Source organism: Sphingomonas sp. PAMC 26621 (assembly GCF_000251145.1).
Taxonomy (GTDB): Bacteria; Pseudomonadota; Alphaproteobacteria; order Sphingomonadales; family Sphingomonadaceae; genus Sphingomonas.
In genome coordinates, this window is sequence record NZ_AIDW01000006.1 from 1 (window position 1) to 57671 (window position 57671).

Below are 57671 nucleotides of genomic sequence, written 5' to 3' on the forward strand. Positions count from 1 at the left end.
GGCCCCGATCGGGGCCCTCTTCGTATCGTCAGCCTCGCATCAACAATGGCCTGCTTTTACTCCGCCCCGCTGGCCTGGAATGCGACCGGCGTTGACACATAAGCGTTCCGACCGAAAAGCGCGAGCGGCGCGCCCAGAATATCGGCAACGTGGCGTCGGACCTGACCGATACGCGGCCGATGGGGCTCGTCATTCAGCTCGGCAAGGACGAGTTTCTGGTCGTAGGCCAGGACATCAAGATCAGCTTCGCGCGTAAAGCCGGTAATCGTGATGACGTAGAGTTGGCCAGGGTCGAAGAAGGCCGGTTCGTCGATGGGCGCTGGGTGCCGGGGCGTGTCATCAATGGTGACGAGCGGTTGAGCATCGTCCCGTCCGACCGTTTCGGCATGACCCGCATCAGGCTCCTCCCGGCACCGTAACGAGGTGTGCTGGCGCGTTAGTGATCCGGAGGCCGCCGCGCTAGACCTGCATGGGTTCGTCATTCCGGGTATCCCGTCCGGTATCGCGCTGTTGGCGGTACCGCGTGGGAGACATCCCGGAATGACGGCTGAAGAAACGCGTAAAATAGGCGGGATCGGTGAAGCCGAGCGCGTAGCCGATCTCCGCCACCGACAGATGCGAATAGAGCAATGCGCGCCGGGCCTCTAGGATCGCACGCTGATCGAGCATGGCTGCGGGTGAACGCCCCGCAATCCGGGCGCATGCCATCCGCAGGCTGGTCTCGCTCGTGCCGAGGTCGCGAGCATGGGTCGCGATGCTTTCACGCAGGCGGAAGCGGTCCTCGATACGAGCACGAAAACGGGCGACCAAACTGGCATATTGCCCGCGATCGAGCGCGGGAGCGGTATCGCTGGCAGGCAGGACCCGCAGGGACACGACAAGCATCGCGAGCAGCGCGGCCTCCACTGCGGCATAATGGCCTTTGGTAGACCAGGCGACTTCCTGACGCAGCGTTGCCATAAAGTCGGACAAGCGGGCTACCGCTGCGGTGTCCGGAGTGACCGCGCGGGGACGGTCGAAGACTGATTCGACGTCCGGGTGCCGGGCGGCAAGATTTTCGAAATACGTCCGGGCGAGCGTAAGCACCGAACCAGACGATTCCGTCGTCCAGTGGAAGCCGTGGATGACGCCTGCGGGGACCAGCAGCAGTGCCGGTGCATCGAAGTGCATGGCGATATCCTCAGCCCGCATGGCCCCACCGCCCGACGTGATCAGGAACATCTGGACCAGATCTGCGTGCGCATGTGGTTGGATCGTCCATTCGCTCGGTCGCGATCGATCGTCCAAGTGTTCGACGTGAATGAACCCATCGGCGACTGCACGGTGCGGTTCTCCGTAGAGGTAGAAGCTCGGGACAGCCAGGGTCGACATGCGAGCACCATAGCGCCTTTGCTGGATAATCCAAAATATCGGTTGTCTGTGGCATGGTCCGAAGCATTGGACGCGCGCACCATTCGGACAAGAGCGGATCGAACCGCTGGCGAGAGGATGGACACAGGATGCGCACCCAGGTTGCGATCATCGGCGCGGGCCCCGCGGGCATGTTTCTCGCGCATCTGCTACGCCGCGACGGCATCGACGCCGTCGTCATCGAACGGCGCGACCGTGCCTATGTCGAAGGTCGGGTGAGGGCAGGCGTGCTCGAGGAGGTTACCGTCGACCTGATGCACCGGCTCGGTCTGGCCGAGCGCCTGGTTCGTGAGGGTTTGGTGCATGGCGGCACGAACCTTTCACTCGATGGCCGACTGTTCCGCATCGACATGGCCGCGCTGACCGGTGGATCGACCGTGACGGTCTACGGCCAGCAGGAGGTTATGCGCGACCTGTTCGACGCTGCCGAGGCGCGCGACCTGTCGATCGTCTGGAACGCCATGGACGTAACGCTCGACGGTCTGGACGGCGACCGGCCATCGGTGTCCTGGCAGGCGGACGGCGCGTCGCATACGCTGGACTGCGACTTCGTCGTCGGGTGCGACGGTTATCACGGCGTCAGCCGCGCAGCGATCCCCGCCGACGTGCTGAAGACGTTCGAACGCGTTTACCCCTTTGGCTGGCTCGGCATCCTGGCAGACGTGCCACCGGCGGATCACGAACTCATCTACGCCAATCACGAACGGGGTTTTGCGCTCGCGTCGATGCGCTCGGCGACGCGGAGCCGCTATTACATCCAGTGCGGCGTCGACGAGAACGTTGCGGACTGGTCCGACGATCGGTTCTGGGACGAGCTGTGCCTGCGTCTGGGTCCGGAGACCGCGGCGAAGGTCACGCGCGGGCCGTCGTTCGAGAAGGCGATCGCACCGCTCCGGTCTTTCGTGTCGGAGCCGATGCGCTGGGGCCGGCTGTTCCTGGCGGGGGATGCCGCGCATATCGTCCCGCCGACCGGGGCCAAGGGCATGAACCTCGCCGTGTCCGACGTGACGATGCTGGGCGAAGCGTTTGCGGAGCATTATGGCGAACGCTGCGATGCGGGGATCGACGGCTATTCGGCGCGCGCACTGGCGCGGGTCTGGAAAGCCGAGCGCTTCTCGTGGTGGTTCACCTCCGTCACGCACCGCTTTCCGACGATGGATGGGTTCGACCGACGTATCCAGATGGCCGAACTCGATTATATTCGCGGGTCGCAGGCGGCGCAGCGGACGCTTGCCGAGAACTATGTCGGTCTTCCCATGACAGCAGCGTGAAGGATCAAGCGGCATGAAGAACAAGGTGTACGAGACTCCCGCTGCTGCGCTCGACGGACTGCTGTTCGACGGCATGACGATCATGTCGGGCGGGTTCGGCCTGTCGGGCAATCCCGAAAGCCTGATCCCGGAGGTGCGCGCGTCCGGCGTGCGAGACCTGACCGTCATCTCGAACAACGCCGGAGCTGATGGCTTCGGCCTGTGGATGCTCCTGGAATCGCGTCAGATTGCGAAGATGATCTCGAGCTATGTCGGCGAGAACAAGCTGTTCGAACAGCAATATCTCAGCGGTGAACTCGCGCTGGAACTGACGCCGCAGGGGACGCTGGCGGAGCGCATCCGCGCTGGGGGTGCGGGGATCCCGGCCTTCTATACGAAGACCGGGGTCGGCACCGTCGTAGCGGAGGGCAAGCCGGTCGAGACGTTCGATAGCGAGGCGTATGTCCGCGAGACGTGGCTGCGCGCGGATCTGTCGATCATCAAGGCATGGCGGGCGGACCCGGCGGGCAATTTGATGTTCCGCAAGACCGCGCGCAACTTCAACCCGAACATGGCGACGGCGGGCAAGGTGACGGTGGCCGAGGTCGAGGAGATCGTACCCGCCGGCAGTTTCGATCCCGACTGCATCCATACACCCGGCATCTTCGTCGATCGCATCGTGCTGTCGACGATCAACGAAAAGCGGATCGAGAAGCTGACGGTCCGCGAAACGGAGAGCGTGTGATGGGTTGGACCCGCGAACAGATGGCGGCGCGTGCGGCGCAGGAACTGCAGGATGGCTTCTACGTCAACCTCGGCATCGGGATCCCGACGCTGGTGGCGAACTATGTTCCCGACGGCCTCGACGTGACTCTGCAGTCGGAGAACGGTATGCTCGGCATCGGGCCGTTCCCGACGCGCGACGCGGTCGATCCGGATCTCATCAACGCCGGCAAGCAGACGATCACCGCGCTCCCGACGTCGAGCTTCTTTTCCAGCGCCGACAGCTTCGCGATGATCCGTGGCGGCCATATCGACATGGCGGTGCTCGGTGCGATGGAAGTCGCCGCCAATGGCGACATCGCCAACTGGACGATCCCAGGCAAGATGGTGAAGGGGATGGGCGGCGCGATGGACCTGGTCGCGGGGGTGCGCAAAGTCGTGGTCGTGATGGATCACGCCAACAAGGCGGGCGAGCCCAAGATTCTCGAGGCATGCACGCTGCCGCTTACCGGCAAGGGCGTCGTCGACCTGATCATCACCGACCTCTGTGTGCTAGCCTGTGACAAAAAGGCGGGCGGTCTGACGCTGGTCGAACTGGCGCCGGGCGTAACGCTGGACGAGGTACGGACGAAGACCGGTGCGGCGTTCGACGCCCGTGCCTTCGCGCAAGGGAGTGCGGCATGACCGATGTGATCGGCTACTCGCCGGAAGAGCCAGGTCTGTCGCCCTCGCTGCACCCCGACTATCGCTCGACGGTCGACCGCAGCCCACGCCAGCCGTTGATCGCGATCCCGCCGACCTTGACCGAGACGACCGGTCCCAGCGCGTGGGACCGCCTGATGGTGGGACCCTCGGGGATCGACCTTGCCGCGCAGCATCCGGGCGTGCCGCAAGGGCAGCGGATCATCGTCTCCGGCCGCGTACTCGACGATCGCGCCCGCCCGGTGGCCAATACCGTCATCGAGATCTGGCAGGCCAATGCTGCCGGGCGCTATATCCATTCGGCGGACAATTGGGACGCGCCGCTCGATCCGAACTTCACCGGGGCTGGGCGTGTCGTCACCAATGACGAGGGGCGGTACAGCTACGTTACGATACGACCTGGCGCGTACCCGTGGGGCAACCACAAGAACGCATGGCGCCCGGGCCATATCCACCTGTCGCTGCTCGGCCCTGCCTTTGCGACGCGGCTCGTGACGCAGATGTATTTCCCGGACGATCCGTTGATCGAGATCGACCCGATCGCCAACGCGATACCGATGCCCGCCCGCCAGCGGATGGTCGGCCGCTTCGATATCAACAGCACGAAGCCCGCCTGGGCGCTCGGCTATCTTTTCGATATCGTGCTGAAGGGGCGCGACGAGACGCCGTTCGAGGATCACGACCATGACGAGTGAGATCGCTGTCGAAGATCGCGAGACCGCGCCGCGGTTGGACAATCAGGATCCCGCCATTTTCGGACAGACGCCGTGGCAGACGGTCGGGCCGTTCTTCCATTACGGCCTGCCGTGGAAGGGCGGTGCCGATCTGGTCGGCAAATCCGCCATGGGTGCTCGACCCGACCTGTTCGGCGAAGAGCATTACGTCCTCAATCTGTCGTCGCCGACCGGCACGCCGGAGGGCGAGGTGATCGAGATCGCGGGGCAGGTGTTCGACGCGAAGGGGATGCCGATTCTCGATGCGATGATCGAGATTGGCAGGCGAACGCCGTCGGTCGCTATGCGAGTACGGACGATCCGCGCGACGCGGTGCCGATCGATCCGCATTTCCTCGGCTTCGGCCGCGCGTCGGTCGACCCGGACGGCATCTACCGGTTCCGCACCATTCGCCCGGGGCGCGTGCCGGGGCCCGGCAACACGTTGCAGGCACCGCATCTGGCGGTGTCGGTGTTCGGGCGCGGTATTCTGAAACGGCTCGCGACGCGGCTGTATTTCGCCGACGGCGAAGGCAATGACCATGATCCGGTGCTGAGCGCGGTACCGGCAGACCGTCGCAAGACGCTGATCGCGCACCAGCGGGACGACGGCCGCTGGTGGTTCGACATAAGGTTGCAGGGCGACGCCGAGACGGTCTTCTTCGCGGTATGAACTCCAATGACTGATCTTCTCCGCACCCGCCCGGCGACAACGCCGGCGATGCTGGCCGTCTTCGACGACGATGCGACCATCGCGCACGCCCTCGCATTCGAAGCTGCTCTTGCAAGAGCGCAGGCGACCGAAGGCGTGATCTCCGGGGAACTCGCGCGGGCAATTGTCGACGCCTGCACATCAACGGCGATCGGCGCTGCCGAACTGGCCGAGGAAGCGGCGCTCGCCGGTACGCTGGCGATACCGCTGGTCGCTCGTTTGCGTGCCTCGCTCGGTGGCGATGCCAAGAACGCGGTACATAAGGGGGCGACCAGCCAGGACGTCGCCGACACCGTGTTGATGCTGCAGGCGCGGGCAGCGACCGCGCTGCTACTCACGGACCTCGACCGCATCGTGGATGCCCTTGGTCGTTTGGCCATGCATCACGCCGAAACACCGGCGGTCGGCCGCACCTTGTTGCAGGATGCGGTGCCCGTCGCGTTCGGTCTGCGGATCGCGCACTGGATGGTCGGTGTCGCCGATGCGGCCGAGCGGCTGCGGCGCGACGTCGAGGACAATGCGCGAATCCAGCTTGGTGGGGCAGCAGGGACGCGCGCCGGGCTCGGCGGCGCAGGTCTGGCCGTCGCATCGCATATGGCGGAAGAACTCGGCCTCGCCGCGAGCGAACCCTGGCACGCGCGCCGGATCGGCATCGCCGCCATCGGCACCAGTCTGGCCATCGCGATCGGCGCGATCGGCAAGATGGCGCGCGACCTAGCGCTTCTGTCGCAGAATAGCGTTGGGGAAGCGCGTGAGCCGGCGGTCGCGGGCCGCGGCGGATCGTCGGCCATGGCGCACAAGCGCAACCCGACCGGCTGCCAGATCGCGCTGTCGGCTGCGCTGCGGGCGCCGGGTCTGGCCGCGACGCTGCTCGTCGGCCTGCCGCAGGAGGAAGAGCGCGGACTGGGCGGCTGGCAGGCGGAGGGGCCGGTACTCGCCGACCTGTTCCTGCTCGCGGCCGGCGCGGCTGAGGCGATGGCGAGCGTCGCTGAAGCGTTGGAAATCGACGAAGACGCGATCGCGCGCAACCTCGCGAACGCTGGCATCGGGACCGATATCGGCGAAAGCGCGGCGATCGTCCGCGCGCTCGTCTCCAGACACGAAGGATAACGCCATGCCATTCGCGATCCGGGAGGACGTACGCCTGTACTGGAAGCTCGACGGCGCCCCCGACCTGCCCGTGCTCGTCCTGCTCAATTCGATCGGCACCGACATGGCGCTGTGGGAGACCTGCGTCCCGCATTTGCTGCCCGCCTTCCGGCTCCTGCGGATCGACATGCGCGGGCACGGCGCGTCGGACGCACCGGGTGGTGACTATAGCCTGGCGATGCTGGCCGACGACGTCGTCGCCGTCATGGACGCCGCAGGGATCCAGACGGCAGCCGTTGCCGGTGTCTCGCTCGGCGGGATGATCGCGATGGAGTTGGCGCTGACTCACCCGACGCGGGTTACCGCGCTGGCTCTGATCTGCACGTCGGCGGCGATGGATACCGACGCATGGCGTGACCGGATCGCGGTCGTGCGCACAACGGGTACGGCGGCCATCGCCGATATGGCGATGGGCCGGTTCCTGTCGCCGCGCTTCGTGGCAACGCATTCCGGCGCGGCCGAAAGCGTGCGGCGGGGCATGATCGCGATGGCCGATGCCGGCTATGCGGGTTGCGGTGCCGCGATCCGTGACATGGCGCTGATCGATCGGTTGCCGGCGATCGGTGTCCCGACGCTGGTCATCGCGGGCGACCGTGACGTCTCAACACCGTTTGCGGGGCATGGCGAACGCATCGTGGCCGCATTGCCCGACGCGCGCGTGGTACATCTCGACGCCGCCCATCTCGCGCCGATCGAGACGCCTGCCGCGCTGGCAGCAGCGCTTCGCGAGTTTCTGAAACCGGCCGATACCCAGGATGCCGCAACCACCATGTTCGAGGCGGGCCTGCTCAACCGGCGTCGCATACTCGGCGATGCGTGGGTCGACGCTTCGCTCGCCAAGAGGACCGAGTTCACCGCCGATTTCCAGGCGATGATCACGCGGATCGCGTGGCATGAGATCTGGGGCCGGCCTGGTCTCGATGACCGCAGCCGTCGGTTCATCGTGCTTGCCATCACCGTGGCGCTCGGCCGCTGGGAGGAATTCGCGCTCCACGTCCGAACCGGATTGATGCGTGACGGCTTCACGCGCGAGGAGCTCAAGGAAGTGCTGATGCAATCAGCGATCTACGCGGGCGTTCCTGCCGCCAACACCGCCTTTGCCGAGGCGGGCAAGATCATCGCCGAACTCGACTCCAGCGACAGCAAGGGCTGAACATATGACCGATGCTTTTCTGTGCGACGCGATCCGCACCCCCATCGGCCGATTGAACGGGTCGCTCGCCAGCATCCGCGCCGACGACCTGGCCGCCATCCCCATCAGGGCGCTGATGGATCGCAATCCGGGCGTCGACTGGGGGGCGGTGGATGACACGATCCTCGGCTGTGCGAATCAAGCGGGCGAAGATAATCGCAACGTCGCGCGCATGGCCGTGCTGCTTGCCGGATTGCCCGAGACGGTGTCGGGATCGACGGTCAACCGTCTGTGTGGTTCGGGCCTCGACGCGATCGGGTCGGCAGCGCGGGCGATCCGCAGTGGCGATGGCGCGTTGATGATCGCGGGCGGTGTCGAGAGCATGACGCGTGCCCCCTATGTCATGGGCAAGGCGCAAAGCCCCTTCGATCGGGCCCAGAAATTGGAAGATACGACCCTCGGCTGGCGGTTCGTCAATCCGGCGATGCGGCACGTCTATGGCGTCGATTCGATGCCGGAAACGGGCGAGAACGTTGCCGACCAATGGCGTGTCAGCCGCGAGGATCAGGATCGCTTCGGCCTTGCCAGTCAGGAAAAGGCCGCCGCCGCGCAGGCAAGCGGACGGTTCGCCACCGAGATCGTGCCTGTCACGACTCCACAGAGGAAGGGCGATCCGATCGTCTTCTCCGCAGACGAACATTTGCGCGCAACCAGTCTGGAGGCGCTCGCGAAGCTCAAGCCGGTCGTGCGGGCGGACGGCACCGTGACCGCTGGCAATGCGTCCGGTCTCAACGACGGCGCAGCCGCGACGCTCATCGCGTCCGAAGCCGCAGCGGCGCGACATGGGCTGACCCTCCGCGCGCGGATCGTAGCAATGGCCGCGGCTGGGGTTGCACCCCGGATCATGGGCGTGGGACCTGTCGAGGCCGCGCGTAAGCTGATGACATTAGGTGGGATCACGCTGGACCAACTTGACGTGATCGAGTTGAACGAGGCGTTCGCCAGCCAGGCAATCGCGACGCTCCGTGATCTCGACATCGATCCGTTCGATGACCCACGCGTCAATCGCAACGGCGGTGCAATCGCGCTCGGTCACCCTCTCGGCATGTCGGGCGCGCGGATCACGATGAGTGCGGTCGAGGAACTTCACCGTACGGGTGGTCGCTACGCGATGGCCTTCATGTGCGTCGGTGTTGGGCAGGGGATCGGTTTGTTGCTCGAACGGGTCTGATGTTCTTAGGATCGGTCGACCATCAGGATAATCGATTGGAATATGGCCGACGCAGCACTTCCTTGTCGTGGGACAGCGCGCGGTGATCGAGCAAGCCGATCTTCACGGTCTCTCGTCGCGAAGACACGCGACATAGTGCGCCGCAGACTGAGCGACGACCTTCTTGGCGTCGTGACCGATATCCTGGCCCGCGAACGCCCCGTAGACGCGATCGAAATCATAGGCGTCCAGGCGTGCAGCGATGTCGACGACCTTTGCGGCCGGTAGCGGCAGGAGATTGGGATAGCTCCACATGAAGGAGACGCGATCCGCGCCGGGCGAGACCTGAACAATGTCCCCCGCGAAAATGACTCCGCGATCCTGCGAGCAGTGCAGGACCGTCCCGCCTGCAAAATGACCGCCGAGCCGGACCACGGATACGTCCTGCACGATCGACAACGACTCACCGCTCCAGAAACGAATGTGGGGACTGTCGCGCATCACCCACTGACGGTCGTCAGCGTGCAGAAATATCGTCGCGTCGAACGCAGATGCCCAGTCCTGCATCGTCGTGTAATAATGCGGGTGGGAAATAGCGATCGCGTTGATGCCGCCTAGCTTGCGAACCAGCGTGACGGTCGCGGCATCCAGGCAGGCCAGGCAATCCCATAAAATGTTGCCGTTAGGGGTAGTGATCAGAAAAGCCCTTTGGCCGATCGCGAAACGCGGCTCGGTTTGAATACTGAGGACGTTCGGCGCAATTTGCCGCCACGTATTGGCATGGTCGCGATGCAGATCTTGTTCCGTGGTCCAACGCTGGCCTTTAACCGGGACGAACTGGCGCTCATCGTTGCAAATTTCGCACCGCTGCGGTGGCGCGGCAAGGCTTGCGTACGAGGTGCCGCATGCACTGCAGAGGTGGATCATAGGTCTCGTTCTCCAAGCTTATGCCGATCGGGTGGCAGATCGCGCTATTGAGCGAACGACATCATGGCCAGCGCCGCATGACAAAGCCGCAATCAAAGTCCGGACATATGGCCGCCTCGATCAGCGAAATGCAGACCTTCGTAAACCCTATCCAACCGAGGACTGTCCACCTAGGGCACAATCTCTGGCGTTCTGCGGTGCCGATCGGGCAGGCGCCGAAGGTCGACTCTTGGCAAGATCTGCCGTTCGACACGTCGCTGGTGAACGGCAGAAATGTCCCAGATATCGTCGTTCTAGGGGTGCTGCGGGGCAATCGCTGAACCGATGAATGAATGTCCGGAGTTGTGAAGCGCAAGATGAATGCTGAGCGTCCATGATTGGGTCTTCCGTCACTCCGTTAGCTAGCGCGAGGCGGCAGAGCTAACCAGTCGAGTGACAGGCCACACGTGCCGACCAGACCGATGCCAGACACGCAGTTCACACGCCCGGGTCTCGGGCGATCCGGTTACTATCGGGCGTCAGCCCTGAAGGGCGTTAATCGCCAGCTGCGCTGCGAATGCTCGTTGGTAGGCGGGTCGTGCTTCAGCGCGTGCGACGTACGCTGCGAGCGCTGGATACTCATCAAGATACAGCATGCGGTAGCGCAGCAGCACCGACGCCATCATCAGGTCGCCCGCGCTGAAATGCCCGTCGAGCCATTCGCCGTCGCCAAGAGAGGCAGCTAGCTGTCCCAGCCGCATCCGTGCTCGGTCCTCGACCAGCGGCAGCCGCTCGCTAGCCCACGGCTGGTCCTTCTCGAAGATCCTGGCGATCGTCAGGTCGAGGATTGGGGGCTCCATCGTACTAGCGCCGCGAACATCCAGGTAATTGCCCTTGCCTTGGCGTCCGCGTCCTTCGGCAGCAGGCCCTCGTGGCTCTGCGCGATTTGGAGGACGATCGCTCCCGTCTCAAACAGGGTAAGGTCGCCAATTTTTAAGGTCGGTATTTGGCCGAAGGGGCTCCGCGCCAAATGATCGGGTTGCTTCAGCGCCGCGAACGACACGAGCCGCACGTCGTATGCTCCTCTACCTCCTCGAAGCCCAACGCACGCGCGTGTCGCGCGCTAGGCCTTACGGCCGTCCGGAGACTTCTCGAATGCCGTGATTGTCGGGGCCATTGCGCTGCTCCTTGCCAACATGACGATACACCGCAGCGAAAAGATTGTGAACGAATGTCTGCTGTTGAGAACCGCCCCAGAATCTCCAAATGACCGCATCTGGGTCATCGCCGCATTTCACTATCGAGCTGCCTCAGCTGTTGAGGCCCGCCAAATACGGGTGCGCAAGCACGCGCAGCGCGTTGCGTGCACTTATGTCGGTATCGCCGACCAAACGACTGCCCGCTACGGTGCGGTAAAGCGCGACACAATGATCGATCCTGGCGAAACGGGCACCGGCTGCGGCCGCGCGGGTATAGAAATCCCAGTCGTTGCAATTGTGGAAGCTGGGATCGAAGCCGCCGATGTGTTCGACGATGGCTCGGGAAACGATCGACCAGCTCGGGCCCACTACTCCGCCGCTGGCAAGGCCACGGCGGATGCAGTCTCCATTCCACCCACATTCCGGGTCGCCGGGTGCCTCGTGCCCCTCGACACGTGCAAAATGTCCGACGACGATCTCGAACGCACCATGCCCGGTGCCGTCGAGCAACGCCTGTGCAGCGCCCGGCAGCCAGACGTCGTCGCTGTCGAGGAACGCGATCCAGGGGGCGTGCGAAGACCCCGCGCCGGTATTGCGCGCTTGGGATGCGCCGACATTGCGCGGCAGGACGACCGCCTCGACGCTAGCGTGCGTCGTCGCGAGAGTGCGGATGACGGCGGCGCTGTCATCGCTCGAACCATCGTCGACGATGATAACGCGCCGTGGCGCAGGGGCCTGCGCCAGGACGCTCTCGACTGCATCGGTGACGACATGCGCGCGGTTGTAGCAGGGAATCACGACGTCGTAGGTCGGGCGCGCGGTGTCGAAAAGCGGGGCAGGGTCCATCCTCGTTTCTCTGCCAGCTTTGTCGGGGGGATCAAGCGACCTCCCGTCCTTGACCATTCCCGACCCGCCCGGCACGCGCGGCTCGGGACCTCTTATCGAAACTTGCCGGTCCGGATTTTCACCCCGGTATAAAGATAGCGTCCTACTGCCGAGATTGGCTGGTTGATCGCATTGCCCGGATCGGGCCTCTGGTCGGTCAGGTTCTGTACGCCAGCATAGATCGAATAGGCGCGGCCGACGTCGAGCGCGATCTGGAGATCGTGTTGCCACAATTCGCTGTAGCGCAGCTGCGCCGCCGGCGCGTAGTTGGGGTCATTGTCGGTGGTCAGCTTGTCGACTGTCCGGGTCGCGTCCGCCCAGCGCAAATTGTAGCCGATCGTGAGGCCGCCCCGCGTCCAGCTCGGCGACAGGTTGAAATTAAACTTCGGCGCGCCGGGCTGATCGACACTGTCGGTAGCCACAGCGCCCGGCGTCCCGACGAACTCGAGCCGGTGGAGGTAACCGCCGACCAGCCGGAAATCGAACGTCCCGAGCTTGCCTGCCCGAATGAGATAATCGATGTTCAGGTCGGCGCCGGCGGTGCGGAAGCGCGAGACATTCTGCGGCTGGACCGAATAGCCGCTGATGATGCCGGTCCCCTGCGTGCGCGTGATGGCGGCGCAGAACGGATTGGCGACCGCGGGCTGATCAACGCACAGCGACGCAAGCTGCGAGGGGGCCGGTGTGCTGATCGCGCCGCGCAGGTCGATATCGTACCAGTCGAACGACGCGGTCAGCCCGCGCAGGAAGCGCGGCCGCAGCACCACGCCAGCGGTCCAGGTTCGCGCCGTCTCGGCCTTGAGCGCCGGGTTGCCCGAGCGCGTCCCCACGACGTTGCTCGCGGTCTGTAGCGCCGGCGAGATCGCCGCGCCCACTGCCGACAGGACGGCCGCGCAATTGGCTGCGCGATATTGCGTTCCGTGGCCCAGCTCATTGGGCGCGCAAGGGTCGATGAAGAAGTTCGAATCCCCGCTGAGCGGCTGGAACAATTCCCCGATGTTGGGCGCCCGCACCGACTCGCCATAGGAGCCACGGAAGCTGATGTCGCGCACCGGCGCATAGACCCCGTTGACCTGCCAGGTGGTCGTGTCGCCGATCGTCGAATAGTTCGAGAAGCGGTACGCCGCGCCGACCGACAGCGTCTCGGCAAGACGCTGGCCCGTGAAGATCGGCGCGTTCAGCTCGCCGAACGCCTCCTTCACGTCGAACCTGCCGCCCGACGGGACGACCAGCGTCGGTTCGGTGAAGGCGACGAAGCGGTTGTTGATAAGATTGTCGCTCGGTTCGAACGCGCTCGTCTCGCGGCGGTATTCCCCGCCGACCGAGAATTGCACCGGCCCGCCGGGCAGGGCGAAGAACGCGCCGAAGTCGCCGCTGATCGATGCGTTGGCGACCTGTTGCGTGATCCGCGCGAAGCTGGTGTCGTCGACCTGGAAATAGCGCAGCGCCGCCGGGCTGACCGGCCCCGCACCGAACAGGCTGACCGGAACGCAGCCGGGGTCGCCGCCGGTCAGGTTGCTGCGGCAGACCGGCTGGCCGGTGGCGGGGCTGGTGACGACGGCGAGCGCATTCGTGTAATTCGCGGCAAGTAGGTTGTTGCGCTTGGTGATGTCGACGTCCGTGCGGCCATATTCGAAATAGGCGTCATACGTCGCATGGTCACTGATCCGGCCGGTGACGTCGAACACGCCGCGATAGGTGCGGCGCAGGTCGGTCTCGCCATGGCGGCCATAGTCTATATTGTCGCGCGTCACGGCGACCTGCGTCTGTCCGGCGGCCAGCGCCGCGGCGCGGATCGACTGGGGTATGAACGGATTGTCGAGCGTGATCGGCGCGCCATAGGTGCCGATGTAATAATCGAAGGTGGTCGCCTTGGTCTGCGCGTATTTGGCCTCCACCGAGACCTTGAGCGCGTCCGAAACGTCATAATGCCCGAGCAGGTTGACGTCGTGTCGCTCGATCCGCGGCGCGAGGTCGCCCGAATAGAAGCCCGCGACGGGGGTATCGTCACCCCCGGTCGAATAATAGGCCGCAGGCGTGCCGTGCTGATAGACCTGGCCGAGTCCGTTGAAATTTGGCGTACCGCTGCCCGTCGCATCGACCGCGCCGATCGGCGATTCGTTGGGATAGCGCAGGTTGCCGACCAGGATGTTGTGCGGCGCCGCCGGGTTGGTCGCTGCGGCGTCGTTGGGGATGAGATACTGCCGCTGGTCCGCCCGCAAGTAGGACCGATCGTCGTTCTCGAGCCGGTCGTCGGCGTTATATTCATAGGCCAGCGTCAGATTGCCGCGGCCGCCCGCGAAACTGTGCCCGGCCGCAATCGAGGCAAAGCGATTGCCGGCGTCGCCGCGCGACGAGATGCCGAGTTGTCCGCGCGCCGCGATTCCGTCGAAATCGCGCTTGAGGATGAAATTGACGACGCCCGAGACGCCGTCCGCGCCGTAAACCGCCGACGCCCCGCCGGTCAGCACGTCGACCCGCTCGATCAGATCGGTCGGGATGCTGTTGATGTCGACCGCGGCGCTGTTGGCTTCCCCCGCGACATGGCGACGGCCGTTGACGAGGACCAGCGTCCGGTTGGTGCCTAGGTTGCGCAGGTTGAGTTCGTTCAGCCCGGCCGCGCCGAACGGATTGGAATAGACCGCATTGCCCCCCGAGGTCTGCGTGGAATCGCGCGAGCCCGTCAGCGCGGGGACGCGCTGGAGGAAATTGGTGATGTTGGTATTGCCCGACTGCTGGATCGCGGCGGCGGTGAACGCGGTGATCGGGTTTGGCGCGGCGAATTCGGCGCGCGCGATGCGCGAGCCGGTCACCACGATGTCGGTGCCTTCCGCCGCGTTCGGCGCAACGGGTGTGGAAGCCGGCGGTTGCTGGTCGCTCGCGGAACCGTTCGATGCGGCGCCGGGCGGCGGCGGTGCTGGGACGGTTTGCGCTTCAGCGCCTGCGGTCCCGAGGCACAATGCGGTGCCGGTCAACAAACAGCGGCGATACACAGCCAGCAACATAAGACACCCCTCTTACACACGGTTCCTGCCACCCGGCGATACACCCGGGATGGCGTCGGCTCACCTTTATGGTCTTGCCGCCGCACCGCCTCTTGCGGACATTACCGGATCTGGGGAATGATCCGAATCAATATTTTCAGATCGTTTCCTGTTGGTGAGCCGTGAAACCGGGGATACCCTGTCGGGACGGACAGACCGGGAACGCGATATACCGAGCTTCGACACGCCCGTTGCACGCCGCACGCTGCTCGCGCTGGGCGCCGGTCTTGCGCTCGACGGATGCGGCGCGTCCGGTCAAGGTCTGCGATGGTGGGCGATCGGTACGCTCGGCGAGAACGCGCCCGAGCTACTCCCGGGCTTCCGCAAGGCGTTCGGCGTGGCGGTCGCGGTTCAGGCGCTGCCATGGACCGGCGCGCATGAAAAGCTGCTCACCGGGTTCGCCGGCAATTCGCTGCCCGACGTGATGATGCTCAACAGCGCGTGGCTGCCGGAGTTGACCCTGATCGGCGCGGTCGCGCCCCCCGCGGCGCGTTCGCCGCTGCTCAACGATCAGGTCGGGGGCGCAGTCGCGTCGGTCGAGGTCGCTGGGCGGGCGATGGCGGTGCCGTGGACGGCGGACAGCTGGGTGCAATTCTATCGTCGCGATCTGCTTGCGGCGGCGGGCTATGCGGCCCCGCCGCTTGCCTGGAGCGAATGGATGCAGATGGCGCGGGCAATCAAGCGCCGTCAGCCCGACCGCTTCGCGACGCTGCACCTGCTCGACTGGCCCGAACCGTTGTTCGCCTTTGCCGCGCAGCAGGGGGTTCCGTTCCTGCGCGATCACGCGACGCGCGGCAATTTCTCGTCCGACGGCTTCCGCACCGCGCTCGGCTTCTACAAGGGGATCTTCGACGAACGCCTTGCCCCGGTGACGACCGGGGCCGAGGCAGGCGATACCTACGTCGCCTGGCGACATGGCCGGTTCGCGATCCTGCCGTCGAACGCGACGTCGATCGGCGATCTGCGGCGTCGCACGGCGCTGCTGCCGCGCGATCTGTGGGACGTCGCGCTGACCCCGGGGCCACGCGGGGCCGGGGCCGCGATGGCGCGCGGCACCAGCCTCGCCGTCAGCCACGCCGCACGCGACCCTGCCGCCGCGTGGGCGCTGGTCCGCTACCTGTGCGATCCCGCGATCCAGCGTCGCGTCTACGCCATCACCGGCGATCTCCCGACGCGACGGAGCGCCTGGCAGTTGCCCGCCCTGCGCACGGATCCCGTGTCGGCCACCTTCGCGACCCAGATCGCGCACAGCGTCGCACCGCCCGCCGTGCCCGAATGGGAACGGATCGTCGCCGAGGTTCAGCTCGTTGCCGAACACATGGTGCGTGGTGACTATGGCGTCGATGCTGCCACGGTCGAAATGGACAAGCGGGTCGATCGCATTCTCGAAAAGCGCCGCTGGCTGGCCGACCGAGGCCGCGCGGCATGACCCGTCAGGCGCGCGCCGGGCTCGGCTTCGTTCTCCCGGTGCTGATCGGCACGGTGCTCGTGCTGGTGATCCCGACGGTCGGGGCGGCACTGCTGAGCGTCACCGATTTCGATATCTATGCGCTTGCCGATGTCGCCAACCTGCGGTTCGTCGGGGCCGGCAACTACGCCGAATTGCTCCGGATGCCGTTGTTCTGGCGCGCCGTCGGGAACACCGCCATGTTCACCGTGATTGGCGTTCCCGCCGCGATCGCCACGTCGCTCGGCGTGGCGTTGCTGATCAGTTCGGCGACGGTGCGATGGAAACCGGTCTGGCGCGTGCTGCTGTTCGCGCCCTATGTCACGACGCTGGTCGCAACCGCGGTGGTCTGGCGCTACATGTTCGACCGGCATACCGGACTGCTGAATTATGCGCTGTCGCTGATCGGCATCGCGCCGGTCGACTGGCTGGGGGATCCGCGGACGAGCATTCCCGCGACGCTGATCTTCATCGTGTGGAAGGCGTTCGGCTATAACATGCTCGTCTTCATCGCCGCGCTGTCGACCGTGCCGCAGGAACTTGCCGAGGCGGCGCGGCTCGACGGCGCGGGGGCGTGGGCGCGCTTCCGGCATGTCACTCTCCCCGCGATCGGTCCGGCGTTGCTGCTCGCAGCGGTGCTGAGCGTCGCCAATTTCATCCAGATCTTCACCGAACCCTATGTGATGACGCACGGCGGCCCGGCACAAAGCACGGTGACCGTCTTGTACTTCATGTTCGATCAGGGATTTACCTGGTGGAACCTCGGCATGGCCTCGGCCGTCGCGATGATTCTGTTCGTCGTCATCCTGCTGGTGACGGCGGTGCAGGCGCGGCTGGGACAGAGGAACGAATGGTGGTGAATGCCGGCAGCCTGGTGCGCACTGCGCTTGTCGCCCTGCTTGCGCTGGTCGCCGTGCTGCCGCTGCTGTGGATGGTCAACGTATCGTTGATGGCGCCTGGCACCGCCGCGACCTTTCCGCCGCCGTTCTGGCCGGCGCATCCGACGCTCGCCAATTACCGCGAGCTGTTGCTGCCGCACCCCGGCGGCCTGACCAGCTACCATATCCTGCCCGCGCTGGGGAACAGCGTCGTCCTCGCGTCGCTCACCACGATGCTGAGCCTCCTGTTGTGCGTGCCCGCAGGCTATGCCTTCGCCAAGCTGCATTTCTGGGGCCGCGCGCGCATGCTTCAGGCCTTGCTCGCGCTCGCCGTCGTGCCGGCGCAGGTCGCGATGCTGCCGCTTTTCCTGATGCTCAAGTCGGTCGGATTGGTGAACACCTACGCCGGGGTGCTCGCGCCGTGGCTGGCGGGCGTTTACGGGGTGCTGTTCATCCGCCAGGCTACGCTCGCGATTCCCGACGAGATGCTCGACGCGGCGCGGATCGACGGTGCTAGCGAAGCGCGCATCTTCCTGAGCGTGGTGCTGCCGCTGCTTCGCCCCGTGGTCGTGACGCTGGCGCTGTTCGCGTTCCTCGCAAGCTGGAGCGATTTTCTGTGGCCGCTGATCGCAATCACCGATCAGCAGCATTACACGCTTCCCGTCGCGCTCGCGGCGATCAGTCGCGAACATGGCGGGGATACCGAACTGATGATGGCGGGGGCCGTGGTGACCACGCTTCCGGTTCTGCTGCTGTTCCTCGCCTTGCAGCGCTATTATTTCACGGGAATCCTCGGCGGCAGCATCAAGGGGTGATCGCGAGCGGTCGGGCGTAGACAGTACCGTCGCCGTCGAACAGGAGCGCGTCCGACGCGGCGATCGCGAAGCGCAGCGTTTCGCCGAGCATGACGTGGCGGTCGTGCGGCAATTGCGCGACCAGATGCGCCGTATCGCCACCGTGTCCGAGATGCGCGAACGACAATGGCCCCAGCCGCTCGAACAGTTCGACCCGCCCCCCGAACACGCCGTCCGGAGCGGGATGGAGATGCTCGGGCCGGACGCCGAGCGTGGCGGGGGCATCGACGGCGCTTTGCGGGACCACCGCATCGATCCGGCAGATCCCGCCATCCGGGAGCGCGACGGTCACGACGGTCGGCTCTGCGCGCACGATCCGCACGGGCAGCAGATTGATCGCCGGCGAGCCGATCGCCGCGGCGACGTGGATCGTGGCGGGCGCGCGATACAGGTCGAGCGGTGCACCGACCTGCTCGATGCGGCCCTGCGCCATCACGACGATCCGGTTGGCAAGCGTCATCGCCTCGACCTGATCGTGCGTCACGTAGATCATCGTCGCACCGAGGCGCTGGTGCAGCCGCGCGATCTCGTGGCGCATCCGGACCCGCAACGCGGTATCGAGGTTGGACAGCGGCTCGTCGAGCAGCAGGACCGCAGGATCGCGAACGATCGCGCGGGCGATCGACACGCGCTGCCGCTGTCCCCCGGAAAGCGCGCTGGGACGTCGATCGAGCAACGCCTCGAGTTCGAGCGTCGCGGCGACGGCGGCGACCTTCTCGGCGACCACCTGCTTCGGGAGCTTCGCCATGCGCAAGGGGAAGGCGATGTTCTGCGCGACGGAAAGATGCGGGTAGAGCGCATAGGACTGGAACACCATGGCGATGCCGCGATCCGCCGGCTCGACTGCGGTGACGTCGCGGCCGCCGATTTTGATCCGGCCGGCGCTCGGCGTTTCCAGCCCCGCGATCAACCGCAATAGCGTCGACTTGCCGCACCCCGATGGACCGATGATGACGATGAACTCGCCCGATGCGACCGAGAGATCTGTCGGATGCAGCGCGGCTGCCGCACCGAAGGTCTTGGAAAGATGCTCGACGACGACGCTGCTCATCGGCACGACCGTAACCGTGGTCCCACGCCGGTCAACTCACGACGCGGATCCGGCGCGCGCGTTCGCTTCGATGCCTCCTGGCCCGATGGCGTGTAGACAGCCGCAACCGACGATATTCCCGCTTTGGTCAAGCTGACCCGACAAACGTGCGTTACCCTCTTGATCGGTACAATGCGTCGAGCGTGCTTGGCCCTTTGCCCGTTCGCACCAGATGCGGGTAGCGAAGGCCCCCGGTCCACGTCACGGCGACGGTTCGGTAGGTCTTGCCCTGCTTGATCAGGAGCGTGATCGGCTTCCCATCGTTCTTGGCCCGCGTGATCGCGGCCTTCAGGCCATCATCGTCATAGGCATCGCCATCGACTGCGGTGATCTTACTGCCGACGCTGAGCCCGGCCGCGAACGCCGGGCCGTTCCAGATCACCCCGGTCACTGCGCCATCCTTGCCGATCCTCAGGCCGAGCGAGTAGCTCAAGTCGAGGGTCTCGCTGGCCTTTTCGCGCGCCGTCCAGACACGGCCAGGCTGGTCCGAATAGGTCAGCGCGTAACCACCACGCGCCAGCCCGTCGAGCGGTGGCTGCGGTGTGCGCTCATCCACGCGGGCGTGGAGGAAGCCCGCCCAGTCATAGGGTTGGACCTTGTTCAAGGCCGTGACGACATCTTCGAAGGTGTAGGTTAATTCGCCCCAATCGCGGTCGCGTACGCCAAAAAAGGCCTTGGCGAAATTGTCAAGCGAGCGCTTTCCGCCCGACTTTTCGCGGATCAGGCTGTCGGCGTCGAGCCAGATCAACTGACCTTCTTCATAATAGGCTTCATCGCGCTGGTAGCTCGGGAACGGCTCGGGTCGACGGTTGGACAGGATTTCCTCGTTGGTCGTGTCGACCAGTGGACGCCAGTTGCGCCCGACCTGCGCCGCATAAGCGGCTGCGGTCTGCGCCAGGGAATCATAGGCATCGTCGCGCGAGATCAGTCCGGCCCGGGCGGTCAGGACCTTGCCCCAGAACTGCGTCTGGCCCTCATAGACCCATAACAGGCTGTTGCGCATCGGCGTGCGGTAATCCGGCGTCCATAGATCGGCGGGCCGACGAAACTTGCCATTCCAGCTGTGGGTGTATTCGTGCGCCAGCAGATCGCGTTCGGCGACGCCGTCGTTCCAGTTGAGGAAGCTGTCCGGTGCCATCTGGTCTTCGGACGAGCGATGATGCTCGAGCCCGACACCGGTCAGCACGCGATCGCTCAGGGCGACGAGGAAATCGTAGTGACTGTAATGCTGGGCACCGTAGAGCTTGGTCGCCTGATCGACCATTGCGCGTTCGAGGGCGAGCTGTGCCGGGGCTATGGCCAGCTGATCCGGTCGGTCGGCGACCATATTGAGCGTGACGTCGGGCGATAATTGCTCGCTACGGGCAAAGCGGCCCGCGAAGACGGGTGAATCGGCCAGCGTATCGAGCGCGACCGGCTTGTAGTGAATCGTTCCGCCCGTGGCGGGCTGAACCGGGCGCAGCGCCGTCGCGGCGGTCCAACCGGCCGGAAAGGTCGCGCTAGGCTCGACCACGATCTGACGAACGTAATGGCCGGCCGGGTACAGCATCGTCGAGATCCACTCGAGCCCAAGGAGATTGGGGGACGTCACGACCTGACCCTGATCGGCGTCGGTCGCCGAAACGAAGTCGAACGTCACGTTGATCTCGCTTACGCCGGTCGGGACGTCGACGTGGAATGCGTACATGTCGGTCTGGTCGCGTCGCCAGGCGAGTATGCGGTTACCGGCGTGAAACGTCAGGCCGGCGACCTTGTCGATCTGGCCTTGCGGCGCATGCGCTCCCGGCAACCATTGCGGATAGAGCAGGACGATCGGCCCCGCCTTGACCGGAATGGTTTCCGACACGCGGAACACGCCATGCGCGACGTCGGTGGCATCCACGGCGATCTTTAGTGACCCCGGATACGGCAGATCGCGCGGGGGCGGTATGCTGTCGGTTGGCAGCGTCTGTGTCGGCTTGCTCGTGCCGGTGGTCGCGGACGAATCCTGCGCGACGGCGGAAGCCGAAACGAACGGTGCAACCATCAGGAGGGAGAGGCGGGCAATCGAGGATAAGCGCAGCATTGCAAAGCCCTGCGCACGAAAAAAGACATTGTCCAGTCCCCGCTCGCCTGATCCTGCTGACCAGCCGATTGGTCTTATCGGATCTACCCCGCATAATCGTAATGCGCTGAAAACCGGGTCTTTGGCGGCGGGGCGATCGTGAAAGACAGAGGGGATGTGCCTGCGGTCCGGGCGTTGCGCGGCGTGCGCGCGCCAGCCATCTGACCCGTTCTGCCAAACTCTCCGCCAGACTTGCACCGATGCGACTGAACGAATGGCTGAAGTCGGGCATGGGTTTTGCTCCGCCAAACGTCAGCAGTTGAGTCAATCTGTTGCAAAAAGGCAAAACCTATATCGCCAGACGGCACCTCGAATGATTAAAACGTTGTTTATTGATGGGGCTTAAGCGGGTTTCCCATGACCATGACCGCCGACGCAATCGAAATTACCGTAAAGCAGGCCGCGCGCATGTCGGGCGAACTTGGTATCCTTACACTCGATCTCCAGGCGGACATTGCCGCATTGGCAGGTCGGGTAACCGCTCAGGCAAATACCATCGACGAGGTCGGCTCGGACGCGAACATACTTGCGGCTGACGTTGACAATGTCGCTGCTGCAGCACGCGAATCCCGCAATGACACAACTGCGGCGAAAAGCGTCATCGACGATTCGAACGCCCGTCTAAATGCTGCAATCGGCAACGTGGTCGAACTGATCGAGCAGGTTAGCCACATTCACGACGGGCTTGGCGCGTTCAACACCGCGCTGAGTGAAGTCGGATACATCAGCGCTAGCATCAATGTCATTGCGCGCCAAACCAACCTCCTTGCCCTGAATGCTACGATCGAAGCTGCGCGAGCAGGTAACGCCGGTCTGGGTTTCGCCGTTGTCGCAAGCGAGGTGAAGAAGCTCGCAGGAGAAACCACTTCCGCGACTAAGCGCATCGAACAGTCGATCGCCACGCTTGCCGTGGAGGCGGGCAGTATGCTGACGCGCATCGGGGAAGGGGTCGGAAAGGCCCAATCGGCTCATCGTGGCGCAAAAGGGATCGAAGCGTTGGTCAGTCAATTGCGGGAGCTGATGCAGGGATTAGAGCGTAATGGCGACAGTGTCGCTGACCGCGTCGATTCCATGGTGCACGCCGTTGATCGCGTCCGCGCGGGCCTGGACGCCCTTACCGGTACGTCTACCCAAAATGCGACTGGGCTTCAGCAGCTTGCGAGCCGCGTGAGCGTCGTAAGTAACGACACAAACGCTATGTTGCAGATGCTGGCGGAGAGTGGAGCGGACATGCCAGACTCTCCGTACATCAACTTTGGTCTGCAAGTCGCGCGTTCGGTCGGCGAGGCCGCTACGGCGGCGATCGCCTCGGGCGAGATCGACTTGGCAACGATGTTGAGCGATACTTACGCTCCGGTGCAGGAGAGCGATCCGCCGCTGTTCACGCATCCTGCTCAGGCACTGCTCACACGCTTGGCTCGACCCCATCAAGAGAACGCGCGGCAGCTTCCCGGCTTTTTTGGAATGAGTTTCACCGACCGAAACTGTTTCGGCGCGGTGGCTATGCCGGAACGCTCGCTTCCTCAACAGAAGGGCAATCGACCATGGAACGCGGAATATTCGCGAGCAGGTTTAATCTATACCTATCCCGAGACCCGGATTCAGGTCCGCACCGCGACGCCATTTTGTCTGAAAGCGTATCGGCGTCCGCTTACTAGCGGTGGAGTTGTATTATTGAAGCAAGTGATTGCCTCGATATGGGTGGCCGGCCGACATTGGGGCATCCTGCAGCTCGCTTATGAAAATCAAGGCTGACGCCGAATATCGCACATCACGCGTCAGCGCGCCGTCGGGCCGCTTTCAGCGGTGCGGCTAGACCGCCACTCCGTCTCGCCTAAAAAGACACGTGCTCCGTACGGTTTTCAATGACGGGCGCATAACCTGAATCAATGACCGGTTCCGGTTCGCGCTACGGCGCTGTTGGATGATCGGCATTCGGTCACCGCAGACGCGGCCGTCGAAAAGCAGCTTGAATAGGTAAGTCTCGGATTTTCGGCTCTGTGGCCGGCATTCCATTCGCATTTTCCGTGCCTGGGCTATCCTTGCATCAGTTTAGGAACCAGTGGTCGAATCCATGCGCTCCGGGCGCCGCCACCGAAGGAAACAGCGATGGATGAGTTTGCACGGATGATGAGTATGGAGGGTGTGCGTCCTCTCGATCAATTGAAAGAAAAGTCCCGCCGTCTGGTCAAACAGCCGTCTCCAGTCTCTAGCCAGGCGATAGTGACACCGCCGGAATTGGGGCAAGGTGGCCACGCATGGGTTACCGGACCACGTGCTCGTACTGCGCTTGAGACGGCGCTGGAGCGCCTTGCCAACGAGATCCGGAATGGACGGCGTGGCTGGGCAACCGGCATTCTTCAGGATGGCAGAACGGTCACGCTGCCTGCCTCGTCAGGAGCGGCATCGCTGCTTGGAACCGCAGATCGCCAATCGCTGCGCCTTATGATTGTCGGCGGCGACGGCTGGACCTTCGTAATGCATCCGCTGATGGGAGTCGCTACGCTCGATGATGATCCTGCTGAATCGGAATGAACGCGCGTCCGAAAACGACTGCGAGTGGCGTGTTCCGAAAAATTGCAACGGGTTTGAGTGCGAACAGCGGCCGGGAGCGCGGGTTTGGAACTACCAGGTCCCCTCGTTCATCCGGCGCTGACGTTCGGCCTCCGCCGCACTGGTGCTGGGGTGAGGATGCTCGACAGTGGGAATCGGACCAGACGGTGCCCAGCGCGTGACGATCACACCTTTTTCGCCAACCTGATGTTCGAGCAGCCGCATTGAGACTGAAGGCGTGCCATCGTTGAATATCCGCTTGCCGGTCCCGAGAATGACGGGAAAAGTCATGAGCACCAGCTCGTCGATCAAACCGGCTTCGAGCAATGGCGGGTAGAGCGTAGACGAGCCCTGGATTAGCAAGTCGGGTCCGTTGCTCTCCTTCAGCGTGCGGATTGCGGCAATGCTGTTCACGCGATAGCTGTTTGCCCAGCCAAGCTGCTGGTTGCCATGCGTCACGACATACTTGTCAGCAGCGCTTAGGGCACCCCCCATGTCCGCCATCTCGCCTTCCACGAACGGCCAATAAGCCGCGAAAATGTCGTACGTTCGCCGACCTAATAGGAGTGCGTAAGGCGGTTTGAACAGCTCACCTAGCACCGGATTTATCACATCGTCGCCTATCCCGAATACCCAGCCGCCCTGATCGAAGTCTCCGGTTCGATCCTCTGTTGGCCCCCCGGGAGCCTGTATAACACCGTCAAGCGATACGAACGCTGCGCCAGTCAACTTACGCATGGATCAAATCCTTTCGGTGGACGCCCTGACAATCTCTGTTCTCGACTGGAACATGTCGAGCGGCACGTGTTCAATCGCCGCTCCGTCGAACCTGACAGATTTGTCGAGATGAGGGAGTGACTAAGGCGGCTGAACGTCAGCGACTTGGCCGATTGCGTTATCGCAGCCGCTCGTTCCCACGGATAGGCCGTCGGCCAGCCGGTTGAAGCGGCTCGTGCAACACCTGTTTTCCCGCGGCACTTCCTATCCCTTCATTCCGAAGCGTAAGAATGCCGGACCCGGCATAGCGGACGTCTCGTTCGAACGTCTGGCGGGAGCAGTTGGCCAGGGACCGGCCGTGGCGAAGCTTTCAGGGTTGAAAGGGCCACGGGACAAATCACTGGCGACATCACGACTATGGTAAAGGCCTGAGACGCCAGCACGGAAGCGTGATCGCCGGCGATCAAATCAATGAAGTCGGAATATTCAAAGAATATAGAATGGTATTATCTTTTTTGCGCGTAGATACCTCTACCTTCGATGAATTGCTGAAAATGAATTCCGGGATTGTAAAAATTTTTAAGAGCATCGATATAATTATAAACCATCATCTATTTTAAATAGGTACCACCTAAAACCATGCTCCTCATGTTTTGGAACAGATCACGTTGGAGGCGAGTTTGCGGTATTCCGATTTAATCGCCGTCTTGAAGGAAACTGAATTGACTGAAGAAACTACCAACGCCGTTGAATTAGCGACCGAATTGACGATGGCATGGCTGTCGAACCCGAATACGCGCACTTCTGCAGAGGACGTCCCGGCATTCCTGAAGTCGATGCATGACGCAGTGATCGGTCTTTCGACTGCGCCGACCGAAGCTCCGACCAAGGGCGCCGCTGCCGAATTTACTGGTGCGGTCACAGCGAGGAAGTCGCTGGCAAATCCCGACGTGATTATCTCGATGATCGACGGCAAGCCCTACAAGACACTGACTCGGCATCTCTCCACCAACGGTTTGACGGCTGCCGAATATCGCGCGCGCTATGGCTTGAAGCCCGATTATCCCACGACGGCACCGTCTTATTCGGCAATGCGTCGTGATATGGCGAAGAAGATCGGTCTTGGTCGAAAGCCGGGCCAGAAAGCCCCTGCCAAGGCAGCGATTCCCGTAACGGCGCCGAAGCGTGGTCGCCCCGCGAAAGTAGTCGAGCCTGCCTGAAGCGTCCGGCGGCGAGCATACTGATCATGTTCGCCGCCGTTCAATCGATCGTTGAATGAAGATAACCATCCGATGTTACGCGGAAAAAGGGCTCTGGCAGGAATGGCCCAAGCTACGCCATCGTTGAAAGACGGCCTTGAGTCCGCTGTGCACTTTTCCTAGTTCGAACCCACAGTCGATTGGTCGGTAAAATTGCCGTCCCCCTTATGAACGAATGAGGAGGGCGTTCGACCGACAGACTATGGCCCGGAACTGACAGGCGTCGCAGCTACGGCAGACCTCCTCAGAAGCTCCAAGTCTGAGAAACCAGTGCGTCGATGCACGCTTCTCGGGAATACGCGATGGCAAGACCCGACGCGCGTGATCCAGCCATTTCAGATGGAGCGTGTGCTCGCTGCTCTGCCTGTTGATTGCGCCGGAGTACCGCATACTGTCTCTCGCGTATCGCCGCTGCCGAACTGAGATGCTCAAATACATCGGCACATGAGAAAGGTCGAAGGCAGCCAAGTGCGCGTTTGCGCGTTGCTGCACCGCACCATTTGGACGTTATCTTATGCCTATCCCTGCGCCCGACCGGCCTGCATCGGTCGGGCTGATCCATTTTGCCCTGGCGCTCGGCGGCTTTGCGATCGGTGTGACCGAATTCGCAACCATGAGCCTGCTACCGTACATGTCGCGTGGGTTGCACATCGACGAACCGACGGGCGGGAACGTCATCAGTGTCTATGCGCTTGGCGTCGTGGTGGGCGCGCCGTTGCTGACCGTGTTGGGCGCCCGCCTCAGCCGCCGTACGCTTCTGATCGTGCTGATGTCGCTTTTTGCCGTCGCCAACGGCCTGAGCGCGCTGGCTCCATCCTACCACGCGATGCTTGTCTTCCGATTCCTCAGTGGTTTGCCGCACGGGGCCTATTTCGGCATCGCATCCCTGGTCGCCGCATCGCTCGTCGCCCCGGAAAAGCGCACGCAAGCTGTGGGGCGCGTGATGCTCGGGCTGACGACCGCCACCATCATCGGTGTGCCCTTTGCCAATTGGCTCGGGCAGGCGGCCGGCTGGCGTTGGGGGTTCAGCGTCGTGACCGTGTGCGCGTTCTCGACCGTAGTGCTGGTGCTGGCGGTCGTCCCGCGCGACCGCCCCGACGCCGGTGCCAGTCCGCTGCGGGAACTGGGCGCGTTGCGCCGTCCGCAAGTGTGGCTGACGCTCGGCATCGGCGCGATCGGCTTTGGCGGGTTGTTCGCGGTCTATACTTATCTCGCGTCCACGCTGATCGAGGTGACCGACGTGCGACCGACGGTGGTGCCGCTGGTGCTCGCTGTGTTCGGGATCGGCATGACAGCGGGCAATCTGATCGTCCCGCGCTTCGCCGACCGTGCGCTGATGCCGACGGCGGGCGCATTGCTGCTGTGGAGCGCGGCGTCGCTCGCGATCTACACCGTGGCAGCACACCACTTGTGGTCGATCGTCCTGGCGGTGTTCGCGATCGGGCTCGGCGGTGCGCTCGGCACGGTGTTGCAGACTCGGCTAATGGATGTGGCGGAGGAAGCACAAGGGTTGGCCGCGGCGCTCAACCACTCCGCGTTCAACACCGCCAATGCGCTCGGACCATGGCTTGCCGGGATGGTGGTGGCAGCCGGATACGGCTGGACTGCCACCGGCTGGGTGGGATGTGCGTTGGCGCTGGGTGGTCTTGCCGTCTGGGCGGTCGCCTTGCTCTGGACAATCCCGGATCGCCGCCAGCGATCCATAAGCGGATCGAGCGGGGCGGTGGCGTGAGCGAAATTCTCGCGCCACCCACGGTACGCCGCCAGTTCGTCCTTGCGGGCGTAATGGCGGGGTCGTTCATGAAAGCGATCGAAGCGACGATCGTGGCCATCGCGATGCCGCAAAACGCTGGGCAACTCCTCGACCGGCGGCCAGAGAGCGGCCATGCGCCCGAACTTAACGAATGGCCGTCCGGGGAAGGGACGGGGTTGGCGTGAATGACCGCATCTGGGTCCAGCCGGTCTTGGAAGCGGGCGGTCTGTGATGGGCGAGGTTTGGCATTGAGGCGCCGAAAATGATCCCTGCGTGTGCCTCCGTATCCGGTTGCCCGGAGCGTTAGCGCACCGCCGCGGCCGACCCGGCACCGCCCCGGGCATCATGCGCGCCGAACATCGTCGCTCCCGCCAAAGACGGCGCGCCGAGCGACAGGAACCCCGACGTCGGGCTGGCCGCGCTGCGGAGTCGTGGTGCCCCGAGCACAATGCCCTCGGCGATCCCCCAGTGTTCCTCGTCGGAGAAGGTATAGCCGCGCTGTTCGAGCAAGTGTCGCGTGTCGGCCGACAGCGCATACGGTTCGAGCGCGACCGTGTCGGGGAGCCATTGCTCGTGGATGCGCGGCGCGTCGATCGCCTCCTGCACGTCCATGCCATGATCGACCATGTTGAGGATCGCCTCGAGGGTAATGGTAATGATGCGTGAACCGCCCGGGCTGCCGATCACCAGAACGACCTTGCCGTCTTTCAGCACGATCGTCGGGCTCATCGAGCTGAGCGGGGTCTTGCCCGGCGCAACCGCGTTCGCCGTGCCCTGCACCAACCCGAACATGTTGGGCGATCCAGGCTTGGAGGTGAAATCGTCCATTTCGTCGTTCATCACGATGCCGGTGCCAGCGGCAACCCGGTGCGCGCCAAACCAGTCGTTGAGTGTGTAGGTGACCGACACCGCATTGCCCCTGGCATCGACCACGTCATAGTGGGTGGTGCTCTTGCCCTCGTGCGCTGGCGCTGCCGGGCCCAGCGTCGCGGAGGGTGTGGCGCGTTCGGGATCGATCGTGCCACGCAGTTTCGCGGCATAAGCCGGATCGAGTAATTCGGCGATCGGATTGGCGATGAAGTCGGGATCGCCGAGCTTGTTATTGCGATCGACATAGACCCGGCGCAGCGCCTCGACGAGCACATGAACTTCGGCAGCTGAGTGAAACCCCATTGCCCTTAGGTCATAGCCCGACAGGATGTTGAGCGTTTCGCAGATCGACACGCCACCGGAGCTGGGGGGCGGCGCCGAAACGACGTGATAGCCACGATAGTCACATTCTATCGGCTTCAGTTCGCGTACCCGATAGGCGGCGAAATCCTGGCGGGCGAGAATCCCACCGCCCTTTGCCGATGCCGCGACGATCGCTTCGCCGATCGCACTCTTGTAGAAAGCGTCGGGGCCATCGGCGGCGATCCGTGTAAGCGTCCTGGCCAGGTCGGCCTGCACCAGCCGATCACCCTTGGTCAGCGGCTTGCCGCTTGGCTGGAAGATGCGCGCGGCTTCGGGGTCGCGTGCAAGTTTGGGGCCTTCGCGGGCCATCGGGCCGGCATCGCCCTGGCCGAGCACGAAGCCATTGCGCGCCAGGCGGATCGCCGGTGCCATCAGCGTCGCGCGCGACAAGGTGCCATAGCGTGCCCGCGCGGTCTCCAGGCCCAGCACCGTGCCCGGTACGCCGACCGCTTGCCAGCTATCGGTTGACCGGCTCGGTACGGGGTTTCCGTCCTTGTCCTGGAACATCGTTGCACTCGCTGCGCGCGGCGCCTTCTCGCGGAAATCGAGGAAGGTCGAGCGGCCGTCGGCGAGGTGGAGCGTCATGAACCCGCCACCGCCGATGTTGCCGGCCTGTGGATAAACGACGGCCAGCGCGTAACCGACCGCGACCGCTGCATCGATCGCGTTGCCGCCCTTTGCCAGGACCTCGACGCCGACGTCCGTGGCGATCTGCTGCGCGCTAACAACCATCCCACCAGAGCCGGCGACTGGCTCGCGATCCGCCGCCGCGGCGACTGCTGGAACGAGAGCGAAGCAAAGGGCGGGGAGGAGGGTGCGCATGGCGTCGATGGTGGCGCAAACCACAGGAATTGAAAAGGACGTACGGGCCTACAGTTTGTGCCTGGGCTTTTCGCGTGGAAACGGACGTCGGTTCTGCCCTCGCCAAAGAGGACAAGGAACGACGGTCCGAGATTGGGCGTGCGGATGTTGATGCGAATATCCGACTGTCAGTCGTAGCGGTATTCGTCGCGCCATGAGCCTTGGCCGTGCCTATCGCAGTGGCAGGAACACGTCCGTGATCGCTTCATGTGCTGGCACGAGCGGGAAGAACTTCTTGCGTTCACAATAGAGCGGGAAGTCCCGCAGTTCTTCACCGCTTCCAGGCAACCAGTCGCGGTATAAAAACAGCGCTGCCGGCTCGAGGTCTTCGCCAGCCGAGCCCAACAAACGCAGGGCCGCTACCCTGCCGCCGGGAATGGTTGCGGCTTCTACCCCATCATCATTCGGGGCGATCGCACGGTTCGTGGCGACGCAGATCTCCATCCGGAATTCAGCCGGTGCGGTAACACGCGTGTCGCTCGGGAAGATGCCGTAAATCGGCAAGTCGGGATCGGTCAGGCCGTTCGCTTGGCGCCACGCAATGAAGCGCGCCACTGTGGCGGCAATCGTCGCGGGCTCTCCGCGCCAGTCTTACGCATGGTGAAGCGATCGTTGCTTTGAAAGAAGGTCGATGGCTTGTCAGCGTTATGCCCCAACCGCGTTGCTGTCGGCCCCGTCGTTTGACTGGGAGTGGCGGATACCGTCAGAAGCTGCCAGTTTCAGGTTGGTAGGGGAACGGCTTAAGTTGGTCGATGACGGCCATTTCACTGTAGGTTGCACTCAGGATGTGGCCATGGACCCAGTCAAGTTTGCAAGCCTGCATGGTATGAAAGGTCTGTTTCAAATCTCACTTTAATAATTTTGGGAGGTAAATCGAGGAAGCGTTGTCTTGACCCCTGAGCCGCACATGCAGCGCGGTTTCAGGGGGAACTTCAATGACGCAACGGACACCGATCTGGATTCTTACCACGACGGCTATGATGGCCTTGGCACCTCCGGCCTATGCCCAGAGCGACGCAGCCCGCGACTTCGATCTTCCCTCGCAAAGCCTGGGCCAGGCGCTCCAGCAGATTGCGCTTCAGTCAGGTCGCCAGGTGATCGCCCCATCAGCGCTGACCGAAGGTGTCAAAGCATCCGCGATCAAGGGGCGCTACACGCCGACCGCAGCTGTCGGGATATTGCTGCGCGGCACCGGTTTGCACACCGCGTTGGTTGGGAGCACGATCGTCATTCAGCAGGTGGCTCCCGGCGATGACGGTGCGCGCGGCAGTGACATCCTGGTAACGGGAACGCGCATCCGGGGGCGGGCGCCGGTTGGATCATCTGTGATCCCGATCGACCGCAAGGCTATTGACGAGAGCGGCTACGCCACCACCCAGCAGATATTGCAGTCGATCCCCCAGAATTTTGGCGGAGGTCCCAATGAAAGCACGAGCGGAACCTTCGACAGAAACGCGAATTTGAACGTGACCCAAGGCGCAACTGTCAATTTGCGCGGCCTAGGTGCCTCCTCGACGCTCGTGTTGTTGAACGGCGATCGGGCTCCGCTCAGCGGCTACGGCGGGTTATTCTCGGATGTTTCGATGATCCCCGCGTCCGCGATAGAGCGGGTCGAGGTCGTCGCGGACGGCTCGTCTGCGATTTATGGCTCCGATGCGGTGGCGGGCGTCGTCAACATCGTGCCGCGACTAAAGTTCGAGGGCGCTGAAACGAGCCTTCGCTATGGTTCGGCTGACGGTGCCGCGCAGGAATTTCAGGCGAGTCAGATCGTCGGCACGCATTGGTCCGGGGGCCACCTTGTTGTCGCCTACGAATATTATCAGCGCAATCGCCTGGAGGCTTCGGACCGTGACTTCGCGACCGACGATTTGCGCAGCTTTGGGGGGGCGGATCATCGCACGCCTTACGCCAGTCCGGGGACCATCTACGCGTCGCACTCAGCATCACCAATCTTTTCGATCGGGACCCACCGTATGCCGCCTATTACATCGGCACTTATGGTGCCGCCTACGATGCCGAGAACGCCAATCCGCTGAAACGCGTGATCTCGCTCCAGGTCACCAAATCGTGGTGAGGTCGAGCCTGTTTGGAGCGGCGATCCTCGTCTCCTTGGGGGCCCTGCCAGCGCATGCCTCCGGCGTTGATTGCGCAACGCGTTTGATGCCGCCATCTGTTATTGGCACTACTGCAATCACCGCGCGCGCGCTCGTCGAGCTTCGGGACTTCGGCGGAATAGACAATCGCGCGAGCAGCGCCGCGCCGTTTTCCCTGTCGCCCGATGGGAAGTGGATCTCCCTCATCCTGCGCCGGGCGGACGCCGACGCGGACAGCTACTGCCACGGGGTGCTGCTCCTGTCGGCTGATGGCATGCGCCCCCCGCGACTGCTCGACGTCGGCGGCGACTATATCTCGATGACGGGTGATAGCCACGGCATTGCGAACATGCCGAATGGCGGTGCTGCTGTCGTGACTCCTGCCTGGGCGCCGGATGGTCGCAGCCTCCTGTATATTCGCCGCGACAAGGGAGTGAGCCAGGCCTGGACCGTTGGGCTCGACGGAGCTCCGGCGCGGCAGGTCTCGCATATGGCGACCGACGTGCGCGAGGTTCGATGGGCGGGCGATGGACGACATATCCTCGTGACAACGCGCCCGGGGGTGCGGGACGAAGAAATCGCCATTGAACGGGAGGGGCGTCGCGGCTTTCATTATGACGCGCGGTTCTGGCCGCTCGCGGAGAGCAAACCGAAGCCGGTCGCACCCATTCCCACGCTCGTCCAGTCTATCTCGTTGAACTCGGGCACTATCGAAACGGCCGAGGAAGAGAACGAGGAGCAGGGCAAGCCGGAAAGCTTCGCGCTAAAGCCGCAGAACGCCATTTTGTACGCAAAATCGGTCGCTGGCGGCCGCGCATGGACCATAAAGACCGACCCAAGCCGGTATACAGGTCCTGCAGGGTTGCATGTCTCGGCGGACGGGGTCGACTATCGCTGCCCTGACGCCATCTGTGCACAGCGGGTCGCAGGCCTATGGCCAGGGGTTTTGAGCACAACCTATTGCCCTGGGATTGAAGATCGCAGGTTATGCCCACAGTAGGCAAAAATTCGTGCCTTTCACGAGCGGATCACGATCAAAAATTCCCTCTTTTGGCGAGGGTTCGAGTCCACTTTTTGAAAGAAATTAAGGTGGGCCACGTAGGGGCCACGGAATCGACCGATTGCTAAATATCACGCTTTTACAGTATTTAAGTAGTGCGCTGTGAGTCCTGTAAGCGGCACCATCAAAACCATTGATTATCAAAACAAATCCGGGCGGCAGTGGAGGCCTGAGGGCGTTCGTCAGTCCGTGGCCCCTGGGTGGCCCCTACCGAATGAACCTCAGGACACCTTCTTGAGTGTTCGTAAGATTCCCCACGGAAACGAATACCCGAGCCGCTGTGCAGGTAGCGAATCGTTCGACCCAGCAGTTTCAACTGCTCCAGCCCCGCCACTAGCTGCGCGCGCAGAAGCCGGTCGCTCGGCTTTCCCGCACCGGCGTTCCCTTCGACCGCCGGTACCGCGCCTGCCTCTATCCCGGACAGGCCATCGCAAGCTCGCCGAGCGGGGGAATTAGACATTCGGACATCCGGTGGGTCGCAGCGCATCAACTGGCACCTGTGGAGATGGCGGGACGGCCACTTTTGAACGACGGTTTCGAGGCATGCAGACGTCTGTCGTACGGTGTCTCCATTGTCAGGACATTCCCGTTTTTTCGCTGGCAATCGAAACCCGGCAAATGAAGTGAAGAGGTGGTTGCGCGACAAACACATCCCCGGTTGAAGGCTCGAAGGGGAGAAACGCCTTGCTGCCGGGTTTGGGGTCTTGATGGCGGCGGGGGCCGCTCCGGGCGCGGGCGCAGCGCCGGGCGAGGACATGACGATCCAGTGCCTGGCGGTGGCCAAGCACTGGATCCAGTTCAGAGGACGATGTCGGCAGCCTGCAGCGTGGGCGTAACCCCGTTGACGTTGGAGAGCAGGATGGCGAAGTCCGCGATCCCGTCACCGTTGACGTCCCCGGACAGCACGCCCGCCACGATGTGGAGCTCGCCTGCATGCAGCGCCTGCTGGCCCCCGGTCATCGCGGTGCTTCCGGTGAAGGCGCCGCCGCCGATGAAGGTGAACGCCTGGTCCCCGCCGAGGCGGGTGTTCGCGTCGATCGCGCGGAGATCGATCTTGTCGCTGCCACTGGTGAAGTCGAGGATCGTGTCCAGCCCGGAAACCTGCCCCGGAATAAGGACGGTTGAATCCGAGAGGGCGGTGTAGACGAAGATGTCCGCGCCCGCTCCACCGGTCAGCACGTCGGCGCCGCCGCCACCCTGCAGGATGTCGGCACCGCCCCCGCCCGAAAGAACGTTGGCCGCATTGCTGCCGACGAGGCGATCGCCGAAGTCCGAACCCGTCAGGTTCTCGATCGACTGCAGCGTGTCGGAGGAGAGCACCGATGCCGAAGCGCCTCCGACTGCCGCCACCGTGCCAACCGTCACGCCGGTCTCGCGCGCAAACGCGTTGTTTACGCCGAGGTCGGCATAGACGCCGCCGACCGCATGCAGATAGGTGGCGGTATCCGAGTCCGCGCCGCCCTGGAGCGTGTCGCTCCCGGTTCCACCCTCGAGCACGTCCGCCCCCGCGCCACCGACGAGCGTGTCGTTGCCCCCACCACCGCTGAGCGTGTCGGCCCCGGTGCCGCCTGTGATGGTATTGGCAAGCGCGTTGCCGGTGCCCGTGAAGCCACCAATTCCCGTAAACGTCAGATCCTCGACGTCGCTGCCGAGCACATAGCTCGCAAGCGTCGTCTGGACGAGATCCGTGCCGCCACCGGGAAGCTCGGTTACCACGTCACCAACCGAGTCGACCACGTAGACGTCGTTTCCGGTGCCGCCGATCATGACGTCGTTCCCGGTGCCACCATCCAGCGTGTCGTTTCCGGCCCCGCCGTTCAGCGTGTCGTTGCCGCCACCGCCGCTGAGCGTATCGTTCAGGGCGCCGCCGGTGATGACGTTGTCCAGTGCATTGCCGGTGCCGGTGAAGTTGCCGGGACCGGTGAAGATCAGGTTCTCCACATCCGCGCCCAGCGTGTAGCTGTTGATCAACGACTGCACGGTGTCCGTGCCCTGACCGGCGGTCTCGACCACGACGTCATTGGCGCGTTCAACCACGTAGGTGTCGTCACCCAGCCCGCCGACCATGCGGTCCGCGCCGGCCCCGCCATCGAGCAGGTCGTTGCCGATGCCACCCGTCAGCGTGTCGGCACCGGCGAGACCTGAGATGTAGTAGTCGAGGGTCACGCCGCCGGTGACCCCGCCATTGGGGGCGGTCAGGACGTTAGCCCCGGCAGTGCCGACGAGATCGTCGTTGAGGATGGAGCCGACAGCGGTTGCGCGCAGGATGGTCGCGTTGACGGCGCTTGAAAGCGTCAGGCCGAACGTCTCGTCCAGCTCCTGCTGCTGATCGCCCGTTACGTTGACCGTGACGGTCTGCGTGGTCTGCCCGGCGGCGAAGGTGAGCGTGCCCGAAACCGCCGCATAGTCGGAACCTGCGGTGGCGGTGATATTCGCCGTGGCGTAGTTCACCGTCACCGGACCATTCGTCGCAGGACTGGACAGCGTCACCGTGAACGTCATCGCATGGACGCCGTTGAGGCCTTCCCCGACCGCGACGTCGGACACCGACAGGGTCCTGACCGCGAGCTGCTCGAACGTATAGTTCGTGGTCGTGCCGCCGGATACGAACTGATAGTTGTTCACGTCGACCACCAGATCGCTGCCGCTCGCCGCACCGGTGATCCGAAGGATCTTGTGCCCGGCGAACACGACCTGCTGGATGACGTAGTCGTTGCGGCTTCCCTGGAGCACGAGCGTGTCGGACTGTCCGGACAGCGCCGTGCCTGCGGCATCGCCCAGCACGGTGTTCTTGAACTGGTCGGACCGCAGCATCTCGGTGAAGTGCTTGGAGTAGTCGACTCCCCCAAGCTGGGCATTGGCCGCGTCGATGATGCCGGCGTTGATGCCGGAGGTGGCGAGCGTGTCCAGGTAGCCGACACGGTGCGACGCGCCGGCATATTGCGCATCCTGGAGTTGGTCCGCCGCGGTAAGGCCGGCATTGTCGTTGTTGTGATCGTACGTGGAGAGAACGCCTGGTGCCGACTCGTACTTGCCGATCAGCGCGTCGAGCCGGATCGAACCACCGATGATGATGTCGTTGCCGCCATCCGTGGTGAACACGTCGTTGCCGCCGCCACCGATGATCCAGTTCTCCCCTGCATCGCCGAGGATGTGGTCATTACCGACGGAGCCGATGACCCCTTCGATCTGCGCGGTGGCGATCTGCGTCGGAATGCCCGTAACGGTCGTGCCCGGATTGGTCTGGTTCGCAAGATCGAACGTGATGCCGCCGGGCCGCGCCGCGTTGTCGCTGAAGTCGACGAGGTCGAAGCCGGTCGATCCGGGTGTATTGCCCTCGTCGGTGACGCCGTCGCCACCCAGCACCTCGTCGGTGCCGATGGTCAGCGCGCCGGTCTGGTCGCCCGGCCGCAGGATGTCGTCTCCGTTGCCGCCGAACAGCTGGTCCTGATCGGCACCGCCGACGAGCACGTCGTCTCCGTTGTCGCCGTACAGGATGTCGCCGCCCGTGCCGCCATCGACATAGTCGTTGCCGTCGCTGCCGTGCGTGAACGGATCGGTGTCCTGATCTCCGTAGATGGTGTCGTCACCGGTGCCGCCCGAGAGCTTGTCGATCCCGGTGCCGCCGGAGATGAAGTCGTTGCCCGAACCTCCGATGATCTGGTCCGAACCGTTGATGTCGCTCCCGCTCGACTCCCCGTACAGGAAATCGTCGCCCGAGCCGCCGTCGATCAGATCGGGATTGTCTCCACCATAGATCCTGTCGCTGCCGTCTCCTCCGTAGAGACGGTCGATCCCGTAGCCGCCGTAGATGATGTCGTTCCCGGCCTCGCCGTAGACGGTGTCGTCGCCGCCCTGCGCATAGATCAGATCGGCATGGTCGGTGGCGACGATGACCTCGCTCGATTCCGCTCCGGAATTGGGTGTGCCATCGAGATTTACCCCGTCGTTGAGCTGGGCCTTCGGGCTGTCGGCCAGGCGGGTGTCCTGGATGTACTGGACGCCCCCGATGGTCACGACGTTGCCATCGTTCCGGGCACCCAGGCCACCGTTCGAGTAGACCCCGAGCGTCGGATGGAGCGTCAGCGCTCCGGCCGATACGAACGCCCCGTCCGAATCGTAGACGTCGCCGTACTTGTGGTCGTTGCCGGTCGTCTTGACCTCGCTGCCGGAGGCCGCCGCCACTTCCTTATGGGCGCTCAGATCGACGTACGCGTCGGCATAGCCGAAGATGTTGCCGTTGAGGTGCGAGAGCCCGGTGTTGCGTTCGACGATGTCCTTCAGCTGGGCGTTACCGACCTCCTCGCCGAACTGCTGCCCGGCAAGACGGTAGAGATAGTAGAAACGGTCACCGTCCATCAGCGACTCGATCTGGGCGACGAACACCTTGTCGAACGTCTCACCGAGCAGTCCACCCGGCTGATGGACCTCGGCCAAGCCTCCCAGCCACGTGTCGATCGCGTTGAAGCCAAGCGTGCCAGCCCCGCCGAGAGTCGCATCACCGCTCATGAAGGCATATGCCTGCGCGGTGGTGAAGAGCATCGCGGCAGGATCGCCCTCGGCGATCGACCCGTCTACCAGACCGACCATGGCGCCGGCCTTGGCCATGTCGCCGTCGAAGGAGTAGGCCGCGATGAAATTCACCAGCGACGAAGGGTGCTGCATGTTCTGGCCGAAATCTGTCCAGCTCGTGTAGCGTGCCAGGCCGATCGCCCCGCGGAAATCGTTGAGCGTGGGGATGCCGATGTCGCGACCGCGTGCGATGTTGATCGCGGCAAGATCCAGCGGCTGCCCGAGAAGTCCCTGATTGAGCGCGGGCGTGACGAACTCGTCGACTTCGTTCATCTGCTGATGCGACATGCCGAGCACGATGGCGGCCGGCCCGACGTCGGCGAACTTCTCTGGGCTGAGGAATGCATCGCGCAGGGCATAGCCCATGATCTTGCCGGTCAGACCCTTGGTAGGATCGATCGTGTCGATCGTCTCGCGCAGCGTCGAGTGGCCGAAGCGGAACGCCGCCTGCGAATATTCGAGCGAGATGTCGGCGTTCACGCTTGAGGTGTAGCCGACGAACTCCTGGATGTTCGGCGTGACGTTGCGGGCGTACTGGTCGACCGCGGCGTGCTGATACTCCATCTCGACGATCAGTTTGGAGGCGTTGAACATCTTGTCCTGATCCCAGGCGATGGATCCGTCGGAGAAGACGAAGTCGCCTGCCGCGTTCGTGGCGTGGGTGTCGATCTGGAAGGCGTGCAGCTTGGCATGCGTCGGGTCGCCCGTCACCGTGTCGTCGCGGTGGAGCGCATCCATCAGGTTGCCGACCTGGAAGTTGTGCTCCTCGTGGAAGACGTGATGGATCGAGGTGAGCCCGAAATTCTCGTTCACGCGGCCGTCGCCCGCGATATAGTGGTCGCCGACCGAGGCGAGCAGGATCTGCCCCACCGCGTCATGCACCGCACCCGCAGGCGTCGTGATGCTGAAGTCGGCGAAGTTGACGAACGGGAAGAGCGCGCTGGCGCCGTCCAGCGTATGCGGCGTTCCAGGAGGCGCCTGCGGATCCAGCGTCTGCATGAACAGCGTCAGCTTGTGCGTCGTGGGATCGATCCCGAACTTCGAACCCGCGCCGAACTGGACCTTGACGGCCGCATCGATGGTCGCGATCGCGGCATCGACCGACGCCGACTGGGCGGCGGTGCCGTAGCTGACCTCGGTCGTCTGCTGCAGGCCGTCGCCATTGGCGTCCTGGAAGCCGTGCATGTGGCCGCTGTCGAAGCGCGGGTTCATGTCGAGCAGGAGCGCGCTGCCGCTGACTCCCGCACCCGGCTGGCCGGTGGCGATGACGTGCCCCGAGGCGTCGCGGTTGCGCAGATTGTTCACGTCCTCCCAGGTCAACGCGTCGCGACCGGTCGCCTCGACGTGCGCACGCAGTTCATCCAGCGTCGGCAGCGTGCGGGTGGACATCGTACCGTCGGCCGCCTGCCACTGGGTCGCGAGCGTATGCCCGTCGAACAGCTTCATGCCGGCATGGAAGTCGGACGGGCTGGCCGTCGTCAGATCCGGCACCCACTCGCGCAACAGGTTCGTCAGCTGCTCGTGCGACCCGTAGGTCTGGCTCTGGTCGATGTAGGGCGAGGAGTGGTTGACGTACTGCGGATTGCCGCTGGCATCCACGCTGTCGACGGTCGCACGGGTGATGGTGATCTCGTGGACGGGCTGCCCGTCCGAACCCTTCATGCCGTACAGCGGATCGTCTTTCGCGAGCGCGATCTTGATCGTCTGCGCCGACCCCTTGCCGATGAAGTCGAGACCGTGGTCGAAGAACTGCCCGAACAGGACGAAGAAGCCATTCGACGGCGAGACTCCGGGATTGAGACCTCCAATGAAATGATCGTCCTGGCCTGCCGATGCCGCGAGCCGCGCCTGCGTGTCGACCTGGCCGAGACCGCCGTCGTGCACCGTCTTCAGGTCGCCCCAGTCGGTGACCGTGGCGATGCCCTTGGCGTCGTAGTAGATTTCCGTCGGCGCATGCGTGCTCGCCGCCGGATCGGCCGCGTGCTTCGCCCATGTGTCGTAGACCACGCCCGCCGTCGTGGTGGCCAGGCTGATCATGCGGGGCGTGTAGTCGACGACGTTCTGGATCGAGATCGGTGTGCCGTCGGCGGCAAGTGCGTTGGTCGTACCCGCCGTCGTGATGGTGTAATTAGTATTGATCGTCGGAGAGACGCCGAACTGGCCGAGCGGGGTCCCGTCGACCACGCTGCCGTCGCTGTACTTCCCGTAATAGTCTTTATTCGCGGCAAAGGCGCCGGCCTGTGTTCCACGATCGATCGAGACGTAGTGCTGGTAATCGGCCGGCGCGATGCGGCTGAAGTGCTGATCGACCGCTCCCCACTTCGAGTTCGCCAGCAGCAGGTTGTTGTTGGTGCCGGTCACGTCGCGAAGCCCGGCGAGGTCGACCGACGAATAGTAGGACGATCCGAACTGGGCGACCGCCGTCGCAGCCGATGTAGGGCCGGTTCCGGACAGGAGGTCCCCGTTCCAGAGCAGCTGATGGTGCGCGTCGTAGATCGCCCCGACACCGTTCCACCCCACGATCGCATTTCCCGCCGCGTCGAACAGCGGCCGAAAGTTCACTTGATCCAGCAGAAACGACAGGTCGGTGCCGTCGAGGACGAATGGCTTCAGGCCGTTGCGATAGGTAGGCATGTCTGATCCCCTTGACTTACCACTGCGGACGAAATCGATGCCATCGACTCCAGAGCATGTCCGGGGAACGACATCTCCGGCGACGATATGGTCGTCGCAACTCGAATCCATCATTCATTGCTCGTATGCCTAACGAAATATTACCATCACCTCATACATCCTTTTGCGTATTTGACTGTCAGACCGTTCCCCATCATAAAAATGGAAGATACCTGATAATTCTCTGAAAAATCTGCATCTCGACGCATGGCACGGCTGGCGTAGTGTCGAGTCATGCCAGCATTTACTGTTGCGGGACCGCGTCCTGTTTCGGGTTCTCATGTCGTGTAGGGGTGGGACATGTCGCTGTGCTCGGCAAATACTGTTGGGGTCAATCGATCTCATCTTTCTGAAAACGCTTTCATTCTCTCGTTTGAAAGCGGATTTCACCCAAAGATCGTGTTTGACCGCGACGGTGCCGAAGCGAGAGGGGTCTTCGCCTGCTCGCAGAACGTGGTGCGCTTCAAGGCGACGAACACGCAGCGCCGGATCGACGGCGTGTTTACCCGGGTCACGTCAAGCAACCGTCCAGGTGCGTTCGCGGGATTGGTGTTCATCCAGCGGCGTACAAACGGCTTCCCGCGTATCCTGCGACTCAAGGCAACACGCGACCTTCGGTACGACGTGATCGGCACGCGCACGAGCGTTGATCTGGAACGACGCGACCATCTCCCCGAGTCGCTGCTGCACGACATCGCCGCCCGAATCGGCGTGCGAATGAAGACGCTGCGCACCCAGCAGACCAGCGTTGTGGCAAAGACCGGAACACCCCGACAGGCACAGCTCATCTGCCTTCTCACAAGGCTGTTCATCCCAAGCGTCGGGGAACCGTCATGAGCATGCGATCGCGGATCCTGCTCGGCTTGATCGCGGGGGCCGCTTCGCTGACGCTGCCACCCTCGTCGAAGGCGGCAGTGCCGGACGGCCGAACGCTCCCATCTCCCGTCAGCGACCCCATGAGCCGGATCTTGGCCGCCGAAGACCCGATCCTCAAACTGGACGACACAAGCTATGACGTCGGTGGCTTCCGTGGACTCGTCGCGGCGGCCGTTCGACGCCACCCTGCGATAGCGGAAGCACAAGCCGGCAGCAAAGAGGCGCGTGCCGCCCGCAGCGAAGCAAAGGCGCAGTTGCTGCCGAGGGTGGACCTGTCGTTCAGCAGTTATCGAGTAGCGTCCCGCGCCTTCTCGAACGACCCGCAAAACATCATAGAGCGCTCGCGAGCCGACCGGCGAACAGACGCTCTGGCGAGCATCGACCAGACGTTTTTCGATTTCGGTGCGACACGAGCGCGAATAGAATCAGCCAACGAACGGTTCGACGCTTCGACAGCAGACGTGGACAACGTGCAGACCGAGGTGGCGCTTCGCGCGATTGCGGCATGGTACAACGTCTTCGCCTACCGTGAACTCGTTGGGTTGTCTCAGGGACTGACCGACCATCAGGTGGCGCTGCGTAAATCCATCCTAAAGCGCGTGTCGTCCGGTGCCACAGCGTCGGGTGATGTCGCACGCGTGGACAGTTACCTCGCCTCGGCGCGGACGCATGTTGCTATCTACCAGCGGTCGCTCGCGGCGGCCGAGGCCCAATTTACCGAGATCTACGGACGCCCCCCCCCCAACGACCTCCTTCCTGCCCCACCGCTGGGCAGGAAGCTCGCGAGCAGCGACGCGGCGGCGGCGGCGGTGGTGCACTCACCCACGGTCAAGGCAGCGGCCGCGGTGGCGCGTGCCGCCCATCTGCAGGCCCGGGCCGCGCATGCGGACACGTTGCCGACGATCACAGGCGGGGTCGATGCCGGCCGGTACGGCGTCTTCGAGACTGCGCGCGACTACGACGTACGCGCACGCGTTGCAGTGCGATGGCGACTGTTCGGTGGAGTCGGTGCCCGTGCCGACCAGGCTGATGCGCGCGCCGATGCCGCCGACGCCCGCACCGCTCGGACAGCAGAGGAGCTGCGCCGCGACGCGGTGATCGCCTGGACGGACGTCGGCGCGCTCGACCGGCAGCTCGTGGCGCTGCGGCAGAGCTACTTGGCGAGCCGCCAGTCGCGCGACGTCCTCGCCGAACGCTTCGCCTATTCGCGGGGGACCCTGTTCGACGTGCTGGAATCGGAGGACTCGTACTTCCAGACGGCGGCGGCATTCGTACAGGCGTTGGCCGAGCGCGACGCGACCCGCTACGTCCTGCTGGCAAGGACCGGGCTGCTGCTCGATGCGCTCGCCATCCCGCAATACAATCAGGAGACCACGCGATGAGCCTGCACGTGTCCCCAGCACGCCGGCCGCTGTTCGCCGAATGGCTGATCCAGCCGATGCGACGCAACGCGTCGGTCTATCTGAAGGTCGGCATCGCCGCCGTGCTGATAAACCTGCTTGGTCTGCTCTCCTCGCTCTTCACCATGACCGTGTACGACCGCGTGGTCCCGAACCACGCGACCGCCTCCCTGATCGGACTGACGGTCGGTCTGACCATCGTCATCTGCGGCGACTTCGCGCTGCGGACGCTGCGCGCCTATTTCATCGACATCGCCGGCGCGGACATCGATGCGGACGTCGGCGGCACGGTGTTCGACCGCCTGCTGGCGCTGCGGCTCGATCTCAAGAAGGGCTCGACCGGAGCGCTTGCGGGCCTGATGCGCGAGCTCGAGACGCTGCGCGACTTCTTCGCCTCGGCGACCATGACCGCGCTCGTCGACGTACCCTTCATCATCGTCACGCTCACGCTAACCGCGCTGCTCGGCGGCCCCGTGGTGATCGTACCCCTCGTCATGGTGCCGATCGTCATCCTGACCGGATGGCTGACGCATCCGGCGATGGACCGACTGTCGGCCCGGTCGATGACCGGTGGACTGCTCAAGCAGTCGGTACTGGTCGAGACCATCGGTGCGCTTGAAACGATCAAGGCCACGGGCGCCGGAGATCTGATGCGGCGACGCTGGGCCCTTGCGATGCACGATCACTCGCAAAGTTCGCTGACCCAGCGCCTCGTGGCGACGATCAGCGTCAACGTCGCCACCTCGGCGAACACCATCTCCTACGCGGGCGTCGTGGTGGTCGGTGTGATCCTCATGGCCGAGGAGAAGCTCACGATGGGCGCGCTGATCGCATGCTCGATCCTGTCCGGTCGCGCCGTCGCACCGCTCGGGCAGATCGCCCAGCTGATGTCTCGCCTGAACGCGACTCGGGCAGCCTACCGGCAGATCGACGCGATGATGACGCTTCCTCCCGAAGGGCCAAGCGAAGAGGCGTTGAAGGTGAGGACGCTGTCCGGACATGTCGAACTTCGCGGCGTTACGTTCCGCTATCCCGGAAGTCCCGAACCGACGATTGCCGGAATGGACCTGATGATCGGAGCCGGGGAAAAGGTCGCGATCCTGGGTCGGGTCGGATCGGGGAAGTCGACGCTGCTGCGTCTGCTGCTCGGCCTCTATCCGCCACAGGAAGGCATGATCCTGTTCGACGGAACGGAATCCCGTCAGTTCGATCCCGAAACCATGCGCAGGTCGATCGGAGCCGCCTTGCAGGAGAGTGTCCTGCTGACCGGCACCGTGCGTGAGAACATCGACCTCGGCCGGGCAGCGGTGGACGACGAGGAACTCCTGCGCGTCGCACGCCTTTCGGGAACGCACCAGTTCATCGGCCAGCTTGCCAATGGATACGATCTGAAGCTCGCCGACCGCGGCGAAGGTCTTTCAGGCGGACAGCGCCAGTCGATCGCGATCGCACGGGCGCTTGCGGGGAGTCCGCCGATCCTGCTGTTCGATGAGCCGTCGTCGGCGATGGATTCGGATACGGAGACCGCGCTGCTCCAGCGGCTGCGGGCGGAGATCGTCGAACGTACCGTAGTGTTGGTGACGCACCGTCCGCCGCTTCTGCAGTTGGTGGACCGGATCGTCCTGCTCGACGGCGGCCGCATCGTCGCCGACGGCCCGCGGGACGCGATCCTGCGTCAGATGACCCCTGTGAAGGCAGCCTGACATGTCGCTGTCCGCACCCGTGCAGCCCCGGTTCGCCAGCGAGGCGGCGGTCGTCGTAGATCTCCACGGCGGGCGTCTTGAGCATCTTACTAAGAGGGTTAGGCCGGCGACGGCATCCAACCTCCTCCTGTGGGTCATTGTCGGCCTGTTCGCCGTGGCTCTGCTATGGGCGTGGCTGACCGTACTCGACCGCACTGTGCGTGCCACTGGCCGGGTGATACCCGGCGCGCAGTTGCAGGTCGTATCCAACCTGGAGGGCGGGATTATCAGTGCGATTCTGGTACGGGTAGGCCAGCCGGTCCGAGCAGGCGCCCCCATGATCACGCTGGACCGCACCGAGGCGGGAGCCGCACTCGGCGCGGGCGCTGCGACCATGGCTGCGCTCTCGGCAAAGATTGCCCGGCTCGAAGGCGAGGTGAAAGGGGTAGAGCCACGCTTCGATCCGAAGCCTGACGCGGTGGCCATGGAGCCGATCGCAATCGAACGCTCTCTCCATCGTTCGCGGATCGCCGCGTTGGCGAGCGTCATGGGCGAGTCCAGCGCCCGCATCATGCAGGCGGACCGCGCCGCAGCCGAGGCTCGCGCGACGTATGCGTCGCGAAAGTCTGCCGCGCGCGCGGCAGATCGCGAGCTCGTCATTATCCGCCCTCTCGTCGAGCAGGGGATCGAGCCCCGCATGTCGCTTATACAGCAAGAGAACCAAGCATCGATGGCGGCAAGCGACGTCGCCGCCGCGTCGGCCAGCGTTGCCCGCACCACTGCATCCATCGCCGAAGCCCGCGCGGCGGCGGCGCAGATGCGGGAAGACTGGCGCGGCAAGGCTGCCGACGAGCTGGCAGCCGCCCGAAGCGAGTTCGCGGCTCGCCGACAGGCCATGCCGGCCCTTGCCTCCAAGCTGGACCGCACCATCCTGCGCGCGCCACTGGATGGCCGGATAAACCGCGTGCTGGTGTCGACCGTCGGGGGATCCGTCCATCCCGGCGACCCGCTGATCGAACTCGTGCCGTCGCAGAGCGGCCTGCTGATCGAGGCAATGGTCAGTCCCAAGGACATCGCCCGGGTCCGCCTGGGCCAGGAGGCACGGATCGAGGTCACCGCCTACGAGAGCGCGGTGTACGGAACGATCCCCGGGAAAGTGATCGCGATCTCGCCCGACGCCACGACGAACGAGCGCACTGGCGAAGCGCACTACATGGTGCGCGTGGTCGCCAGGCGAAACGCGCTGACGGACCAGAAGGGGCAGGGGCTTGAGATCGGTCCGGGCATGGTGGCGACGGTAAGCCTAATGGGAGATCGCCGCTCCGTGCTCGACTATCTGCTCACGCCAATTACCCGGCTGAAGGAAACCGCCTTTCGAGAATAGCAGGATGAAAACGATATCCCGAGGTTCGGACGCTGCAGCCGTTTGAGAGAATTTCACCGTAGAGCACCGCACGCCCCGCAACTGTTTCTGGCGGAGGCGCCAGGCTGTGGCCTTCTCGGGCGCGCCGCACTCCGCCGAATAAAGCAAAATCGATGAAGGCGGTCCGAGAACCCACGACGGTGGACACAGGACGAATTGGGCTGACGAGGCTCTCAAGCTCCGCCACCTCCGTTTCGGGGGTAGCCCTTAGCCCGTCCTCGGCTACTGTGAATCCGAGAGTCGCCGATCCCTCGGATCGTGGCGATGAGAAGGGGACACGATGAACGACAGGTTGGCCCAGCCGAAGACTAAGCGCGTCCTTCGGATCATATCCGTGGTGACGGCCCTCCTCCTCGCCTCCCCAGTCCTGGCCCAACCGGCGGCGCGGACGGTCGATCCCGTTCGCGTGCTGGTGAAGCGGCTTGATCTGGAGCGGTACAAGGCGACGATCAAAGGCCTCACCCAGTTCGGCGATCGCCGCCAGGGCACCGCCCGCAACCGTGCCGCGATCGACTGGATTGAAGGTCAACTCAAGAGCTACGGCTGCACCAATACCGAGCGCCTGACCTACACGTTCGGCGACGAGCCAGTGCACAGGGTCGCACCGGCCAGGGCAGTGGTGGACATCGGGTCGGACGAACCCGGCCTGTCGGTCGGCGGCGGGCGCTCGCGCGGCGCTACGCTTCAAACCGGCGTCAACAGCAACCCCAACGCCCAGCCCGACGCCCGGGTCCGGGCGCTGAACACTCCGCCCGCGATCCCGGGGCCGCGCGAGGAGGTCTATTGCACCAAGATCGGGACCGGCCACCCGGGCGAGATGTATATCATCAGCGCTCACATGGACGGTATCGGCTTTGGCGAGGCGGCCAATGACGACGGCTCGGGGACGGCGCTGGTGATGGAGCTGGCGCGCGTGTTCAGCAGCCCCGACATACAGACCGACCGTTCAATCCGCTTCATCCTGTGGAACAACGAGGAAACCGGGCTGAATGGTGCCAAAGCCTATGTCGACCAGCGTGCAGCCCTGCAAGGCAAGGAGTCGCCCGCCGGATCTGGCCGCTACCCGGAGCCGAAGTGGCTCGGCGTCATACAGCACGACATGATGCTGTTCGACCACGGGATGCCCCGGGCCGACGGCAGCATGAGTCCTGTGCAGCGTCCCGAGGCCGACGTGAATATAGAATTCCAGTCGGCGTCCAAACGCGCCGCTCAATCCCAGGAGTTGGCCTGGGCCCTGCATGCAGCGAACGAGCGTTACGCCACAGACTATCCGGCCGCGGTCGGACGCCACATGACCAATACCGATTCGACTCCGTTCATGGACCTGGCACCGGCCGTTAGCCTGCGCGAGAATGACCGCGGTGCTCAGGTCGGAAGCGGCTGGGACCCGCAGTGGCACCAGCCGACCGACCTCTACACCACCTACAGCGACAAGGACTTCCTACTTGGGCTGAACGCGGCGCAGACCACCCTCTCAGCGACGGCACGGCTGGCGGGTGCGACCCTGCGCTAGTCGCGCTTCGACGACCCGGGTCGCAGGATCGGCGGAGGTACGCGGATATTGGCTGCGTAGACGACTGGCTCGGCCGGCGATCCGGACCGGCTCGCGTGTCTGGACGGCGGCTCCAGTACGCGCGTGAAACGTTGGAACGTCGGCTCTTCGGGCGCGTGCTGCTATCGCAGCCGTAATGAACGAAGGTCCGGTATGAGCAGCGGCAGTGAGCCTGCGAACGTCCGCCACTGGGGTAATCCGGCGTTGACGGCGACTGATCCAACTGCGTCGCAGGATATTGGTCAGTCAGATTCCATAGGCTTCCAAGGACAGCACGGTGCTCCATTCGACACTGGTTCGAGGCCTGAAACGGGACCGAATTCTTACTGGGCCACTAAGGGGCCAGGACGTTGACGGCGGGCCGAAAGTTCAGAGGGGTTACCACAGCCGATGTGAGTCCTGTAAGCGCATCATCTAAACCACCGAAAAGCTGTGGTTTTCCCCGTAGTGGTCGTTCAAAACAGCATCTCGCCATCGCTCAAGTTGGGCTCTGGTCACCCAAAGCCGAGGAACGGCGAGTATTACGGATCTGGCGTTGATCTCGCATCCGTTGACGCGGTGCTGCACAGCGGGCTCCTTCCTCGAACTGGCAGAAAATGACGCAAGGCTGTCCTAGGCGCTGTCTCCAATCCGGACCAGGAAAAGGGATCATCACCAGACCGGACCCCAGCATGTTTGACCCTGCCCTTGTACGAAATCGTCTTGGCTTCCTGGCGGCGACCTGTCTCGTCGCCGGCTGCGGCTCGGTCGCGGTCGGCCAATCCTCCAAGCCGCGACAGCCGGCACTGGCTGCTCCTGCTCCGGCGGCAATCGAACGCATCATCCCGTATCAGGCGCGCTTTGGCCGGCAGCGACCCGTGATTGCGATCGTCGGAATCAACGCGGGTACCGAACTCACCGATTATGTCATTCCGTACGGAATCTTGCAGCGGGCCGCGGTTGGAGAGGTGGTCGCCGTTGCTACCGGCGCGGGAATGATGACGATGCGTCCGGCACTTCACATCCAGCCCCAGGCATCCATAACCGAGTTCGACAGGCGCTACCCCGACGGCGCGGATTATGTCGTGGTGCCCGCGGTCGTGCGGCACGACGACCCCGTGTTGCTGTCCTGGGTCAAGCAGCAGGCAGCGAAGGGCGGCACGCTCGTCAGCATCTGCGATGGCGCGTTGGTGCTTGCCAGCAGCGGCGTGCTCGACGGCCATCGCGCGACCGCGCACTGGGCAACCGCTGGCTACCGCCGCAAGGCCTATCCCCAGGTCCATTGGGTCGACGACCGTCGCTATGTCGCCGATGGACGGATCGTTTCCAGCGCCGGCATCAGTGCGGCCGTCCCGACATCGCTGGCGCTGGTGGAAGCGATCGCGGGTCAAGACCGTGCCGCGGCGACCGCGGCGATGGTAGGCGCGCACGACTGGAGCGCAGTCCATGACAGTCATCGGTTTGCACCGAAGTTCGGTCGCAATCTCTCGGCCTTTGCCGCCACGGAATATTTGAATGGCTGGTTTCATCATCCCCAATCGATCGGCGTCACCGTTGCCACGGGTGTAGATGAGATCGCTGTCGCCTTCACCGCAGACGCGTATGCGCGGACGGGGCGGGCGAAGGCGTATGCGTTTGCCCGCAGTCCGGCTCCGGTCACGACCTTGCATGGCCTGATTCTGCTGCCTGACCGTACCGATCCGGAAGCTCTCACGCGCATCGTTACGCCAGCATCCGGCACTTCAGCCTTCACCCTCGACAGTGTCCTTGCCGAGATCGCGCATCGGTACGGCAGGCAGACCGCCTATGGCGTTGCGCTCGGCTTTGAGTATCCCGGGTATCATGGCTGAAAAACGCATCGTTTCGCCCGCGCCGCCCGACACGCTCCGCGTGGTCTTGCTCGCCTATGACGGCATGAACCTGCTCGACCTGGCCGGACCATTGCAGGCGCTGACCACGGCCAACCGCGGCGCACCGACGGGAGCACCGGCGCGCTACGAGACGATCGTCGCCTCCGCGTCGGGTGGGGCAATCCTGACCAGCGCAGGCCTGCCTGTGGTGACCGTGGCGACCGCGTCCTTGGCGGACAGGCCGATCGACACGTTGATCGCTCCCGGCGGATGTGTGGGCGAGGACTTCGACGTCGAACCCGCGCTGCGCGACTTCATCGCCTCGCGCGCCGGATCGGTGCGGCGGCTTTGCTCGGTCTGTACGGGTGCGTTCCTTCTGGCGGCAGCGGGGCAGCTCGATGGTCGGCGTGTCGCGACGCATTGGGCGTGGCTCGACAAGCTCAAACACCGACATCCCACGCTGGACATCGACTCGGACAGCATCTTCATCCGCGATGGTAATTTGTGGACTTCGGCCGGCGTGAGCTCCGGGATCGATCTTGCGCTGGCCTTGATCGAGCAGGATTACGGCCCACGCGTCGCAATCGATGCGGCGCGGCAGATGGTCGTGTTCATGAAGCGCGCCGGTGGCCAATCGCAGTTCAGCGTGCCTTTGGCGGCGCAGACGCGCGACCACTGTTTCGTCGAACTCCACGCGTGGATCGCGGTGAATCTCACGGCGGACCTGTCCGTTGGCCGGCTGGCCGGGCAGGCGGGCATGGCGCCGCGGACCTTCGCGCGATCCTACACGGCGAAAGTCGGTCGGACACCGGCCAAGACCGTCGAACTGATGCGACTGGAAGCGGCCTGCCGCGAACTCGAGGAAACCGACTTGCCGCTGAAGGCGGTCGCCGTCCGCGCGGGGTACAGTGACGAGCAAGCGCTACGGCGCGCGTTTCAGCGGCAACTGGTCACCAACCCGACGACCCATCGGTTGCGATTTTCCAGTCTCCTGTAGCAACGTTCGGCGGCCGTGGCGGCTGCCGGGCGGCGCGAGCTGACCGTTTTGAGGCGGCCAAAAGCTGACATAATTGAACGGCATCATGCCAGGCATGTCGTTAGCGACGTTCATCACCACGCTTCTGCAAGCGGCGTCGACCAGCGCGGTCGCGGGGATTGCGCCCGTGCCGGCAGGTGCGCCGGAGTGGCCGACCCGCCTCTCCGTTCCGCGAGCGGCTTGCTCGCCAGAGGAAGATCCGAATGATATCGTCGTTTGTGGTCGACCGAACCGACGCAACAGCCAGCGCCTCGAGCGGCTCGATCCCCGGTTCGAGCGGGTGGCCAATCCGACCGAACTTTTCGAAAGGCGTTTGTCGGACACCGCCACCATGACGGGCGGTGGTCCGAAAGGCTCGGTCGGGATTACGATCAAATTCGGTCTCAAGTAATCCGACCTTCAAGTCTGCCGCGCCAGACCGACACGACAATTCTCAAAATTCGATCATCGTTCGACAGAGTCGGTGGCGCTCCGTTGCGTCAGTAATCCGCGTCCGCTTGCGGACGGACCGCGCTCCACCAACTATCGCCCTTCCGCGGATAAAGCGCTGCGATCCAGACCGGTCGGCTGACGGACATCAACGGATGGCCGGAGGTGCGAACCGCGGAACGGCGGCGCGAAGGACCGGGTGTCGGTCAAGCCGCACCGACCGCCTGGTCAGCGCTGCTTCTTCGTCGGGCTGGCGGTGAAATCGGGGTCCTTCTTTGCCACCCAATCCACAAACTTGCGGACGGTGGGATCGGCAAGCAGGGCGTCTACATCCATCCCGTGGCGTTGCAGCTCGGAATTGATGAAATTCGCCACCAGAGCCTGCTGGCAGACGGGATGCATCGGCACGACATCGCGACCGCCCCGGCTTTTGGGCACGGGATGATGCCAGACGGTGGTCTTGCCGAGCACGCGGCCGCAGAGCCAGCAGGGTGCGACCGTCGCGGGATTCTCCTCTTCTTCGCGATCCGGCTCTTCGTACGGGCCATGTTTCGAATGCTTACGGGCCATGCGTCTGTCTGATCTCTCAAGGAATGATGTCTATGTAGCGGGTGCCCGGCACAACTACACGTCCGGCGAGCACAGTCGGCATATTAACGAACGTCCGCTTTCGGGAAACGTCAGAGGCGCGCCGAATGGTGGGAAGTGGGGCCTGTCGGACGCGGTTCGGCCGGGTCTCCATCATGCCGTCGTTCGCTTGGCCGCTGCCAGTTTACCGCTCAATTGCAGTCGTTCCTCAAGAGGATTATCACGGATGCCAACTGCGATTCTGGGGGGGGGCTATGCTGCTGCGTATCGTCGTACTTGCGGGCGTTCTTGCCACCCAGCCCAGTCGTCTCGATTTTCAGGGGATGACGTCGCGGACCTATCAGACTTTCGCCGATAAAGCAGACGTAGTTTGCCCCGCTCGCGGTTTGAGACATTTGCATCCCGCCGATCTCGACGGCATCGAGGAAGGTTTCATGCCGTCTATCACGCGGCGTGAGCGCCATCGGGTCGCTATCTCGAATCGGGGAGACAAAGGCTGCACTGGCGGCGGAGCTTCCTGTCCAGCGCAAAACACCTTGGCGGCAATCTCGAAGGCAGGGCTGCTCGACGCGTTCGTCAACTTCGCCTGCGCGTCTTCAATCTAGCCAAGCAGGCACAAAGCGGCGGGTCCGCTCTCTAACTCCCCGCGCCAGACTACGCCCGCGATGAGATGCATCGAAACCGCCGTTTCGCTGGACGGACCAGCGGCGGGTTTCCGGAACCGGCGAGAGGGCGGCGAGGGACCGGGATCGGGTCAGCCACGACCGAGATCGGGGAGGCTTGGTCTAGCGCTCCACGTTTTGCGCCGCGACAGGGTGCGGATCGTCGCCAGGCCCATCGTTGCCCATACCGCCGCCTCCAGGCCCGCCGCCGCCACCCATACCGCCACCGCCGCCGCTCCGACCAGCATCGTCCTTGTTGCTACCGCCTTTGCCGCCGCCGGACGATGCCGGACGGGCGGGTCCCTGCATCGCGATCGTCAGGTCGGCCGGGATCGGGTCGAGATCGAGCGCATCGCGTACGAACGCCCGCAGCGACACGACCAGCGCGTGCGTGTGGACCGGATGGCCCGCGACCAGCTCGCGCACCGCGCTGTCCGCCAGCCGGACATGCTCCTCGGTACCCAGGAGGATGATGTCAGACAGCGCGGCTTCGACCGCGTCGCGGATGCGGCGCGTGCGGTCCGACCTCTCCGCGCCTTGCGCACTCAGATCCAACGCGGCCATCGGCTCCTCCAGGGTGCCGCCCCGCTCGAGCGGTCGAAGGTCGCGCCGGTGGGCCGGATCGACGGTCAGGTCCCCCGTGAACGATCCGCCGAGGACCTTGTAGGCGGCGATGAGGGTCTTGAGGCGCTCGTTGATCTGCCGGTTCATGCGCTCCCGGCGCTGCTGGAACGTCATCTGGGTCAGCAGGCGAATGCCGACCCCCAGCAGCGTGACCAGCGTCAGTCCGAGGATGGTGGCGAGCAGGCTCTGCCAAGAGCTGAAGTCCAGACTGCGCAAGTGCATTCCCCTAAATACGGTTCATGAAACGCCCGTCGATCCTGCAGGTGCCGGAGAGCGGCACGACGGCGAAGAAAGTGCGTGCGATCTTGCTTCGATGACGCAGCGAAGCGGATGTTTGGAAGGCGGAAAGCTCCGCTATATGTCACCGTTCCGTCGGGTCTTCTCAAGCGCAATGCCGTTGATCCGCACTGCCACCAGCGGTCCGATCTTGCTACCCGTGTGCGATGCATGAAAGACGGATTCTCGCGAAACGCGCTGACGGTGACAGTGCCCCTCGGCTGCTTGCGGTTGGGAGGTCGTCGATGACGGGGGTTCGAGACGAAGGTTTGCATATTGTGCCGAACAGAGTCGCCGGTGGTGCCAGGACCGGCCCGACGAGGACCGCGTTTGCCAAGGTGCAACGCCGCGGCCGGAGTTCGTGATGATGCTATCTGGACGGTCCGATGGTCTTTCCGACTGGGAGCAGGCACCGCGCGTTCGCGCCCTGAACGACAAGGTGCCCGCACAAAACGGTCGATACGTCCTGTGCTGGCTTCAGCAGGCCCTGCGCGCCAGCGATAACCCCGTTATCGACGCAGCCATCCGTTTCGGCAACGCGCTGCGCCTGCCGGTGCTGGTCTATCACGGCGTCCGGGAGGATTATCCCTATGCGTCGGACCGGCTGCACCACTTCATCCTGGGCGCGAGCATCGATCTCGCCGAAGGATGTCGCCAGCGCGGGCTGGCTTGCGTCCAGCATGTCGACCGTGCCGGGCGACGGGAAAAGGGGCTGGTCTACCGGCTGGGTGGCGAGGCTGCGGCAATCGTGTTGGAAGACCAGCCGACCTTCGTTGCGCGGTGGCAGTCGGAGCGCGTAGCGGCAAGGGTCGATGTGCCCGTCTTCGCAGTGAATGCCGCCTGTCTGGTGCCTCCGGCCGTGATCTGCCCCGACGTGCAAGGGCGGACGGCGTTCCTGCGTCGGCATGAGCCGGCGCGGGCCGTTTGGGCAGCCTGGGACGCGGAAATTGCCGACATAGCCCCCTATGCCGGAGCATTGCCGTTCACGCCCGACAAGCTCCGTGTGGACGAGCTGGGCACCCTGATCGCCGGTCTCGACATCGACCATTCTCTGCCGGTCGTCCCGATGCATCCAGCGGGTCGCCGCGCGGCGGAGGAGCGACTGGCACGCCTGGTCGCGGACGTGCTGCCCGGCTACGCGTCCACGCGGAACGACGCCACGCGGGCCGACGGCGCGAGCGGGCTTTCGCCCTACCTGCACTTTGGCGTTCTTGGTCCCCGCGAGGTCATGGCTGCGGTGAACGGCAGCGCCGCGGGCGGACAGCACAAGCGGAAGTTCGCCGACGAAGTGCTCGGCTGGCGGGAGTGGTTCCATTATCAAGCGAGGCATCTCGCCGCGCCCGAACGGTACGACCGGATCGCCCCCTGGGCGCGCCAGACTTTGATTGACCATGCCGGCGACCTCCGGCCCGACCAGGAGACGCTAACGGCCCTGCTGAGGGGCGAAACACGCGACGAGACGTGGAATGCGTGCCAGCGGCAGTTCCTCGCCGAGGGCTGGATGCACAACAACCTGCGGATGTACTGGAGCAAGCGCCTCATCGCGATGACGCCCAGCCCGGAAGCGGCATGGGCGACCGCTTGCTATCTCAACGATCGGCTGAGCCTCGATGGCCGAGACCCGAGTACCTACGGCAACATCGCGATGATGTTCGCCGGCGCGCCCGCGGATCGCGAGCGTCCGGTCTATGGCCGTGTGGCGACGCTGGCGATGGCTCCACCCGTCATCGCGCGGGCGGAGACGCATGGCTGGCGACTGCCGCGTCCCGACCAGTCCCTTTGGTGTCGGTCCCTGAAACGCCGCCGGTCGACCCGTATCTCACCGGATAGACATCGGCCGGTACTTCCCCTTCAACATAGGTGTCGGTTTCTGACGATGAGGGTTGCGGGGGAGCAGGCGGGACCTGCCCCCGCATCTTGCCGAACAGCAAGGTCCGCGGCCGACAGCCCGGGTCAACCAACGCACCGTTGATGCGGCGGATCATATCGCCGGCCGGGAATGTCGATATGGCCGAAACCCTGTTTCAGGACACGATCGGTCCCGGACATCCCGAGGGTATGCGGCCGGGCGCTGTGATTTCAGGCTGGCCGTATTCTCGATATGAACAGATGTTCGAAGCCAGGGAACGCGACGCCTGGTCCGAATGGCCGATTGCGGGTCAAAGGTGCCAACGCAATCGGTTCGCGAAGCGGTCACCCCCTGAGTCCGCGTCAATCCATCAGCTTGCGCTGCAGGTAGGTCATCGTCAGCGCCGTCGTGCGGGCGGCCTGTTTGAGATCGGCACCCGCGCCATGGCCGCCTTCGGTATTTTCGTAATAGAGAAACGGCAGTTTCATCTCTTCCATCCGCGCAGCGAATTTGCGGGCGTGTTGCGGGCCCACACGATCGTCCTTCGTGGTCGTGAAGATGAACGGTTCGGGGTAGGCCACGCCCGTCTTGAGGTTCTGGTAAGGCGACGTCTTGCGCCAGAAGGCCATCACCGCCGGATCGGCGTTCACGTCGCCGTATTCGCCCTGCCACGAGGCACCGGCCGCAATCTTCGAGATCCGGATCATGTCGAGCAGCGGCACCTGGATGACGACAGCATTCCACAATTCGGGATGCTGTACGAACTCGGCACCCATCAACAGACCGCCGTTCGAGCCGCCCTGGATCCCCAGCCGTCGCGGGCTGGTGATCTTGCGGGCGATCAGGTCACGCGCGACCGCCGCGAAATCATCATAGATGATCTGGCGCTTTACGCCGAGGCCAGCCTCGTGCCAGCGCGGCCCGAATTCGCCGCCGCCACGGATGTTCGCGAGCACGAAGGCCCCCCCGCGCTCGAGCCATAATTTGCCTTGCGCGCCCGAATAATACGGAGTCTCGCTCGCTTGAAAGCCACCGTACGCCGTCATCAGCGTCGGGGTGTTGCCGTCGAGCGTGATGTCCTTGCGGTGCACCACGAAGTACGGGATCCGCGTTCCATCGGTCGAGATCGCCTCGCGCTGTTCGACCACGTCGCCCGACGCGTCGAACTTCGCCGCCAGCGACTTTGCGACCGAGAGGGCGTTCCCGCTCGCGCCCACGTCGGTCAGATAGAGCTTGGAGGGCGTGAGGAAGCCGCTCGCGCTGACAAACGCAAGGTTTGACTTCATGTCGGTCGCGCCGAAGCCGACCGTAAGATTGTCGGGAAGATCGAGCTTGCGGACGTTCCAGCCGCCGCCCGCCTGGGGCGCATAGACCCACGCGCGACCGCGGACATTGTCGAGCGTCGAGACGAGCAGCATGTCACGGGTCGAAGACACGCCAGCGAGCGATTCGCGCGGCCCGGGAGACCAGATGAGGCGCGGCTTGGGGTGCGCCGGATCGGCCTTCGTCGCCGCAAGATCGAGCTGCGCGAGGGCTCCCGCAACGAAGCTCGGGCCGGCGGCCGGCCATGCTTCATCAAGGCTCAGGATGAGTCGGCCATCGACCAGTTCGGCGATGTTGGCCTTTTGCGGGATGGCGAGCTTCACCGGCCCGTTCGGCGTCAGGACCAGTGTCTCCGAGTGGAAGAAGTCGATCCCGCGTTGCAGGTAGGCAAACGTGTTGCCATGCCCGTCGTGCTGTACCGCGGCGCTCACCGAGACGTCGGTCTTCGTCCCGCGATAGATTTCGGTCGCGGTCGCGAGCGGTTGGCCGCGCGTCAGCCGTTTGAGGATATAGGGATAGCCCGAGGCGGTGAGGTCGCCGGGCGTCCATTCAGTCGAGATCAGGAGGTGATCGACATCCTCCCAGGCGACGTTCGTTTTGGCGCGCGGCACGTGGAAGCCGTTGGCGACAAAACGGCCAGTATCTAAATCGAATTCCCGAACCTCGGCCGCGTCCTCGCCACCTTCGGAAAGCGAGATGAGGCAACGCTTCTGGTCGGGCGCGAGGCAGTCCGCGCCCTCGAACACCCAACTCCTGCCCTCGGTTTTGCCGAGTGCGTCCACGTCGAGCACCGTCGTCCAGTGCGGCGTCGCGGATTTGTAGTCAGCAAGGCTCGTCTTGCGCCAGATTCCGCGCAGGTGATCGGCATCCTGCCAAAAATTATAGATTTCGCCGTGCGCGAAAGTCGGGGCAGGAATGCGATCCTTGGCGGACGCGATCTCTAACGCCTGGGCGTACAGCGTCGAATAGCGCCGGTCGGATTCCAGGACCGCGACACTGCGCGCATTGTGCGCGTTCACCCAGTCCATCGCGCGGGGGGATCCCACGTCCTCGAGCCAAAGATACGGATCGTCGGCGCTCGATTGGGCGGTGGCCGCCGAAGATGCAACGATCGAGAGGAGAAGTGCCGCTGGCATCAGGCGCATCATCGACATGGCTCCCCTTTATTGATCGGCCAGTACGTACAGGTCGGTTCTCTAATCACGAAGGACATTCTGAGCGGTCGCCACCCGCGGAAGCCAGTTCACGATGCCTCGGTCTTGGCTGCTTCGAACGTTACCCAGTGTGCGGTGGCCGGCCTTTGTTCGCACCACGGGATCCTGGTCGGTTCCCTGCGCGAAGATTACCGGGTCGACCGGATGCGTGTCGTGCTGCGCCCAACGATCCCAATCGCGGTGGATGAAGTCGGGAATCGCGGGGACTGGATCGTTGCAGGCGTGTGCGGGGAGCGAATTTAACCGAGCTATAGCAATATGCCGTCTTTTCCGCGTAACCAGCAGCATGATCGAGCAGGCGCACGCTGTCGTTGATGCTCTCGCCAAGCTTCTGGAGCTGGTGGGGGCGGCGATAATTTTGGGCGGTGTCGTGCTTGCGTCGGCAAGATTCGTCGTCGACGGCAGCAGGACGAACTGGAGCGACGCGTATCAGCGGTATCGCGCTGGGTTGGGGCGTGGCATTCTCCTGGGTCTCGAGCTCCTCGTCGGAGCCGACATCATTTCGACGATCACCGCGCCTCTGACCTTCGCGAGCGTCGGGCTACTGGGTGCCATCATCGCGATCCGCACCTTTCTGAGCTTCTCTCTCGAAACCGAAATCGAAGGATGCTGGCCGTGGCGGCGAATGGCGCGTGACGCGGATCGCAACAGGAGCCGCGAGCGGTAGCGCTGCTGGCGCGGTGCTGACGGATGCGTGCTGGCGGCACGGCACGTCGCGCCCGAGCTA

The 57671-nt window shown here is 64.0% G+C and carries 45 protein-coding genes and 1 pseudogene; 31 read left to right on the top strand and 15 right to left on the bottom strand.

Annotated elements, in window-relative coordinates:
- Nucleotides 1-149: 149 nt before the first annotated feature.
- Nucleotides 150-419 carry a DUF5597 domain-containing protein gene (locus tag RI03_RS02655; RefSeq protein ID WP_026046392.1) on the top strand — a complete coding sequence of 90 codons (270 nt, stop codon included), beginning with the start codon at nt 150-152 and terminating at the stop codon, nt 417-419.
- Between the two features lie 40 nt (nt 420-459).
- Here the strand turns inward: RI03_RS02655 and RI03_RS02660 are convergent, their stop codons facing one another.
- Nucleotides 460-1371 (bottom strand): helix-turn-helix domain-containing protein, encoded by a 912-nt coding sequence (locus RI03_RS02660; RefSeq protein WP_010215002.1) that lies wholly within the window; start codon nt 1369-1371, stop codon nt 460-462.
- 128 nt (nt 1372-1499) lie between these two features.
- Between RI03_RS02660 and pobA the strand changes: the two genes are divergently transcribed.
- The 8 genes from pobA (at nt 1500) to pcaF (ending at nt 9021) form a co-directional block, all read left to right on the top strand.
- Nucleotides 1500-2681: a 4-hydroxybenzoate 3-monooxygenase gene (pobA, locus tag RI03_RS02665; RefSeq protein WP_010215004.1), complete on the top strand. Its 1182-nt coding sequence runs from the start codon at nt 1500-1502 to the stop codon at nt 2679-2681.
- Between the two features lie 13 nt (nt 2682-2694).
- The gene (locus RI03_RS02670; protein ID WP_010215006.1) at nt 2695-3405 is read left to right on the top strand and encodes a CoA transferase subunit A; all 711 of its coding nucleotides are present in this window, start codon (nt 2695-2697) and stop codon (nt 3403-3405) included.
- On the top strand, nt 3405-4067 hold the full coding sequence (locus tag RI03_RS02675; protein ID WP_010215008.1) for a 3-oxoacid CoA-transferase subunit B: 663 nt from the start codon (nt 3405-3407) through the stop codon (nt 4065-4067). Before RI03_RS02670 ends, RI03_RS02675 begins: the two co-directional genes overlap by 1 nt.
- Nucleotides 4064-4780, top strand: a complete 717-nt coding sequence (gene pcaH / locus RI03_RS02680) for a protocatechuate 3,4-dioxygenase subunit beta (protein WP_010215009.1) — start codon at nt 4064-4066, stop codon at nt 4778-4780. The genes RI03_RS02675 and pcaH overlap by 4 nt, the downstream gene beginning before the upstream one ends.
- 351 nt (nt 4781-5131) lie before the next feature.
- The gene (gene pcaG, locus RI03_RS24440; RefSeq protein WP_238542205.1) at nt 5132-5470 is read left to right on the top strand and encodes a protocatechuate 3,4-dioxygenase subunit alpha; all 339 of its coding nucleotides are present in this window, start codon (nt 5132-5134) and stop codon (nt 5468-5470) included.
- Between the two features lie 6 nt (nt 5471-5476).
- Nucleotides 5477-6619, top strand: a complete 1143-nt coding sequence (locus RI03_RS02690) for a lyase family protein (RefSeq protein ID WP_010215012.1) — start codon at nt 5477-5479, stop codon at nt 6617-6619.
- A 4-nt stretch (nt 6620-6623) separates the two neighbouring features.
- Nucleotides 6624-7811 (top strand): bifunctional 3-oxoadipate enol-lactonase/4-carboxymuconolactone decarboxylase PcaDC, encoded by a 1188-nt coding sequence (gene pcaDC, locus RI03_RS02695; RefSeq protein ID WP_010215013.1) that lies wholly within the window; start codon nt 6624-6626, stop codon nt 7809-7811.
- Nucleotides 7812-7815: 4 nt separating this feature from the next.
- On the top strand, nt 7816-9021 hold the full coding sequence (pcaF, locus tag RI03_RS02700; protein WP_010215014.1) for a 3-oxoadipyl-CoA thiolase: 1206 nt from the start codon (nt 7816-7818) through the stop codon (nt 9019-9021).
- Between the two features lie 102 nt (nt 9022-9123).
- Here the strand turns inward: pcaF and RI03_RS02705 are convergent, their stop codons facing one another.
- Entirely contained in the window at nt 9124-9927 is an 804-nt protein-coding gene (locus RI03_RS02705) for an MBL fold metallo-hydrolase (RefSeq protein WP_010215016.1), read from the bottom strand.
- A 107-nt stretch (nt 9928-10034) separates the two neighbouring features.
- Here RI03_RS02705 and RI03_RS02710 point away from each other — a divergent pair, with 107 nt between their 5' ends.
- Complete coding sequence (locus RI03_RS02710; RefSeq protein ID WP_010215017.1) at nt 10035-10247, top strand: hypothetical protein; 213 nt, start codon at nt 10035-10037, stop codon at nt 10245-10247.
- Between the two features lie 198 nt (nt 10248-10445).
- Here the strand turns inward: RI03_RS02710 and RI03_RS24445 are convergent, their stop codons facing one another.
- The 4 genes from RI03_RS24445 to RI03_RS02730 form a co-directional block, all read right to left on the bottom strand.
- Nucleotides 10446-10766, bottom strand: coding sequence for a glutathione S-transferase C-terminal domain-containing protein (locus RI03_RS24445; RefSeq protein WP_010215018.1), 321 nt, complete (start codon nt 10764-10766; stop codon nt 10446-10448).
- On the bottom strand, nt 10742-10978 hold the full coding sequence (locus tag RI03_RS24450; protein WP_010215019.1) for a glutathione S-transferase family protein: 237 nt from the start codon (nt 10976-10978) through the stop codon (nt 10742-10744). The genes RI03_RS24445 and RI03_RS24450 overlap by 25 nt, the downstream gene beginning before the upstream one ends.
- A 238-nt stretch (nt 10979-11216) precedes the next feature.
- Entirely contained in the window at nt 11217-11951 is a 735-nt protein-coding gene (locus tag RI03_RS02725; RefSeq protein WP_010215020.1) for a glycosyltransferase family 2 protein, read from the bottom strand.
- 92 nt (nt 11952-12043) lie between these two features.
- Nucleotides 12044-14995, bottom strand: a complete 2952-nt coding sequence (locus tag RI03_RS02730; RefSeq protein ID WP_238542206.1) for a TonB-dependent receptor domain-containing protein — start codon at nt 14993-14995, stop codon at nt 12044-12046.
- A gap of 154 nt (nt 14996-15149) precedes the next feature.
- Here RI03_RS02730 and RI03_RS02735 point away from each other — a divergent pair, with 154 nt between their 5' ends.
- The 3 genes from RI03_RS02735 to RI03_RS02745 are packed head-to-tail and all read left to right on the top strand — an operon-like array spanning nt 15150 to nt 18174.
- On the top strand, nt 15150-16463 hold the full coding sequence (locus RI03_RS02735) for an extracellular solute-binding protein (RefSeq protein ID WP_238542207.1): 1314 nt from the start codon (nt 15150-15152) through the stop codon (nt 16461-16463).
- Complete coding sequence (locus tag RI03_RS02740; RefSeq protein WP_010215023.1) at nt 16460-17341, top strand: carbohydrate ABC transporter permease; 882 nt, start codon at nt 16460-16462, stop codon at nt 17339-17341. The genes RI03_RS02735 and RI03_RS02740 overlap by 4 nt, the downstream gene beginning before the upstream one ends.
- Nucleotides 17332-18174 carry a carbohydrate ABC transporter permease gene (locus RI03_RS02745; protein WP_037514672.1) on the top strand — a complete coding sequence of 281 codons (843 nt, stop codon included), beginning with the start codon at nt 17332-17334 and terminating at the stop codon, nt 18172-18174. Before RI03_RS02740 ends, RI03_RS02745 begins: the two co-directional genes overlap by 10 nt.
- Here the strand turns inward: RI03_RS02745 and RI03_RS02750 are convergent.
- Nucleotides 18164-19264: an ABC transporter ATP-binding protein gene (locus RI03_RS02750; protein WP_010215025.1), complete on the bottom strand. Its 1101-nt coding sequence runs from the start codon at nt 19262-19264 to the stop codon at nt 18164-18166. The two genes, RI03_RS02745 and RI03_RS02750, sit on opposite strands and share 11 nt — an antisense overlap.
- Before the next feature lie 151 nt (nt 19265-19415).
- Nucleotides 19416-21368 (bottom strand): M61 family metallopeptidase, encoded by a 1953-nt coding sequence (locus tag RI03_RS02755; RefSeq protein ID WP_026046395.1) that lies wholly within the window; start codon nt 21366-21368, stop codon nt 19416-19418.
- A 396-nt stretch (nt 21369-21764) separates the two neighbouring features.
- Between RI03_RS02755 and RI03_RS02760 the strand changes: the two genes are divergently transcribed.
- Both RI03_RS02760 and RI03_RS23400 read left to right on the top strand, forming a co-directional pair.
- On the top strand, nt 21765-23162 hold the full coding sequence (locus tag RI03_RS02760) for a methyl-accepting chemotaxis protein (RefSeq protein WP_010215028.1): 1398 nt from the start codon (nt 21765-21767) through the stop codon (nt 23160-23162).
- Nucleotides 23163-23516: 354 nt separating this feature from the next.
- The gene (locus tag RI03_RS23400) at nt 23517-23942 is read left to right on the top strand and encodes a hypothetical protein (protein WP_138995590.1); all 426 of its coding nucleotides are present in this window, start codon (nt 23517-23519) and stop codon (nt 23940-23942) included.
- Nucleotides 23943-24032: 90 nt separating this feature from the next.
- Here RI03_RS23400 and RI03_RS02765 read toward each other — a convergent pair whose 3' ends face one another.
- The gene (locus RI03_RS02765; RefSeq protein WP_010215029.1) at nt 24033-24698 is read right to left on the bottom strand and encodes a dihydrofolate reductase family protein; all 666 of its coding nucleotides are present in this window, start codon (nt 24696-24698) and stop codon (nt 24033-24035) included.
- Nucleotides 24699-25399: 701 nt separating this feature from the next.
- Between RI03_RS02765 and RI03_RS02770 the strand changes: the two genes are divergently transcribed.
- From RI03_RS02770 to RI03_RS02780, 3 genes are all read left to right on the top strand, one after another.
- Nucleotides 25400-25897, top strand: coding sequence for a MucR family transcriptional regulator (locus RI03_RS02770; protein WP_026046397.1), 498 nt, complete (start codon nt 25400-25402; stop codon nt 25895-25897).
- A 553-nt stretch (nt 25898-26450) separates the two neighbouring features.
- On the top strand, nt 26451-27668 hold the full coding sequence (locus RI03_RS02775) for an MFS transporter (protein ID WP_010215032.1): 1218 nt from the start codon (nt 26451-26453) through the stop codon (nt 27666-27668).
- On the top strand, nt 27665-27874 hold the full coding sequence (locus RI03_RS02780; protein ID WP_010215033.1) for an MFS transporter: 210 nt from the start codon (nt 27665-27667) through the stop codon (nt 27872-27874). Before RI03_RS02775 ends, RI03_RS02780 begins: the two co-directional genes overlap by 4 nt.
- 118 nt (nt 27875-27992) lie before the next feature.
- On the opposite strand, the gene ggt is transcribed toward RI03_RS02780, so the two are convergent.
- Both ggt and RI03_RS02790 read right to left on the bottom strand, forming a co-directional pair.
- Nucleotides 27993-29744, bottom strand: coding sequence for a gamma-glutamyltransferase (ggt, locus tag RI03_RS02785; RefSeq protein WP_010215034.1), 1752 nt, complete (start codon nt 29742-29744; stop codon nt 27993-27995).
- A 210-nt stretch (nt 29745-29954) separates the two neighbouring features.
- Nucleotides 29955-30359: pseudogene (locus RI03_RS02790) on the bottom strand (AraC family transcriptional regulator); the annotation flags it as partial.
- A gap of 359 nt (nt 30360-30718) precedes the next feature.
- Between RI03_RS02790 and RI03_RS02795 the strand changes: the two are divergent.
- Both RI03_RS02795 and RI03_RS22230 read left to right on the top strand, forming a co-directional pair.
- Nucleotides 30719-31819 (top strand): TonB-dependent receptor, encoded by a 1101-nt coding sequence (locus tag RI03_RS02795; protein WP_010215037.1) that lies wholly within the window; start codon nt 30719-30721, stop codon nt 31817-31819.
- Between the two features lie 124 nt (nt 31820-31943).
- Entirely contained in the window at nt 31944-32876 is a 933-nt protein-coding gene (locus RI03_RS22230) for a TolB family protein (RefSeq protein ID WP_010215038.1), read from the top strand.
- A gap of 858 nt (nt 32877-33734) precedes the next feature.
- Here RI03_RS22230 and RI03_RS02805 read toward each other — a convergent pair.
- Entirely contained in the window at nt 33735-40142 is a 6408-nt protein-coding gene (locus RI03_RS02805; protein WP_010215039.1) for a peroxidase family protein, read from the bottom strand.
- 339 nt (nt 40143-40481) lie between these two features.
- Here RI03_RS02805 and RI03_RS24275 point away from each other — a divergent pair, with 339 nt between their 5' ends.
- The 8 genes from RI03_RS24275 (at nt 40482) to RI03_RS02845 (ending at nt 50370) form a co-directional block, all read left to right on the top strand.
- The gene (locus RI03_RS24275) at nt 40482-41018 is read left to right on the top strand and encodes a hypothetical protein (RefSeq protein WP_193790612.1); all 537 of its coding nucleotides are present in this window, start codon (nt 40482-40484) and stop codon (nt 41016-41018) included.
- A complete protein-coding gene (locus RI03_RS02815; RefSeq protein ID WP_010215041.1) occupies nt 41015-42439 on the top strand; it encodes a TolC family protein in 1425 nt (474 codons plus the stop codon). Before RI03_RS24275 ends, RI03_RS02815 begins: the two co-directional genes overlap by 4 nt.
- On the top strand, nt 42436-44160 hold the full coding sequence (locus RI03_RS02820) for an ATP-binding cassette domain-containing protein (RefSeq protein ID WP_010215043.1): 1725 nt from the start codon (nt 42436-42438) through the stop codon (nt 44158-44160). The genes RI03_RS02815 and RI03_RS02820 overlap by 4 nt, the downstream gene beginning before the upstream one ends.
- A 1-nt stretch (nt 44161) precedes the next feature.
- Nucleotides 44162-45523, top strand: coding sequence for an HlyD family type I secretion periplasmic adaptor subunit (locus RI03_RS02825; protein WP_010215044.1), 1362 nt, complete (start codon nt 44162-44164; stop codon nt 45521-45523).
- Nucleotides 45524-45842: 319 nt separating this feature from the next.
- Nucleotides 45843-47075, top strand: coding sequence for a M20/M25/M40 family metallo-hydrolase (locus tag RI03_RS02830; RefSeq protein WP_010215045.1), 1233 nt, complete (start codon nt 45843-45845; stop codon nt 47073-47075).
- An 896-nt stretch (nt 47076-47971) separates the two neighbouring features.
- On the top strand, nt 47972-48943 hold the full coding sequence (locus RI03_RS02835) for a DJ-1/PfpI family protein (RefSeq protein ID WP_238542208.1): 972 nt from the start codon (nt 47972-47974) through the stop codon (nt 48941-48943).
- Entirely contained in the window at nt 48936-49940 is a 1005-nt protein-coding gene (locus RI03_RS02840) for a GlxA family transcriptional regulator (protein WP_010215048.1), read from the top strand. The genes RI03_RS02835 and RI03_RS02840 overlap by 8 nt, the downstream gene beginning before the upstream one ends.
- Before the next feature lie 73 nt (nt 49941-50013).
- Nucleotides 50014-50370 carry a hypothetical protein gene (locus RI03_RS02845; protein ID WP_238542209.1) on the top strand — a complete coding sequence of 119 codons (357 nt, stop codon included), beginning with the start codon at nt 50014-50016 and terminating at the stop codon, nt 50368-50370.
- A 266-nt stretch (nt 50371-50636) separates the two neighbouring features.
- Here RI03_RS02845 and RI03_RS02850 read toward each other — a convergent pair whose 3' ends face one another.
- Nucleotides 50637-50978 (bottom strand): hypothetical protein, encoded by a 342-nt coding sequence (locus RI03_RS02850; protein ID WP_010215052.1) that lies wholly within the window; start codon nt 50976-50978, stop codon nt 50637-50639.
- Nucleotides 50979-51250: 272 nt separating this feature from the next.
- Here RI03_RS02850 and RI03_RS23410 point away from each other — a divergent pair, with 272 nt between their 5' ends.
- Nucleotides 51251-51601 carry a hypothetical protein gene (locus RI03_RS23410; protein ID WP_138995592.1) on the top strand — a complete coding sequence of 117 codons (351 nt, stop codon included), beginning with the start codon at nt 51251-51253 and terminating at the stop codon, nt 51599-51601.
- A gap of 180 nt (nt 51602-51781) precedes the next feature.
- Here the strand turns inward: RI03_RS23410 and RI03_RS02860 are convergent, their stop codons facing one another.
- Nucleotides 51782-52504: a hypothetical protein gene (locus RI03_RS02860; protein ID WP_010215057.1), complete on the bottom strand. Its 723-nt coding sequence runs from the start codon at nt 52502-52504 to the stop codon at nt 51782-51784.
- 418 nt (nt 52505-52922) lie between these two features.
- Here RI03_RS02860 and RI03_RS02865 point away from each other — a divergent pair, with 418 nt between their 5' ends.
- Nucleotides 52923-54530 (top strand): deoxyribodipyrimidine photo-lyase, encoded by a 1608-nt coding sequence (locus RI03_RS02865; protein ID WP_010215059.1) that lies wholly within the window; start codon nt 52923-52925, stop codon nt 54528-54530.
- Between the two features lie 239 nt (nt 54531-54769).
- On the opposite strand, the gene RI03_RS02870 is transcribed toward RI03_RS02865, so the two are convergent.
- Nucleotides 54770-56884 (bottom strand): prolyl oligopeptidase family serine peptidase, encoded by a 2115-nt coding sequence (locus RI03_RS02870; protein WP_010215060.1) that lies wholly within the window; start codon nt 56882-56884, stop codon nt 54770-54772.
- A gap of 346 nt (nt 56885-57230) precedes the next feature.
- Here RI03_RS02870 and RI03_RS02880 point away from each other — a divergent pair, with 346 nt between their 5' ends.
- Nucleotides 57231-57611: a DUF1622 domain-containing protein gene (locus tag RI03_RS02880; RefSeq protein WP_010215064.1), complete on the top strand. Its 381-nt coding sequence runs from the start codon at nt 57231-57233 to the stop codon at nt 57609-57611.
- Nucleotides 57612-57671: the final 60 nt, after the last annotated feature.

What these genes read in the sequence shown, in the direction of transcription:
- RI03_RS02755 (WP_026046395.1), bottom strand. Translation starts at nt 21,368, where the DNA reads ATGCTGCGCTTATCCTCGATTGCCCGCCTCTCCCTCCTGATGGTTGCA.
- RI03_RS24445 (WP_010215018.1), bottom strand. Translation starts at nt 10,766, where the DNA reads ATGGAGCCCCCAATCCTCGACCTGACGATCGCCAGGATCTTCGAGAAG.
- RI03_RS02830 (WP_010215045.1), top strand. Translation starts at nt 45,843, where the DNA reads ATGAACGACAGGTTGGCCCAGCCGAAGACTAAGCGCGTCCTTCGGATC.
- RI03_RS02705 (WP_010215016.1), bottom strand. Translation starts at nt 9,927, where the DNA reads ATGATCCACCTCTGCAGTGCATGCGGCACCTCGTACGCAAGCCTTGCC.
- RI03_RS02840 (WP_010215048.1), top strand. Translation starts at nt 48,936, where the DNA reads ATGGCTGAAAAACGCATCGTTTCGCCCGCGCCGCCCGACACGCTCCGC.
- pobA (WP_010215004.1), top strand. Translation starts at nt 1,500, where the DNA reads ATGCGCACCCAGGTTGCGATCATCGGCGCGGGCCCCGCGGGCATGTTT.
- RI03_RS02690 (WP_010215012.1), top strand. Translation starts at nt 5,477, where the DNA reads ATGACTGATCTTCTCCGCACCCGCCCGGCGACAACGCCGGCGATGCTG.
- RI03_RS02820 (WP_010215043.1), top strand. Translation starts at nt 42,436, where the DNA reads ATGAGCCTGCACGTGTCCCCAGCACGCCGGCCGCTGTTCGCCGAATGG.
- RI03_RS02795 (WP_010215037.1), top strand. Translation starts at nt 30,719, where the DNA reads ATGACGCAACGGACACCGATCTGGATTCTTACCACGACGGCTATGATG.
- RI03_RS02670 (WP_010215006.1), top strand. Translation starts at nt 2,695, where the DNA reads ATGAAGAACAAGGTGTACGAGACTCCCGCTGCTGCGCTCGACGGACTG.
- pcaH (WP_010215009.1), top strand. Translation starts at nt 4,064, where the DNA reads ATGACCGATGTGATCGGCTACTCGCCGGAAGAGCCAGGTCTGTCGCCC.
- RI03_RS02815 (WP_010215041.1), top strand. Translation starts at nt 41,015, where the DNA reads ATGAGCATGCGATCGCGGATCCTGCTCGGCTTGATCGCGGGGGCCGCT.
- RI03_RS02775 (WP_010215032.1), top strand. Translation starts at nt 26,451, where the DNA reads ATGCCTATCCCTGCGCCCGACCGGCCTGCATCGGTCGGGCTGATCCAT.
- RI03_RS22230 (WP_010215038.1), top strand. Translation starts at nt 31,944, where the DNA reads ATGCCGCCATCTGTTATTGGCACTACTGCAATCACCGCGCGCGCGCTC.
- RI03_RS02750 (WP_010215025.1), bottom strand. Translation starts at nt 19,264, where the DNA reads ATGAGCAGCGTCGTCGTCGAGCATCTTTCCAAGACCTTCGGTGCGGCA.
- RI03_RS23400 (WP_138995590.1), top strand. Translation starts at nt 23,517, where the DNA reads ATGGATGAGTTTGCACGGATGATGAGTATGGAGGGTGTGCGTCCTCTC.
- RI03_RS23410 (WP_138995592.1), top strand. Translation starts at nt 51,251, where the DNA reads ATGCTGCTGCGTATCGTCGTACTTGCGGGCGTTCTTGCCACCCAGCCC.
- RI03_RS24275 (WP_193790612.1), top strand. Translation starts at nt 40,482, where the DNA reads ATGTCGCTGTGCTCGGCAAATACTGTTGGGGTCAATCGATCTCATCTT.
- RI03_RS02860 (WP_010215057.1), bottom strand. Translation starts at nt 52,504, where the DNA reads ATGCACTTGCGCAGTCTGGACTTCAGCTCTTGGCAGAGCCTGCTCGCC.
- RI03_RS02865 (WP_010215059.1), top strand. Translation starts at nt 52,923, where the DNA reads ATGATGCTATCTGGACGGTCCGATGGTCTTTCCGACTGGGAGCAGGCA.
- RI03_RS02805 (WP_010215039.1), bottom strand. Translation starts at nt 40,142, where the DNA reads ATGCCTACCTATCGCAACGGCCTGAAGCCATTCGTCCTCGACGGCACC.
- RI03_RS02765 (WP_010215029.1), bottom strand. Translation starts at nt 24,698, where the DNA reads ATGCGTAAGTTGACTGGCGCAGCGTTCGTATCGCTTGACGGTGTTATA.
- RI03_RS02675 (WP_010215008.1), top strand. Translation starts at nt 3,405, where the DNA reads ATGGGTTGGACCCGCGAACAGATGGCGGCGCGTGCGGCGCAGGAACTG.
- ggt (WP_010215034.1), bottom strand. Translation starts at nt 29,744, where the DNA reads ATGCGCACCCTCCTCCCCGCCCTTTGCTTCGCTCTCGTTCCAGCAGTC.
- RI03_RS02760 (WP_010215028.1), top strand. Translation starts at nt 21,765, where the DNA reads ATGACCATGACCGCCGACGCAATCGAAATTACCGTAAAGCAGGCCGCG.
- RI03_RS02740 (WP_010215023.1), top strand. Translation starts at nt 16,460, where the DNA reads ATGACCCGTCAGGCGCGCGCCGGGCTCGGCTTCGTTCTCCCGGTGCTG.
- RI03_RS02850 (WP_010215052.1), bottom strand. Translation starts at nt 50,978, where the DNA reads ATGGCCCGTAAGCATTCGAAACATGGCCCGTACGAAGAGCCGGATCGC.
- RI03_RS02710 (WP_010215017.1), top strand. Translation starts at nt 10,035, where the DNA reads ATGGCCGCCTCGATCAGCGAAATGCAGACCTTCGTAAACCCTATCCAA.
- RI03_RS02870 (WP_010215060.1), bottom strand. Translation starts at nt 56,884, where the DNA reads ATGTCGATGATGCGCCTGATGCCAGCGGCACTTCTCCTCTCGATCGTT.
- RI03_RS02880 (WP_010215064.1), top strand. Translation starts at nt 57,231, where the DNA reads ATGATCGAGCAGGCGCACGCTGTCGTTGATGCTCTCGCCAAGCTTCTG.
- pcaDC (WP_010215013.1), top strand. Translation starts at nt 6,624, where the DNA reads ATGCCATTCGCGATCCGGGAGGACGTACGCCTGTACTGGAAGCTCGAC.
- RI03_RS02660 (WP_010215002.1), bottom strand. Translation starts at nt 1,371, where the DNA reads ATGTCGACCCTGGCTGTCCCGAGCTTCTACCTCTACGGAGAACCGCAC.
- pcaF (WP_010215014.1), top strand. Translation starts at nt 7,816, where the DNA reads ATGACCGATGCTTTTCTGTGCGACGCGATCCGCACCCCCATCGGCCGA.
- RI03_RS02730 (WP_238542206.1), bottom strand. Translation starts at nt 14,995, where the DNA reads ATGTTGCTGGCTGTGTATCGCCGCTGTTTGTTGACCGGCACCGCATTG.
- RI03_RS02745 (WP_037514672.1), top strand. Translation starts at nt 17,332, where the DNA reads ATGGTGGTGAATGCCGGCAGCCTGGTGCGCACTGCGCTTGTCGCCCTG.
- RI03_RS02825 (WP_010215044.1), top strand. Translation starts at nt 44,162, where the DNA reads ATGTCGCTGTCCGCACCCGTGCAGCCCCGGTTCGCCAGCGAGGCGGCG.
- RI03_RS02725 (WP_010215020.1), bottom strand. Translation starts at nt 11,951, where the DNA reads ATGGACCCTGCCCCGCTTTTCGACACCGCGCGCCCGACCTACGACGTC.